Annotated in this window: 46 protein-coding genes, 1 tRNA gene and 1 other RNA gene (1 of these 48 only partly in view); 16 read left to right on the plus strand and 32 right to left on the minus strand. The window is 62.6% G+C overall.

Features of this window, described 5'->3' with window-relative positions:
* Positions 1–27 precede the first annotated feature (27 nt).
* On the plus strand, positions 28–594 hold the full coding sequence (gene folK, locus NZ740_02860; GenBank protein MCS6770950.1) for a 2-amino-4-hydroxy-6-hydroxymethyldihydropteridine diphosphokinase: 567 nt from the start codon (positions 28–30) through the stop codon (positions 592–594).
* Here folK and NZ740_02865 read toward each other — a convergent pair whose 3' ends face one another.
* Positions 595–891, minus strand: coding sequence for a hypothetical protein (locus tag NZ740_02865; GenBank protein MCS6770951.1), 297 nt, complete (start codon positions 889–891; stop codon positions 595–597).
* Positions 892–1069: 178 nt separating this feature from the next.
* Here NZ740_02865 and rpsB point away from each other — a divergent pair, with 178 nt between their 5' ends.
* Complete coding sequence (rpsB, locus tag NZ740_02870; protein MCS6770952.1) at positions 1070–1978, plus strand: 30S ribosomal protein S2; 909 nt, start codon at positions 1070–1072, stop codon at positions 1976–1978.
* 41 nt (positions 1979–2019) lie between these two features.
* A complete protein-coding gene (gene tsf, locus NZ740_02875) occupies positions 2020–2856 on the plus strand; it encodes a translation elongation factor Ts (GenBank protein MCS6770953.1) in 837 nt (278 codons plus the stop codon).
* A gap of 179 nt (positions 2857–3035) precedes the next feature.
* Here the strand turns inward: tsf and NZ740_02880 are convergent, their stop codons facing one another.
* Together NZ740_02880 and NZ740_02885 are read right to left on the minus strand one after the other, a co-directional pair.
* Positions 3036–3680 carry an FHA domain-containing protein gene (locus NZ740_02880; GenBank protein MCS6770954.1) on the minus strand — a complete coding sequence of 215 codons (645 nt, stop codon included), beginning with the start codon at positions 3678–3680 and terminating at the stop codon, positions 3036–3038.
* A 30-nt stretch (positions 3681–3710) separates the two neighbouring features.
* Complete coding sequence (locus NZ740_02885) at positions 3711–4913, minus strand: tetratricopeptide repeat protein (GenBank protein ID MCS6770955.1); 1203 nt, start codon at positions 4911–4913, stop codon at positions 3711–3713.
* A 141-nt stretch (positions 4914–5054) separates the two neighbouring features.
* Between NZ740_02885 and NZ740_02890 the strand changes: the two genes are divergently transcribed.
* The 6 genes from NZ740_02890 (at position 5055) to dapF (ending at position 11728) form a co-directional block, all read left to right on the plus strand.
* Positions 5055–6332, plus strand: coding sequence for a dihydroorotase (locus NZ740_02890; protein MCS6770956.1), 1278 nt, complete (start codon positions 5055–5057; stop codon positions 6330–6332).
* Complete coding sequence (locus NZ740_02895; protein ID MCS6770957.1) at positions 6329–7261, plus strand: hypothetical protein; 933 nt, start codon at positions 6329–6331, stop codon at positions 7259–7261. The genes NZ740_02890 and NZ740_02895 overlap by 4 nt, the downstream gene beginning before the upstream one ends.
* A gap of 45 nt (positions 7262–7306) precedes the next feature.
* Positions 7307–8404: a hypothetical protein gene (locus NZ740_02900; protein ID MCS6770958.1), complete on the plus strand. Its 1098-nt coding sequence runs from the start codon at positions 7307–7309 to the stop codon at positions 8402–8404.
* A gap of 340 nt (positions 8405–8744) precedes the next feature.
* Positions 8745–9560 carry a hypothetical protein gene (locus NZ740_02905; protein MCS6770959.1) on the plus strand — a complete coding sequence of 272 codons (816 nt, stop codon included), beginning with the start codon at positions 8745–8747 and terminating at the stop codon, positions 9558–9560.
* Positions 9533–10900, plus strand: a complete 1368-nt coding sequence (locus tag NZ740_02910; GenBank protein MCS6770960.1) for a nucleotidyltransferase family protein — start codon at positions 9533–9535, stop codon at positions 10898–10900. The genes NZ740_02905 and NZ740_02910 overlap by 28 nt, the downstream gene beginning before the upstream one ends.
* 9 nt (positions 10901–10909) lie before the next feature.
* Complete coding sequence (gene dapF / locus NZ740_02915) at positions 10910–11728, plus strand: diaminopimelate epimerase (GenBank protein ID MCS6770961.1); 819 nt, start codon at positions 10910–10912, stop codon at positions 11726–11728.
* On the opposite strand, the gene mazG is transcribed toward dapF, so the two are convergent.
* From mazG to NZ740_02930, 3 genes are all read right to left on the minus strand, one after another.
* Positions 11716–12594, minus strand: a complete 879-nt coding sequence (mazG, locus tag NZ740_02920) for a nucleoside triphosphate pyrophosphohydrolase (protein MCS6770962.1) — start codon at positions 12592–12594, stop codon at positions 11716–11718. The two genes, dapF and mazG, sit on opposite strands and share 13 nt — an antisense overlap.
* Positions 12595–12603: 9 nt before the next feature.
* Positions 12604–13317, minus strand: coding sequence for a hypothetical protein (locus NZ740_02925; GenBank protein ID MCS6770963.1), 714 nt, complete (start codon positions 13315–13317; stop codon positions 12604–12606).
* Between the two features lie 71 nt (positions 13318–13388).
* The gene (locus NZ740_02930; GenBank protein ID MCS6770964.1) at positions 13389–14888 is read right to left on the minus strand and encodes a serine protease; all 1500 of its coding nucleotides are present in this window, start codon (positions 14886–14888) and stop codon (positions 13389–13391) included.
* A gap of 112 nt (positions 14889–15000) precedes the next feature.
* Here NZ740_02930 and pheS point away from each other — a divergent pair, with 112 nt between their 5' ends.
* From pheS to ssrS, 3 genes are all read left to right on the plus strand, one after another.
* Positions 15001–16008, plus strand: a complete 1008-nt coding sequence (gene pheS, locus NZ740_02935; protein ID MCS6770965.1) for a phenylalanine--tRNA ligase subunit alpha — start codon at positions 15001–15003, stop codon at positions 16006–16008.
* Between the two features lie 66 nt (positions 16009–16074).
* Positions 16075–18480 (plus strand): phenylalanine--tRNA ligase subunit beta, encoded by a 2406-nt coding sequence (pheT, locus tag NZ740_02940; GenBank protein ID MCS6770966.1) that lies wholly within the window; start codon positions 16075–16077, stop codon positions 18478–18480.
* A gap of 62 nt (positions 18481–18542) precedes the next feature.
* Positions 18543–18730, plus strand: a non-coding RNA gene (gene ssrS, locus NZ740_02945) — 6S RNA.
* A 60-nt stretch (positions 18731–18790) separates the two neighbouring features.
* Here the strand turns inward: ssrS and glmS are convergent.
* Both glmS and NZ740_02955 read right to left on the minus strand, forming a co-directional pair.
* On the minus strand, positions 18791–20617 hold the full coding sequence (gene glmS / locus NZ740_02950; protein MCS6770967.1) for a glutamine--fructose-6-phosphate transaminase (isomerizing): 1827 nt from the start codon (positions 20615–20617) through the stop codon (positions 18791–18793).
* 158 nt (positions 20618–20775) lie between these two features.
* A complete protein-coding gene (locus NZ740_02955; protein ID MCS6770968.1) occupies positions 20776–21420 on the minus strand; it encodes a prepilin-type N-terminal cleavage/methylation domain-containing protein in 645 nt (214 codons plus the stop codon).
* Positions 21421–21512: 92 nt separating this feature from the next.
* Here NZ740_02955 and queA point away from each other — a divergent pair, with 92 nt between their 5' ends.
* Positions 21513–22562: a tRNA preQ1(34) S-adenosylmethionine ribosyltransferase-isomerase QueA gene (gene queA, locus NZ740_02960; protein MCS6770969.1), complete on the plus strand. Its 1050-nt coding sequence runs from the start codon at positions 21513–21515 to the stop codon at positions 22560–22562.
* A 63-nt stretch (positions 22563–22625) separates the two neighbouring features.
* Here the strand turns inward: queA and NZ740_02965 are convergent, their stop codons facing one another.
* From NZ740_02965 to NZ740_02980, 4 genes are read right to left on the minus strand one after another with little or no spacing between them, the layout of a single operon-like run.
* A complete protein-coding gene (locus tag NZ740_02965) occupies positions 22626–24116 on the minus strand; it encodes an FAD-dependent oxidoreductase (GenBank protein MCS6770970.1) in 1491 nt (496 codons plus the stop codon).
* A gap of 6 nt (positions 24117–24122) precedes the next feature.
* Entirely contained in the window at positions 24123–25277 is a 1155-nt protein-coding gene (locus tag NZ740_02970) for a glycosyltransferase family 4 protein (GenBank protein MCS6770971.1), read from the minus strand.
* Positions 25274–26635 (minus strand): ankyrin repeat domain-containing protein, encoded by a 1362-nt coding sequence (locus NZ740_02975; protein ID MCS6770972.1) that lies wholly within the window; start codon positions 26633–26635, stop codon positions 25274–25276. The genes NZ740_02970 and NZ740_02975 overlap by 4 nt, the downstream gene beginning before the upstream one ends.
* Positions 26632–28896 carry a serine/threonine protein kinase gene (locus NZ740_02980; GenBank protein ID MCS6770973.1) on the minus strand — a complete coding sequence of 755 codons (2265 nt, stop codon included), beginning with the start codon at positions 28894–28896 and terminating at the stop codon, positions 26632–26634. Before NZ740_02980 ends, NZ740_02975 begins: the two co-directional genes overlap by 4 nt.
* Before the next feature lie 102 nt (positions 28897–28998).
* On the opposite strand from NZ740_02980, the gene NZ740_02985 reads away from it, so the two are divergent.
* Positions 28999–30213, plus strand: a complete 1215-nt coding sequence (locus NZ740_02985) for a YihY/virulence factor BrkB family protein (GenBank protein ID MCS6770974.1) — start codon at positions 28999–29001, stop codon at positions 30211–30213.
* 27 nt (positions 30214–30240) lie between these two features.
* On the opposite strand, the gene pgi is transcribed toward NZ740_02985, so the two are convergent.
* The 6 genes from pgi to NZ740_03015 all read right to left on the minus strand — a co-directional run bounded on the left by pgi (position 30241) and on the right by NZ740_03015 (position 39082).
* On the minus strand, positions 30241–31860 hold the full coding sequence (gene pgi / locus NZ740_02990) for a glucose-6-phosphate isomerase (protein ID MCS6770975.1): 1620 nt from the start codon (positions 31858–31860) through the stop codon (positions 30241–30243).
* Positions 31861–32115: 255 nt separating this feature from the next.
* Entirely contained in the window at positions 32116–32646 is a 531-nt protein-coding gene (locus NZ740_02995) for a hypothetical protein (protein ID MCS6770976.1), read from the minus strand.
* Positions 32643–35918, minus strand: coding sequence for a transcription-repair coupling factor (mfd, locus tag NZ740_03000; protein MCS6770977.1), 3276 nt, complete (start codon positions 35916–35918; stop codon positions 32643–32645). Before mfd ends, NZ740_02995 begins: the two co-directional genes overlap by 4 nt.
* Positions 35919–35981: 63 nt before the next feature.
* Positions 35982–36179: a hypothetical protein gene (locus NZ740_03005; protein ID MCS6770978.1), complete on the minus strand. Its 198-nt coding sequence runs from the start codon at positions 36177–36179 to the stop codon at positions 35982–35984.
* A gap of 51 nt (positions 36180–36230) precedes the next feature.
* Positions 36231–37997, minus strand: a complete 1767-nt coding sequence (locus NZ740_03010) for an ABC transporter ATP-binding protein/permease (protein MCS6770979.1) — start codon at positions 37995–37997, stop codon at positions 36231–36233.
* On the minus strand, positions 37994–39082 hold the full coding sequence (locus tag NZ740_03015) for an HlyD family secretion protein (protein MCS6770980.1): 1089 nt from the start codon (positions 39080–39082) through the stop codon (positions 37994–37996). The genes NZ740_03010 and NZ740_03015 overlap by 4 nt, the downstream gene beginning before the upstream one ends.
* 141 nt (positions 39083–39223) lie before the next feature.
* On the opposite strand from NZ740_03015, the gene NZ740_03020 reads away from it, so the two are divergent.
* Complete coding sequence (locus NZ740_03020) at positions 39224–39808, plus strand: SelL-related redox protein (protein MCS6770981.1); 585 nt, start codon at positions 39224–39226, stop codon at positions 39806–39808.
* A 1-nt stretch (position 39809) separates the two neighbouring features.
* Here the strand turns inward: NZ740_03020 and NZ740_03025 are convergent, their stop codons facing one another.
* The 10 genes from NZ740_03025 to argS all read right to left on the minus strand — a co-directional run bounded on the left by NZ740_03025 (position 39810) and on the right by argS (position 53623).
* Positions 39810–40847: a hypothetical protein gene (locus NZ740_03025; GenBank protein MCS6770982.1), complete on the minus strand. Its 1038-nt coding sequence runs from the start codon at positions 40845–40847 to the stop codon at positions 39810–39812.
* Positions 40826–42376 (minus strand): hypothetical protein, encoded by a 1551-nt coding sequence (locus tag NZ740_03030; GenBank protein ID MCS6770983.1) that lies wholly within the window; start codon positions 42374–42376, stop codon positions 40826–40828. The genes NZ740_03025 and NZ740_03030 overlap by 22 nt, the downstream gene beginning before the upstream one ends.
* A gap of 5 nt (positions 42377–42381) precedes the next feature.
* Positions 42382–43833 (minus strand): MBOAT family protein, encoded by a 1452-nt coding sequence (locus tag NZ740_03035; protein ID MCS6770984.1) that lies wholly within the window; start codon positions 43831–43833, stop codon positions 42382–42384.
* Positions 43834–43839: 6 nt separating this feature from the next.
* A complete protein-coding gene (locus NZ740_03040) occupies positions 43840–45945 on the minus strand; it encodes a LamG domain-containing protein (protein MCS6770985.1) in 2106 nt (701 codons plus the stop codon).
* Positions 45946–46146: 201 nt separating this feature from the next.
* A complete protein-coding gene (locus NZ740_03045) occupies positions 46147–47655 on the minus strand; it encodes a putrescine aminotransferase (GenBank protein ID MCS6770986.1) in 1509 nt (502 codons plus the stop codon).
* A gap of 94 nt (positions 47656–47749) precedes the next feature.
* Positions 47750–48793: a spermidine/putrescine ABC transporter substrate-binding protein gene (locus tag NZ740_03050; GenBank protein ID MCS6770987.1), complete on the minus strand. Its 1044-nt coding sequence runs from the start codon at positions 48791–48793 to the stop codon at positions 47750–47752.
* Positions 48790–49662, minus strand: coding sequence for an ABC transporter permease (locus NZ740_03055; GenBank protein MCS6770988.1), 873 nt, complete (start codon positions 49660–49662; stop codon positions 48790–48792). Before NZ740_03055 ends, NZ740_03050 begins: the two co-directional genes overlap by 4 nt.
* Entirely contained in the window at positions 49659–50555 is an 897-nt protein-coding gene (locus NZ740_03060) for an ABC transporter permease (GenBank protein ID MCS6770989.1), read from the minus strand. Before NZ740_03060 ends, NZ740_03055 begins: the two co-directional genes overlap by 4 nt.
* Before the next feature lie 12 nt (positions 50556–50567).
* Positions 50568–51746: an ABC transporter ATP-binding protein gene (locus tag NZ740_03065; GenBank protein ID MCS6770990.1), complete on the minus strand. Its 1179-nt coding sequence runs from the start codon at positions 51744–51746 to the stop codon at positions 50568–50570.
* Positions 51747–51856: 110 nt separating this feature from the next.
* Positions 51857–53623, minus strand: coding sequence for an arginine--tRNA ligase (gene argS, locus NZ740_03070; GenBank protein MCS6770991.1), 1767 nt, complete (start codon positions 53621–53623; stop codon positions 51857–51859).
* A 172-nt stretch (positions 53624–53795) separates the two neighbouring features.
* Here argS and NZ740_03075 point away from each other — a divergent pair, with 172 nt between their 5' ends.
* The gene (locus NZ740_03075) at positions 53796–54491 is read left to right on the plus strand and encodes a DUF2934 domain-containing protein (protein MCS6770992.1); all 696 of its coding nucleotides are present in this window, start codon (positions 53796–53798) and stop codon (positions 54489–54491) included.
* Positions 54492–54616: 125 nt separating this feature from the next.
* Here the strand turns inward: NZ740_03075 and NZ740_03080 are convergent.
* From NZ740_03080 to hisD, 4 genes are all read right to left on the minus strand, one after another.
* Positions 54617–54699, minus strand: a tRNA-Leu gene (locus tag NZ740_03080).
* Between the two features lie 112 nt (positions 54700–54811).
* Positions 54812–56245 (minus strand): MATE family efflux transporter, encoded by a 1434-nt coding sequence (locus tag NZ740_03085; GenBank protein ID MCS6770993.1) that lies wholly within the window; start codon positions 56243–56245, stop codon positions 54812–54814.
* 307 nt (positions 56246–56552) lie between these two features.
* Positions 56553–57590, minus strand: a complete 1038-nt coding sequence (gene hisC / locus NZ740_03090) for a histidinol-phosphate transaminase (protein ID MCS6770994.1) — start codon at positions 57588–57590, stop codon at positions 56553–56555.
* Positions 57591–57629: 39 nt separating this feature from the next.
* Positions 57630–57671: the 3' end of a histidinol dehydrogenase gene (hisD, locus tag NZ740_03095; protein MCS6770995.1), read on the minus strand. Its footprint extends 1287 nt past the window's final position; the window shows 42 of its 1329 coding nt (coding positions 1288–1329); the start codon falls outside the window, past its right edge; its stop codon occupies positions 57630–57632.

A 57671-nucleotide genomic window follows, 5' to 3' on the forward strand; every position in this document is an offset into this window, starting at 1 on the left:
GGACCATCTGTGCCATCCTAATTTGCCATGACAACTCGGAAAGCGGTTGAATGCGCGCTAAGCCTGGGATCCTGCCTGGGAGACCGACTTCGCCACTTGCGCGAGGCTCGGGCGGCCATCGCGGCCATCCCCGGCGTGACGATCATAGCCGCTTCACCCGTTTACGAAACCGAACCCGTAGGCGTGAAACCTGAATTCGCAGCCCTCCATTACTTGAACGCGGTCCTAATTCTTGAAACGACGCTGACCGCCGACGCCCTGCGAGCGACTCTCGCCCGGATCGAAGAGGCGGCCGGCCGCGTCCGAACCGAGGATAAATATGCCCCTCGCACACTCGATATCGACATCCTCTATCATGGCGATGAATTCCGCTCGTCTCCCGAACTCTCGCTCCCTCACCCGCGCTGGGCGGATCGACGATTCGTTGTGCAGCCGCTAGCCGATGTCCGCCCCGACCACATTCTGCCGGGGTCAACGGTCACCGTGGCCGAGCGCCTTGCACTACTCCCGATCCATCCCGCCGTGCGGAAATTTACCGACCAGTGGCCGCCCATTGAAGCCGTCGGTAGACCGGAATCCAACCCCCAAACCTGACTACCCTCGCCGGCCCTTGCGCCCAAATCCCGGCGAATCTTCCCATGCCGCGGACTCAATCGTCGTTCGGGGATAGAGCCGATTGGCCAGCGCCGCAGCCGCGTAGGCAAGCCCCATGTACACGACGGCAAAAATGAGAAACGTCACCGCATTCCGCAGCCATGCCGGAGGTTCCAACCCCGCCGACACCAGCCGGACATGTATCGCGTGCCAGCCGTGAAGAGATGCGACCAGCAGCGGGAAAAATACGAGATGCATGCCCAGCCAAATCAGGCCTCTTGCCGAGCGATCTTCCATATCACCATGTTACACCAAAACCGTTTTTTTTCTTGCGCGCCGGTAGGCTTTCCCTAAATTCCGCGCCAGTCCTGAAAACGCGTGGAAGTAAGGACGGAAGCGAGCGCCCACCCGCTCCCGGGTCCGGGCCAAAGCAGATTTTCCGCGAAATCGCGGAAGAACAGAGGGAGAAGAATAGATGGATACGGGCGGGTACACCCCCAACGTCACGGTCGAAGACCTCTTGAACGCCGGCCTTCATTTCGGCCACCAGACCAAACGGTGGAACCCGAAAATGAAGAAATACATCTTCGGCACGCGCAACGGCATCTACATTATAGACCTGCACAAATCGTTAGAGCTTTTGAAAGTGGCTCTAAATTTCCTGTACCGCACGGCCGCCGAGGGCAAGTCGGTGCTGTTTGTCGGAACAAAGCAGCAGGCCCACCTTCCGATCGTGTCCTGCGCCGACCGCACGCGCCAGCCCTATGTCACGAATCGCTGGCTCGGCGGCACGCTCACCAACAACGTCACCATCCGAAAAAGCATTGGTCGGATGCAGGAAATCGAGGCGCTGGAGAAGAGCGGGGCTTTCGAGAAAATGCCCAAAAAAGAGGCCGCACGCCTTAAGCGCGAACTTGAAAAACTGCGCTCCAATCTCGAAGGCATCAAGGACATGATGACGTTGCCCGGCGCGGTCTTCGTCATCGACACCGAACGGGAAAAAATCGCCATTTCGGAAGCCAATCGACTGGGCATCCCGGTGGTCGCCATCGTCGACACCAACAGCGACCCCGATCCGATCAACTACCCCATCCCGGGTAACGATGACGCCAGCCGGGCCATCGAGCTCATTTGCAAGCTGGCCGCCGAGGCGATTGAGCGAGGCATCGCGGATCATACGCAAATCGCAGCGGCTGAGGCCCAACAAAAGAGCGCGGAGGATGACCGCGCGAAGGCGTCCGAATCGGCGGCCAAAGCCACGTCAACCGCTGCGGGCGCGCCGGCCAAAGCCGAACCTCGAAAAGAGGTCCGCCGCACTCGCGCGCCGCGGGCTGCGGAGACTTCGGCCGAGGAATCTTCCTACCGTTCAAGCGCGGACGAATAACGAACGCTCAAGGATCGAACCCACAACAACACGGACACGCCATGAACATATCTGCAACGATGGTCAAGGAGCTCCGCGACGAGACGGGGCTAGGCATGATGGAGTGCAAAAACGCCCTTGTGGAAGCAAAAGGCGACAAGCAGGCCGCCATCCGTATTTTGCGAGAACGCGGCCTCGCGATCGCGGGCAAGAAAGCCGACCGCGCCGTCAAGGACGGCCGAGTGGCTTGCGAGATTTACGACGGCGGAAAAGCGGGCGTCATGATCGAGGTCAACTGCGAAACGGATTTCGTCGCGCGGAATGCTGTCTTCCAGGCATTCATGAAGGACCTCCTCCAGATCGCCAAGGGGCTTGGCGATAATCAACTTGCGGACCATGTCAAGGAACAGGTCGCCGCCAAAATCGCCGAGATCGGCGAGAACATCGTCGTACGCCGCAATGTGAAGTATTTATTGCAGGGCGAGGGCATTATCGCCGGCTACATCCATCTCGGCGAAAAGGTCGGCGTCCTTGTTGAAATGGGATGCACCAAACCTGATTCCGTTGGCACCGAGGTATTCCGGGAAGCCGTTAAGGATGTGACCCTCCACATCGCCGCCTGCAATCCCGCCTATCTCCGGCGCGAAGACGTCCCCGCCGAGGTCGTCAACACCGAGCGCGAAATCTATGCAAAACAGGTCCAGGGCAAACCGGCCAACATCATTCAAAAGATCGTCGACGGGAAGATGGAGAAATTCTATCAGCAGACCTGCCTTGTGGAACAGGCGTTCGTCAAGGATGCGGACCACACGGTGGCCGAAATGCTGAAGGCTCGAGGCGATTCGATCGGCGATACGCTGACCATTCGCCGGTTTATTCGCTACCAGGTCGGCGCCTGACATCCAGACCGGCAGGGCAACAAGCGCCGGACCATCCTCGCCAACACATAAAAAATCATTCCCGCAGCGATTCGCCGCAACCTGGCACAATTGCGGGATGTTGCGATCTTAGAAGGCGGAAATAAGAAACCGGAAAGATACCGCCCTGCGCGAGCGGCATCATTCCGATCGCCGCCGAATCAGGATTTGCGCTTGATCGTAATCGTGATCGGCCGGCGCTTGAGCACGGCACTCTGTGCGCCCGACGAGGCCTCGGGCCGCTTTTCTTCTTTCGGCTCCGTCAGCGGCACGCGGGGGAGCTCCGGCTCCGCCGGCGTCGCTTTGGGCGCTGGCTCCGACGATGAAGCCGGCGAGGATCCGACGGGCGGCGTATGGACCGGAGTATGGCGTTGTGGGATGGTGTCGTTGACGATCTCCCGCAAAATGGTGGTATATCCCTTGCCGATGTCCATTTTCCCTTCGATTTCCCGAAAGGCTGTCTCGGTACCCACTTCAGGATCCTGTTCAAAACTCAGGGTCGTGGAACCTACGCGGATGACGTCCCCCGCCTTCAGCTTGGCGACGTCGATTTTTTGATTGTTGACCCAGGTGCCGTTTCGGGATTTCAGGTCCTTGATGTAAAAATCTCCGTCCCACAGCCGGATGCCGCAGTGGATGCGCGACACGCGCTCGTCCAGAAGGACAATATCGGCGTCGGCGCTGCGGCCGATCGTGATCGGCTGGTCGCCGAGCTGAAACTCCATCTGCGTGCCATCCGGTTTAGTATAACGCAATCGCATGTTCGGAAGCCCGTAACTTGCATCCTGCAGTCTAAGGAAAGGCATCCCCTTTCGCAACAGGTTTGCAGAACCCGCCTAAGGCTCGAGCCGCCCTTGCCGAAGAATCTCCTCTATGGCGGGGTCCGGTTCGGCTCCCGCGGCAACCGCTTCGTCGTAATATCGGCGGGCGGCCTCCAGGTCCGCTTTGGGCCCCGTCGAAAGAAGGATGGCTAGGTTCATCTTGGCCTCCGCGTCTGTCGGATCCAGTTCAACAGCACGACGCATTTCGCGCGCGGCATCCTCTGTCCGCCCCCTGGCATTCAACACAATGCCGTAGAATTTCCTCAATAGCGGGTCAGTCGGATCCAACTCCACGGCCCGTTCGCAATCTCGGAGCGCCTCCCGCGTTTTGCCTTCCCTCCACAGAATGATGCCCCGCATGCCTATAGCCTGCGCGTTCCGCGAATCTGCCGCCAACACCTCATCGACCAGGCGCCGCGAAGCATCGAGATCATCGGCGTGGAATGCGGCCGCTGCCAATCCAAGGGTCGCGCTCGCCAGCCCCGGCTGAAGGGCCAAAGCCTCTTCAAATCGATTACGGGCCAGATCCAAATCCCCTGCCCGAAGTGCGCGCTGCCCCTCTGCAACGAGGCGGAAAACAATCGTTGCGTTCGTGGTCGCTGGCGCAGCCGCACGGGATTTGTCTTCCGTCGGAGCCGTTCCGGCGGACTTCGAGAGCGCCACTTCTGTCGGCGGCGAATCGCTCCGATTCCCTTCCTCGCGGCCGGCAAGCATGGCATGCTGTCGGAACGCTTTCTCCTGTTCACGCAGAGCGGCGCGCACCTCTCGCACCTCCTTTTCCCGCTCGGCGAGAATCGCTCGCAGTCGCGCCTGGTGCTCCTGCTCGCGCCAAAGCGACTCGCGAAGGCCGCGAATCTCCTCCATGACCCGCTCATCGGCCTCCACCTGAAGGTCGTTCAGTCGGCGCTCCATCTCCACAATTCGAGCCAGATTGGATGTGGATTGTGAGGCAACCCCTTCAAGACGGTCGCGGGCCTGCTTCAGCGCGAGCGCGGCCTGATAGATTTCCCTGCGCAGCGCGTTCAACTCCTCTTCGTGTCGCCGTTGCATCTCGTGATAGGCGCGAAGTTCCGCCACCACGTCATCGAACGTTGCGGCGGGCTGGACACCGCCCCGCGGTTGCTGCGGCCCCTGCGGAGCGCGGCACGCGGCCACCGCCGCGCACATCAGGACACACAACACAATCCCCGAACGGCTCAAAAAATCGCGAGCAATCATGACTCGAGTGTTGCGCCTCCTGCGCGATTTCGCAAGCGCCGATTCCGATCCGCGCGCGGCTGGCGACCGCAGGAAAATCCATCGCCGCAGCTCAGATTTTTTGCTCGTCTTCCCGGCACTGGAGACGAACATCTTGCCCAAATGTCGGACGCCTTCCTGATTACAAACGGCCGCGTCCTCGACCCCGCCACGGGTGAGGATGCCGTTCGCGATTTGTGCATTTCCGGCGGGCTCATCGTCCGGCACGCGCCCCCCTCCGCCCGGGTCATCGATGCGGCCGGTCGGTTCGTCACACCGGGCCTCATTGATCTCCACGTGCACATGCGTGAACCCGGCGGTGAGGAGAATGAAACGATTGAAACCGCCTCCCGCGCCGCCGCGCGCGGCGGGTTTACAACGGTCGTCGCTATGCCCAACACCCGGCCGCCCCACGATACGCCCGAAACGATCCGCTACGTCGCCCTCCGGGGCCGCGAGGCGGGGCGTGTCCGCGTCCTTCCCAGCGGCGCGATCACGCTCGGTCGGCAGGGCAAGGCCCTCGCCAATCTCGCGGCACTCGCCGGAGCGGGCGCGGTCGCCTTCACCGACGACGGCTGCACGGTCCAGGACGACGCGCTCATGCAGCGAGCGATGGATATCGCCCGCGACCTCGGAAAACCCATCCTCGACCACGCCCAGGACAATCGGATCGAGCGGCAGGGTGGGGTCATGCACGAGGGCGAGGCGTCCCGCCGATTCGGTCTGCCAGGAATTCCCGTTGAAGCGGAGACGCGGATAGTCCAACGCGACATCGAACTGGCCGAATCCACGGGTTGCCGCGTCCACATCCAGCATGTCTCATCCGCCGCGGCCGCCGACCTGATCCGCTCGGCGCGCGCGAGAGGCGCGCCCGTCACCGCGGAATTGACGCCTCACCACCTCGCCCTCTGCGACGAGGACATCGACCCCGCCAATGCGAATTTCAAAATGAATCCGCCGCTCCGTTCCCGCAGCGACCGAGCGGCCCTTGAACGCGCCATCGTGGACGGATCCATTACCTGTTTCGCGACCGACCACGCGCCGCACAGCGCGGACAAAAAGGCCCGCGGATTTTTGCGCGCTCCTTTTGGCGTCGTGGGCCTGGAGACAGCCGTCGGCGTCACGTGGACCCTGCTGGTCCGACCGGGCAAGATGCCGGCCCTCGAATGGTTGCGCCGATGGACGACCGGGCCCGCATCCGTACTCGGACTGCCGCCCCCCAGCCTTGCCCCGGGCTGCCCCGCCGATGTCGCGATCTTCGACGTGGAAACGCCTTGGATCGTCCATCCCAACCGCTTCGAATCCAAGTCGCATAACACGCCATTTGCGAACTGGACCCTCTTCGGTCGCGCAGTGGCCGTCTGGCTGGCCGGCAAACTCGTTTGGGAGGAGCGCTCATGAAATGGCGAATGTGGCTCCAAGCCGCCCTGTGGCTAACTCTGTCCACAGGTCTGGCCGACGCTCAGCCTCGAAACAGTTCGCGACCTCCTTCGGGTCCGTTCACGCCGGAACCCGCCATCCGGCCATCCGCGCCGTTCCCCGAAGCGAAACAAAGGCACCCCCCGTCCGATGTTTATCTCGCCGTCCAGTACGGGTTCCGTTCAACGGAAGTGCTTTATCTCTACTTGAGTGCGCGGCGCGCCAACGAGGTTCGAGACCAGTTGCAGATTTTCGCGCCTCGAAATGGCGCGTTTGAGCTGATTGACAGCCCCGCCGGGAAACTGGCCACGTTCCCGCTCAAAGGCGGATCCGGCACGATCCGCGGTCGCGAATTCCGGATCCAAAACCTCGAATCCAAATTCGACGGGGTAACCTTCCGCACGGATCTTACCGTAACTAGCGGTTATCGGCTTTGGGACGTGATCCATGTCTCTGCGGAAGTCACCATGCAATCGCAAACCGGCCGCGCCGCGTACCGTGTCGGCGGCCTCGTGCACTCGTATGTGGGCCTCAGTCCAATGGAAGCCAAACCCTTTGCCGTCGTAGGAATGCCCAGGTTTCGGATCGGACCCGGAAAATTCGATGTCGGCCGGCTCTACGCCTCGCTCACGCTGGGCGATCTTCCCGTACTGCCCGGCGACGGCATGGGGCGCGAGGTTCGCGCTTCCATAAAGGAGGCCGGCAGCGATCGGGTTCGGACGACGCGCGCTCGCTGGGAGGATCGCCCCTATCTCGGAATTCGCCCGTTTGAGACGCTCGCCCTACTGGAATTCGATGCCCGAAGCGGCAAGGAATACGAGGTGGAGGCCTCGCTCGATCTGGGCCCCGTCTTCGGCACGGCCACGGCTCACACTCGCTTCACAGCTCCGATCCCGAAAAAATCGGACTAGGCGCAGGGCGCTCAACGGACCCCGCCACGGAAGAGAGGACAAATTATGCCCTTTGAACACGGATCCATCAGCCTTCGCCTCCTGTACCTGCCCCGCGACCTGCCCGCGGACGCGGTCGAAGCGTTCGCCCGGCATGCGGCGCCGCCGCTCGAGACATTAGGCGCAGGGGAAATCCACGGTTGGGTCACCGGACGACACCTGCTCGACCGCAAAATCACACGCGAAACGGCCCGATTCGCTGGCTTTCTCCGCCTCTCCCTCATGCAAGCGGAACGGAGGATTCCGCCGGCCCTCTTCCGTGCTGAGTGCCGCATCCAGGAACTCGCCCGGATGCAAGCCTCCGGAACCGACCGGCTGCCTCCCAAGGCGCGCCTCGAAATCCGCCAGGAGGTCGCCGACCGGCTGCTTCCCCAGATGCCGCCCACTCTTCGCGGCATCCACATGCTTCACCGCCCGGGTTCGCGAATTCTTTACACGACCGCCATTTCGGAAAGGCAGCTCGAGGCCTTCCAGATCGGCTTTTCCCGCGCAATCGGCTTCGCCGGTATTCCACTGTCGGCCGACACCGCCTCGCTGCAGCGCCGCCGCAAGAGCATCCGCGACTGGCCGCCCGTCAGCTTCTCGCCGCGAGTGAATCCCGAAGCCGTCGCCCAAGACCCTGGGCTCGACTTTCTCACCTGGCTGTGGTTTTTCTCCGAAGCCCGGGGCGGCATTGCCGATTTCGGCGATCGCGGCCGGTGGGCGGTTTCCGTCGAGGGGCCGTTCACGTTTGTGATGGAGGGCGCCGGCGCGCACGAAACAGTCGTCCGCCGGGGCGAACCGCGGTTCAGCGCCGAAGCGAAAGCCGCGCTGCTCTCCGGAAAGAAACTCCGACGCGCCAAGGTTACCCTCGCCCGCGGTGAACAGGTCTGGTCCTTTTCAATTGACGCGGCCACCTTTGTGTTCCGCGGCCTTCGCCTGCCCGAGGGAGAACGGCTGGATGCCGCGAGCCGATTCGAGGAGCGCATGGATCGGCTCGACGAGGGCGTCGAAGCCTTCCTCTCGTTTTTCGACCGGTTCGCGGACGAGCGAGAAAGCTCCGACTGGACGGAAACGCTCGGCGAAATCCGGCACTGGATGGAAACGCGGACAACGCGCGACTGATCGAAGCATCTGTCTGCGGCGCGCCCAGCGCGCCCATTTCCATGCTTAGGAATTTCCATGCAATGGAAGCCGCGGCCCCCTCTTTTTCCATATCATGGAAGCCCCAAGCCGCTTGTTTTCCATGCCATGGAAACTGCGACTGAAATTTTTCCATACCATGGAAGTCGTGACGCGCATTTTTTCCATGCCATGGAAAACGAGACCCGGATTTTTTCCATTCCATGGAAAAAACGCCGCACTTTTTTCCATGCCATGGAAAACGACGCGGCGGCGCCGGACCGTCGGGGGCGAGTCGCGTGTGTTTTGATTTGTGCGGAACTTTTCTCGTAGTCTGTACTGCGTGCTGGAACTAACCTTCCAAGGCGGTGTGTCGATCCGACTCGACGCGCCGGAGTCAGTTGCCCATGCGTTCGAGCACCTCTTCGGCGCGTGCCGCGCGGACGGAGGGCCGCGCTCGCCGGACAGCCGAATGACGATCGCTGTTATGCGCGGCGATTCGGATGGGCTCTGGAGCGTTCGGTTCGACGGAATTCTCGCGGCGCAATTCGACAGCCTCTCCCAAATCCTGCCGTTCCTCGAAACGACGGTGTGCCAGTTTCTGCTGTACCACCGGGCGGATCGCCTGCCGCTTCACGCGGGGGCTGTGCGATCCGAGCGGGGCGCGATCGTCATGCCCGGGGAGAAGGGCAGCGGCAAATCGACGTTATGCCTGTGGCTCGCCTCCCGCGGCTGGGATTATCTGGGCGATGAGCTCGTGTGGATTGATGCCGAAGGCCGGGTGGAGCCGTTCCCCAAAGCGGCCGCGATCAAGGAGGGATCATTCGAACTCTTCGGCCCCGCGGAGACGTTTGAAAGTTTGACGCGCGGACCGTTGCGCTACCACCGGCCGAGCGGAGGCGGGGTCGCGGTGGGAACCGCGCTGTCGGTTGAGGCGCTAATCTTTCCGCAATTCGACCCCAACGGCGACTCCGTTTTTCAACCGCTGCGACCGGAAGAGACGCTTCTGTGCCTTTCGCAGATGGTGTTTGGCGGAATGGCGCGGCGGCCGGACCGGTTTCCGAATCTAGTGGCGCTGGCCGAGCGACCTGCGTGGGTCGCGGTGTATCGCGACGCGCGCGAGGTCGAGGAATGGCTGGCCCGAGGCGGGACGAGATGAATCGGGAACTTCGGCATCTGTGCGATTGTCTGGCGGCGGCTGCGGGCTTACTCGATCGGCTGCCGGCGGGCACCGTAGATTGGGAGCGCTGGCTGGCCCTCGCGGCGGAGCACAAGGTTTCGGCGCTCCTATTCAACCGCTTTCGACGGGCGCCGCCGTGGCCGGAGGCTGTTCATCGGGAACTGGCCAGCCGCTATGCAGCCTCGGCCTACATGAACGGCCTTCGCGTCCGTGAACAGGTCGCCCTGCTTCGCGCCCTCGCCCCAGTGGCGGAAGTGATCGCATTGAAAGGCTTCGCCCTGCTGTTCACGCTTTACGGCGAGGCGGCAGAACGCGACATGGCGGACCTGGACCTTCTCGCAGCCGGAGAGCGCGAAGCGGAGTCGCTTGCTGTCGCCCTCCGCGAGCGAGGTTATGTTCCCAAACGCGAGATGGCCGGCCACCATCACCTGTCGCCCCACGCGCACCTTTCTGGGCGACTCACCGTCGAGATCCACACGAACCTCACCGGTCCGTTCCTCCCCTCCGTCGCGATGGATCACATCTGGGCCCGCCGCGAGTCCATCCCTCTGCCCGACGGCGGAACTGTGAACATCCTGTGTCTGCCCCACCGGTTGTTCCACCAAGCGCTGCACGCAGTCAAAGATCCCATCGAAAGCCCGTTGCTTCGGAACCTGTTCGAGATAGCCTGGATGGCTTCCCGGCTGACACCGGAGGATTGGTCCGCCTTTGACGAATTCGGCGAGCTCTCCGGTCGGCGCGCGACCGCGCTGCGCGCGCTCGCGCTCGCGCGGGAGTGGTTTCCCTTCAGCGCACCTGTTTTCCCGACACCCAGGCGATCGACAATCGAGTGGTGCGCGCGGCGCCGCTTGAACTGGATTGGCGAGCCGACTTCGGCCGCGGAGCAGTTCCTACGACACCTCGCGGTCAAGCACTTCGACCGCATGCCTGCGGGTCGACTGCGGATCGACCTTCCTCACCTGCTTGGCGTGGCAGTTTCAAGCGTGTGGAAGGCCGTGAGGCTGCGGATCCGAACCTGGCTCGCGCCCTGGAGTCGACTGCCCGTGCGGCGCATCCCGCTGGCGGAACGTGAATTCCGAGATGCAATCGCTTTGCTCCGGCCGAGCAATGGCCAGGTCTATGTTTTGCGCGGCGCCGCCGCTGCGGCCTGGCGGGCATCGTCAGCAATGAAGTCTCCGCGACAAGTCGTCCGGCACACCGTCGACGCGGGTTTCAGCGCACGCGAGGCGCGCGCTGCAATCCGCCGCCTGACCGCCGAGGACCTGCTTCTAAACGCGTCCGCAAAAACCGCTGGAGCGCCTTGGGAGCCGTCGATATAAACCTTAGTAATGGCCCACAAGATTCCCTTCTGGAAAATGCACGGGGCGTCAAACGACTTCATCGTCGTGGACGACCGGACCCTCGCGTTTCCCACGCATGATGCAGACTGGTTGCGCGCGATCATGGCTCGGCGGACCGGAGTAGGTTCGGAGGGAGTGCTGCTGATTCAACCATCGGAGCGGGCGGATTTCCGCATGCGATTTTTCAACCCGGACGGCGGCGAGGTCGACATGTGCGGAAACGGCGCAAGGTGCATTGCGAAACTCGCGTTTGAGCTGGGGATTGCCCCGTCGCCGATGCGCTTTGAAACCCGCGCCGGCATTGTCGGAGCGGAGATCCTCGAGGACGGCGTTCGCCTGACCATGACGTCCCCGCGCGACTGGCGGCTGGACGGGGAACTGGAAATCGACGGCCGGCGAATTCGCTATGACTTTGTCAACAGCGGCGTGCCCCACGCGGTCGTGCGGGTCGACAACCTTGCGGCTGTGGATGTGACCAACCTCGGCGCCGCGATCCGGCGTCACCCCGCCTTTGCGCCGAATGGGACCAATGCAAATTTTGTGCAGGTTCTCGGTCCCGATTCGATCGCGATTCGCACATTTGAGCGGGGCGTCGAAGCTGAAACTCTTGCCTGCGGCACGGGAATCGTCGCTTCCGGCTTGATTGTGGGGAAGCTCGGGCTGGCCCGGCCGCCCGTTCGTGTTCGCGCGGCGAGTGGCGATGTGCTCACGGTTGACTACCGCCTGACCGCGGAGGGCGCCGAGGAGGTGACCCTTGCGGGCCCGGCAGTGCACGTGTTTGAGGGCGTGTTGAGTTACCCAGGTTGAGGGGGCCGCCCCGTCGACTGGAGCTGCTCTGCCGAAGGCGCTCCGGGCTCGCGCTCGACGGTTTTCACGTCTTCCCAGATTTTGTCCAGCTCTGCGATGGGGAGGTCGGACACTTTCAACCCGCGCTCGTGAACGCGCCGCTCGAGCTCCTCAAAACGCCGAGCAAATTTTCGGATCGTCTCGTGCAGAATTTCCTCTGCGTTTTGATCGAGAAATCGGCTCACATTAACCGCGGCAAACAAGAGATCGCCGATTTCCTCCCGGATGGCCGCAGAATTACCTGAGGCGATGGCCTCGCGAATTTCAGCAAGCTCCTCGTCCAGCTTGGCGAGCGCGCCGTCGATGCGGTCCCAATCGAAGCCGACACGCGCTACGCGTTCCTGCATCAGGTGGGCCCTGCGGAGCGCGGGAAGGCTACGCGGGATGCCGGCGAGGGTCGGGCGCGGCGCGCCGCCGCGTTCCTCCTTTTTGATTTGTTCCCAGTTTTTCAGGACCTGCTCGGCGTCGCGGACGCGAACATCTCCAAAGACGTGAGGATGCCGGCGTACGAGTTTGTCGCCGATGGCTCGGGCGACGTCGTCGAACGTGAAGGCGCCCTCCTCCGAGCAGATCTGGCACTGAAACACAATCTGCAAAAGCAGGTCGCCCAGTTCGTCGCGCAGCTGCGAGCGGTCGCCTGCGTCAATTGCGTCGATGACCTCGTGCGCCTCCTCCAGAAGATGGTCTTTGAGGCTCTGTAGGGTCTGCTGGCGATCCCATGGACAGCCGCTCGGCCCGCGGAGGATCCGCATGATCTCGAGAAGACGCGCAAGAGGGGATCCGCCCGGGTCGCGATGCGGGGCAGCGGGCGCTGAGTCTTCCGACATGTTGAAGATTCAGATTTCCACCGGCGCCAGGATTTCGAGCAGCGAGGCGGGATCGGAGGCGTCCCAGGATTCGATTACGAAATCGGCACCGCTGAAATCGTGGAAGCTCGTGAACTCATCCGGCACCGCGATTGCCGGCATGCCGGCCGATAGCGCCGTTTTGCAGGCGTTCTGGCTGCTTCCTACCGCGATGCAGTTGCGGGGCGACTGGTGGATCTGCTTCGAAACTTTCAGCCAGGAATCGGCCCGTGGGAAGACCTTGTCCTCCTCGGCGAACAGGAAGAGCTTCGCGCCGCGCGCCTCCAGACCCGACGCCGCAAAGATTTCGCGAGCCAGAGCGTCCGGTAGGCCGGACAATGCGGCGAGCGCCAATCCGCGGCCGGCGGCGGCGTCCAGAAGCTTCACGAGCCCCTCCGGCAGCCGAATGGCGCCGGAAGCGACGCCCTGTTTGACGGCATCGAACATCGCGCGGCCCAGCGCGTCAGCGTCGATCTCGCCCGGCAAATTTTCGGCGAGCTGCGCCGCGGTTGCCGGGATGCATCCCGCGCAGCGCATGAATTGGGCCTGTTGAAGCTCAATCGATTGAGAGGCAAGCCACGAACTGGCGGCCTCGAACAGGGTCTTTCGGAGGGGTCGGACGGCGCCCTCCAGCTCCAGCAGAAGCGCACCGGAGACCGGGACGGGCGATTTCGTCGTACGCGAGGATTCGGCGGCAATGATCATACAAAACGGGCTCCTCTCCTTTCGTTCGGGCAAAATATGGGAATGGAAGGGCAGGCGGTCAAGTCGCGGCCTTATTGTGGCTGAGAAGGCGCCGCCGGACCCAGGAGGTCGGGCGATCTATCGGACGGAATGCGATAGGTCTGGAGAATGCGGTCTCGGCTAGCGAGGGCTCGCGCGCGGTCCAGCACGATCACAAGGCCGCTGTCGTTCGCGATCGTGACAAATTCACCGCCATCCGGCCGCTCAATAGCCGCGATGAGTTCGCGCATGGTGCGGACGCGTTGGCCGTCGACGCTGCGGACGATCCAGTTGCTCACCTGGTCATAGCCCTGGTTGATGTCGGAGGCGAGGACCTTAAGCGCGACAATCACCTGTTCACCCTCCACTTCGGGAACGTTGGCGGAGAGGATCGAGGTCAAATGGCTCGGCGCGGTATTGAACCAGTTCGGGCCCCACGCCTGCAGAAGGTTTCGCGTCAGCGGTGTAAAGACGATGCCGCCGAAAATGTAGTACGTCGGAAGTACGTCGTATTGCTCGTTGGGCACGAGGGCGTCGAACGTGAGTGAACGAGTAAGCGGAATGTTCGTCGACAGGCGCGCGCCGTCTCGCCAGAGGTCGAGGGCAACCGATTCACCAATCCGCTTTTGCTGGATGTAATACGAGAGGCTGGTCCGCTCGCGCGGGCGGAATTCAACCGTGCCGTCATCCGCGACCGGAACGCCCTCGATCGCCAGAATGACGTCGTTGGTCCGCAGGCGACCATCCGCGGGGGCGCCGGGAATGATCCGGACCACCCGCATCCCCGTCATATCGGGCGTCATCCCCATGCTGCGCTTGAGGTCGCGGTTCTCCATGCCCTGCAGGACAACGCCAAGGCTTGGAAATCCGTCGTACACGCCGTCTGCGATATCCTCAAAGAACTGCCGGATGATGGGAGCGGGAACCATGTATCCGATGTTGTCGGCCTGGCGGATCCCCTGCATTACGACGCCGACGATTTTCCCGTCTTTGATGACCGGCCCGCCACTGTTGCCAGGATTGATCGCGGCGTCGATCTGGCCGGCTAGGAAACTGTAAGAGCTGTGCACATAATTTTGGTGTTCAATGCGAGAGATGACCCCGCGCGTGATGCTGAGCGTGTCGCCACCCATTGGGAATCCATAGACAAAGACCTCGTCCTGCGCGTTCGGCAGCTCACCCAGTTCGAGCCCCTCCACGTCGCCCCAAAACGCGTCGTCATCCACGGTGAGCAGCGCGAGGTCCACTTCGTGAGCGACAGCGACCACGCGAGCGGGATAGCGGCGCGCGTCGCCGAATCGCCGCACCTGGATGAACGTTTGATTCCCCACGACGTGGGCATTGGTCAGGATGCGGCGCCCTCGAATGATCGCGCCCGAACCGGTTCCCGAACCAGTGCCGCGCATGCTCCACGGATTCCAATAGTCTGGCATATTGACCACCGTGAAGATTTTCACGATGGCGGATTTCAGATCCGTTTCCGCGCTCGCGGGCCATGGCGCGGCAAGGGTGGCCGTGAGCAGGCCGCTGATCAGACTGCGAAAAAGCAACATGAGTTATCCTCCATCTAGCTCACCGGCGAATATTCGCGCGCGTTCAAAAAAACTTTTTTTCCGGAAGTCGGACCCGCATGATGGCAGTTTTCCTGGCTGATGAAAGCTTTTCATGACCACGAGTGAGATCGAACAGTGGATCGCGGAAGCTGTTTCGGAAGTCCGCGCGGCACCAGATCTCGCAGCACTCGAGACCGTGCGCGCTCGGCACCTCGGCCGAAACGGGCGAATTCAGCAGGTCCTTCAAGCGCTTCGCGAGGCGCCGCCGGACCAAAAGCGCGAATGGGGTCGGCTCGCCAATGCTTATAAGGACACGGTGCAGGCGGCCGTCGACGAGCGCCGCGAGGCGCTCGCCGCCACCGCAGCCACGCCCGCATTTGACCCGACCCAGCCCGGGCGTTGGCATGCGGTCGGCACAAGGCACCCGGTGACGCAAATCATCGAACGCGCCGTCGACATTTTCTGCAGGCTCGGTTTTTCCGTGGCGGACGGGCCGGACATCGAGACGCCATTCCACAACTTTGACGCGCTCAACACGCCAGCCCACCACCCTTCGCGCGACCCGAAAGACACATTTTATCTGGACGACGGCCGACTGCTCCGCACGCATACCTCGCCCGTGCAGATCCGCGTCATGCAATCGCGCCCGCCGCCGATTCGAATTGTCGCTCCAGGCCGTTGCTACCGCCGGGACACTACCGACGCCACTCACAGCGCCAATTTTCACCAGATCGAGGGCCTGTATGTTGACCGAAAGGTCTCGCTCGCCGACCTAAAGGGCGATCTGACCTATTTCGCCCGCCAAATGATGGGGCCTAACGTGAAAATTCGTTTCCGCCCCCATTTCTTTCCCTTCACCGAGCCGAGCGTGGAATACGATTTTTCCTGCCATGTGTGCAACGGGTCCGGCTGCAGGGTATGCAAGAACAGCGGGTGGATCGAAATTTCCGGCGCGGGCCTGGTGCATCCGAATGTGTTCCGCGCCGTCGGCTATAATCCGGACGAGGTCTCCGGCTATGCCTTCGGCATGGGAATTGAGCGCATCGCGATGATCCTGCTCGGCATCCCCGACATCCGGATGCTTTACGAAAACGATGTGAGGTTCCTTCACCAGTTCTGACTGCGCGTTCCGAGCGACTCGTGCGAGCCGTACGGAACGCCGCCAGACACCAAAACCCCGAAGACCATGAAAGTTCCGCTGTCCTGGTTGCGAGACTATATAGAGTTTGAAGAAAGCGCTCGGGAGCTTGCTGAACGGCTGACCTTCTCGGGAACGGAGGTCGAGGCCATTGAAACCATCGGCACCTCGTTCGAAGGCCTGGTTGTCGCCGAGGTCATCGCGGTCGAAAAACATCCGAACGCGGACAAGCTCACCGTGTGCCGCGTTTTTGACGGCGCCTCCGTCCTGCAGGTCGTCTGCGGCGCTCCGAATGTGAAAACCGGAGGCCGCTATCCCTTTGCGCCGGTGGGCGTGACGCTTCCCGGCGGTTCCCAGACCATTCGTAAGGCCGTGATTCGTGGGGTCGAGTCACAGGGAATGCTGTGCGCGCCGGACGAGATCGGCATTTCGGACGATCACAGCGGACTGCTCGAGCTGCCGCCAGAACATGCGGCCGGCACACCCTTGCGCGACGTCTTCGGGCCGCCGGAGACCGTGCTGGATCTAGAAATCACCCCCAACCGGCCGGACTGCCTGAGCCTGATCGGGATTGCGCGGGAACTCGCAGCGGTCCTAGGGCGTCCGTTGAAACTGCCTCTGCCCATCGCTCCCCCCTCGCAGCGATCCGTCCGGGACGCCGCAATCGTGACCGTGGAAGACGCGGACGGTTGTGCGCGATATACCGCAAGGGTGCTGGAGTCGGTGAAGATCGGGCCCTCGCCTCTCTGGATGAAGCGTCGCTTGGAGGCGGCGGGGATACGGTCCATCAACAACGTCGTCGACATTACCAATTATGTGATGCTCGAAACGGGCCATCCGCTCCACGCATTCGACCGCGATCTGTTGCACGAGGGGCGCATCGTGGTCCGTCGCGCGCGGGATGGCGAGCGGATTCGAACGTTGGACGACATCGAGCGCGAACTCGATCCCTCAATGCTCGTCATTGCGGATGGGCGGGCTCCGGTGGCGCTTGCCGGTATCATGGGGGGCGCGGGCAGCGAGATTCGGCCCACCACACGGACAGTCCTGCTGGAAGCCGCCTGGTTCGATCCGGCGCTCATCCGGTCAACTTCGCGAAAACTCGGGCTTTCGACGGAATCGTCCTACCGCTTCGAGCGTGGGGTGGACCTTCGTACAGTGGAGTGGGCGAGCCGCCGTGCCGCCCAGTTGATGGCCGAGCTGGCCGGCGCCCGAGAGACAGGTCCCCTAATTGACACTTGTCCGGAACCGCCGGCACCACGCGAAATCCGATTCCGCACGCAGACGATCCGCGATGCACTGGGCCTGGAGCTCCGCGATGAAGAAATCGTCTCGATCCTGAACCGGCTGGAAATTCGGACTTTCGAAACATCGCCTGGCGAATACCGAGCCGTGGCCCCGAGTTTTCGCGGGGATCTCGAGCGCGAGGTTGACTTCGTGGAGGAGGTTGCCCGCATCCATGGTCTCGACCATGTGCCGGCGCCGCATCCTCGCGCCGTGTTGGACCCGCACGCGGGCCGTGATGACAGGTTCCGGACGAAATCGATTCTTCGTTCGATCCTCTGCGGTCTTGGAGCCTCCGAAATCATGAACTATAGCCTGGTGTCGGAGGCCTTGCTCGACGCGCTGGATCCCGGCAACCGCACGAACCGGGTGCCCATCCCCCGCCCGATCAGCGCCGACCAGTCCGTGCTGCGAACCTCGCTGATTCCCCAGATGGTGGAAACGCTCGGCCGAAATCGGTCGCGCCAAATTGAGGGGGCAACGCTCTTCGAAATTGGCCGAATCTTTCGTCGTACGGAGAACGGGGTGGCCTTGGAAGAAGAGCGCCTCTGTCTCGGTCTTATGGGCCCTGTCGGACGCGGCGCTCTCGATCGACGCAGGCCGGTAGAGGACGAGGAAATGTTCCTTTGGGGAAAAGGCCTCTGCGAGGCGCTTTGCCAAGCTCTCAACCAGGGCGAAGTTGAGGTGGCTGCCACGCAGGCGGCGTGGTCTGACGGACCTGCGGTTGAGATTCGAGCTGGCGGCCAAACTCTCGGTATATTAGGGCTAATCGCGCGCCGAATTCGCAGAGAATGGCGGCTGAACGATCCCATCGCTGTCGCGGAATTCAACCTCGACGCGCTGCTGTCGCGCATGGCGCTCCAGAAGACATACCGTGAGTTTTCCGCGTTCCCTTCCATCGCGCGCGACGTTGCCATGATCGTCGACCATACGGTGACGCACGCGGACATTATTCGGGAGATCCGAGCCGCCGCGCCGCCGGAGCTGGAGCGGATTGAATTGTTCGATGTGTTTACAGGGCCGGCTATCGGGGAAGGCCGGCGAAGCGTTGCGTATTCGTTGATTTATCGATCCGACCGGCGCACCTTGACGGACGACGAAGCCAACGCGTATCATTTAAAAGTGAAGGCAGCGCTGCGAGAACGCCTGAAGGCTGAAATCCGGGAATAGCTCGGAACATCGCACGAACGCTGCGAGATCTTTGAAAGCCGCCTTGCGGACGACATTTTAGATTTACCCTGCGCGGTGCGACAGGGGCCAAGCTACTCTGACCCAGTACTCATTCTGACAGGGAGTCCGGCGTCCGGCCGTGGACCTCATGTCCCCTCATGAGCGGGAACTTGGAAAGCGGTCGGCAGGGCACCCACCTCGCAAAGCGAGGCGTCAGAGCGATGCCCGCATCGGCCGCTGCGGGGTATTTTTTTTCATTTGTAAAGTGTCGGGGCGCCATGAGCAGCGGAACCGAAGCGCTCGCCCCGAGTTATTCAACCGTCACGCTCTTTGCCAGGTTGCGCGGCTTGTCGATGTCGGTCCCACGTGCCTGAGCCGCGTAATAGGCAAGCAACTGGAGAGCGACCACGTTGACCATGGGCGAAAATTCGTCCCGAACGTGGGGAACATAGAGAATGTCCTCGGCGATGCCCCGGAGCGTGTCATCGCCCTCAGTAGCGATTGCGATGATCCGTCCGTGCCGGGCTTCCACTTCTTTCACGTTGGACAGCATTTTCTCGTAGACTTCGTCCTGCGTCCGCGTGCAAATGCAAACGACTGGCATGTACTCGTTGATCAGCGCGATGGGCCCGTGCTTCATTTCACCAGCGGCGTAACCCTCCGCGTGCTGATACGAAATTTCCTTGTTTTTCAGCGCGCCCTCCAGCGCCGTCGGATAGTTGAATTTTCGCCCGAGGTACAGCGAGCTCGGGCCGCTGTGGTGCTTTTCGGCAACAGTTCGTATCTGGTCCTTGCGGGCAAGAACGCGGTGGATGGCATCCGGCACTTTCTGGAGGTCCTCGAGGAGGGCGGAGATCTGAGCGTCGCTCAACGTGTTGCGGACCTTGGCAATATAGAGCGAAAGCAGGGCAAAGGCCATCTGCTGCGCCGTATAGGCCTTCGTCGACGCCACTCCGATTTCGGGGCCTGCTTCCGTGTAAAACACTGCGTCGCTCTCACGAACCACCGAACTACCCGGAACGTTGCAAATCGAAAGCACGCGACATCCCCAGCTCCGGGCCATGCGGATGCACGCGAGAGTGTCCGCCGTCTCGCCGGATTGGGAAACCGCGATCACCAGCGTGCCGGGATCGATCTTCGGGTCGCGGTAACGAAATTCGCTGGCAAGGTCCGTTTCGACGGCCAGTCCCGTGTAATGCTCGATCAGGAGCCTCCCGTACATGCCCGCGTGATAGGCCGTGCCGCAGGCGACAATCATGATCCGGCGCAGCTTGCGGAAATAATCCGCGCTCATGCCGAATTGGCCCTCGAGGCGTCCGTGTTTCTCGAGAAGCTGGCGCAACACGCGGGGCTGCTCGTGGATTTCCTTGAGCATGAAGGTCTCGAAACCCGCCCGCTCGGCTGCCTCCGCCTGAAGCTCCACTCGGTGAATCTCCGGCCTGACCTCGGTGCCGTCGAGTTTGAAGATTCGCACGCCGTGCGGCGCAAGCACGGCAATTTCCCCGTCATTCAGATAGATGACCTGTCGGATCCGATTGAGGATGGCCGGAACGTCGCTGGCGATGAAATACTCGCCCTCCGCCAGGCCGACTATCAGCGGGCTTCCCTGACGTGCGGCGATGATCCGGTCCGGCTCATCTGCGCTCAAAATGCCCAGGGCGTAGGCGCCGCGCGCGCGGGAAAGGGACCGGCGCACCGCGGCGAGCACGTCCGGCGCCCCCCGCGAAAGTTCTCGCGCGATTAGATGTGGAATGACTTCCGTGTCGGTCTGAGATTTGAACTGGTGGCCCGATGATTCCAGCTCCTCGCGAAGTTCCTTGTAGTTTTCAATGATCCCGTTGTGTACCACGGCGATCCGTCCGCTGTCGTCGGTGTGCGGGTGAGCATTCTGCTCCGTCGGAGCGCCGTGGGTCGCCCACCGGGTATGGCCAATCCCGGGACGACCTGCCACGGGTTCAAGAACCAATTTTTCTTCGAGGGCGGTCAGGCGACCAACCGACCGGCGAACCGCCAGCCCGCCGTCGGACACGACAGCAAGTCCGGCGGAATCGTATCCGCGGTATTCGAGCCTTTTGAGGCCATCGATCAGCAACGGGACCGCGTTCTGCCGGCCGACATATCCGACGATTCCGCACATGGTGAACTCCTCATGGACGCGGTGTTTTCCGCCATACGCGGGACAACCTGCCGTCCAGCACCAGCCTGCTGCCCCTCATGACCTGCATTAAGACGAGACGCCGCGGCATCCGTCAAGATGGCCGCGGCGTCCGAGAAAGGAGCCTCGAACGCTCGTGTTTACGGACGAAGGACGACCTGGTTGGTGCCCCCGGGGAAGAAATTCCCGTTGATGTTGTCCGGCTTGAAAATCACACCACTACCGCCCTTCAGAACCGTCGGAAGACCCTTCCGCCCGAACGGCGGATTTTCGGTCATCTGCGATGCGTAGTCAAAATTCGCCGCCGTGTTGAGCGCATTGATGTTGAGATTCCGCGTGAAGAGCAGTGGGGTGACATCGACGGACGCGTCCGTGATGTCCGCGGTGATGCACCAGGCATTGTTATCCGCCGTGAACAAGGACGCGTTTGTGCCTTTCAGCGGGGTGATGCCCGGAGCGGAGAAGAAAGAGAAATCCACGCGCATGATGCCGGACGTCACGACGTTGCGCCAGTAAAGCGTGGAATTCGCGAATGCGCCCGGTCCGGAACCCGAACGCGGATATGGACTGCCCGTCTGGAGAATGGGATCCTCAATGTCCTTGGCGAAGAGCGCCTGATGAATGCTTCGCCCATTGGCGAGCGTGCCCGTCATCTTGCCGCGCGTCAGGGCATCTGTGACCGTCGGGGTCAGCACGGCGGCCAAGATGGCAATGATTGCGATAACAACCAGCAGCTCAATCAACGTAAAGCCGCGGTTTTGAACCTTCTTCATCAGCATCCTCATGATTTTGCTCCTCTCTTTCTTGCGCCATTCTCCAAATTTGATTAACGACGCAGTCATGAATCTACCCGCAGTCCCGCTTCGCCGTCAAGATTGTGAACGTCGACGATTTTGACTACAAGCTGCCCCCCGAGTTGATTGCCCAGCAGCCGCTCTCCCGGCGTGACGCATCGCGGATGATGGTCTTGGACCGACGCACCCGGCGCTGGATGCACAGCCGCTTTTCGGAGCTGCCGACCTTCCTTCGCGAGGGCGATTTGCTCGTCGTCAACAACACGCGCGTCATCCCCGCTCGACTTTTCGCGCGCAAGCCCGGCACCGGGGGGCGCGTTGAGGTCTTCCTGCTTGAGGAGAGCGAATCCGGCACCTGGAGCGCGTTGGTGCGGTCGAGAAGAAGGCCGCGCGCCGGCGACCGCCTCCTGCTGGAGGGTGGGGGCGAGGTCGAGATCATCGCGCTGCGCTCGGAGGGAATGGCTGACATCCGTTTCCATCTTCAAGTGCCTTTGGGGGAGTACCTTCAGCGATTCGGTCACACCCCGCTCCCGCCATATATACGTCGCACCGGTTCCGAATCCAGCGCCCCGAGCGAAACCGCGGATCGGGAGCGCTACCAAACGGTTTATGCGCAGGAGCCTGGATCGGTAGCCGCGCCCACGGCCGGGCTGCATTTCACCGAGGAGATGTTCCGGCGCCTCGCCGAGCGCGGCGTACGAAGGGCGGACATCACCTTGCATGTTGGCTTGGGAACATTTAGGCCCGTGAAGGCCGAACGGGTAGAAGACCACCGCATGCACGAGGAGCGCTACACCGTCTCGCCTCAGGCGGCCGATCTGATTCGACAGACCCGCGCCGCCGGCGGGCGGATTGTCGCGGTGGGCACCACGACGGTCCGCACACTCGAGACCGTCTGCGCACGGCGAGGTGAGATCGTCGCGGACTCCGGACGGACCGACCTGTTCATCTATCCGCCGTTTCGATTCAGGGCCATCGACGCTCTGCTGACCAACTTCCATCTTCCCAAATCAACCCTGCTGATGCTGGTCTCGGCCTTTGCAGGCCGGGAATTCGTGCTTGCCGCTTACGAAGAAGCGGTCCGCGAACGCTACCGCTTCTTCAGCTACGGAGACTGCATGCTGATCCTCTAAACGGTCGGCTAACGGCTCGGTCTTATGATCTATTTGCGCTCGGGGTTTGCCGGTCCCTAATGGTCAGGGCCGGAACCAGCGGAAATCCTGCTCCAGTAACTCCAGTTCCTGCTTTAATCGCACCGCGGACCAATCGAGTATCCGCGCCATCTCCGTCGCCATGCATTCAATCTCCGAATCGGGGGGCCGGCTGAAGGTTCCCAGTCCGGTGCGGCGGATCACGACGTCCGACAATCGCACGGCGAACTCGTGTTCAACGGCGCGGCGCGTTTGAGCGCGCAAATCGCCCGCCAACGGTTCCGCGCCGATCAGTGCATCCTCTTGAATCGCAGAGTTCCCCACGCCCAACATTCGCGCGATTCGCCGGGCGGCCGTCTCGCCCACGCTGAGGCCGGTTGTGTACTTGACGCCCTTGATATGGAACAGGCCGCGAAGCGCATCGGCCTGGATTTCCGAATGCTTGTCGGGCTCGGGCGAGCCGCCCGCGGTGGAGGCGGGCTGCACGCCGATATGCAGCAGAGTAATGTCCGCCGCCTCGAGTCCGGCGCCGGGCAGGACCGCGTTGATTTCTCGTATAAAGGCCTCAATCGAACCTGGCGAAGGCCGATAGTCGGCGGGGTCCCCCGAATATGGCTCATACACAGTGCCCACCATTGTTCCCTCCCGCCACGGCACAAAAAATAGGTTTCGCCTTCCGCGCTGAATCAGCGCGTCGGGATCTAGATGTTCCTGTCGGCTCTCCAGCCCCACGCCGATGCTCCCAAACCACCGCTTGCGCACAACCAGATTCCAGGCTCCAACGAGGGGATGCTCCCTCCCCCGTCGACCGCACCACGTCTTCCACCAAGGACCCGCCGCGTTGAGAACGGCACGAGCGCCGATGGCGAATTCCGCGTCGGCGATTTCATCGCGCGCAAGGACCCCCGAAACGGCGCCTCCCGATTCGAGGATTCGCACAGCCCGTACATAATTGGCGACGGCCGCGCCGCGCCAGCTGGCCGACAGCGCAAACGCCAGCGTCAGGCGCTCAATGTCATGAGCGAGCGCATCGTACCAGAGCGCAGCTCCATCGTAGGATGCGGCGGGAAGCAGTGGCCACAATTCGGCCGCTTCCCGCCGCGAGAGAATTCGGCCGCACGGTAACTGATGGGTCTTGTTGACGCCGTAGTTCCGATCGAACGAAACCAAATCATTGACCCACAACGCAGCGCGCAAGGCCATCCGGCTACGGACGCCCCAGCCCCGCGTCGGAATGGCAAACGCCTGCGGACGAAGCAGCGCAGGCGCCAGTTGGAGAAACCGGCGGCGTGCCAGGATCGACTCTCGCATTCGTTTGAAGTTGCCGTGCTGCAAATAGCGGAGGCCGCCGTGTATGACTTTGAGACTGTTGGCCGAGGTGGCGGCACCAAAGTCTCCAGCATCGATGAGAGCTGTCTTCAGACCCAGGCGTGCGGCCGTCCATGCTGCGCTCGCCCCGTGAATACCGGCGCCGACGACCAAAAGGTCGAACGACTCGGTTTCGAGCCGTCGGAGAGCATCGTCGCGAGCGCCCACGCCCGATCAACCTCCCCGAGCCAGGAGGGAATAGGACTCGCGCAACGCTTTGCGATAAGCCTCGCGGCTGTGCCGTTCCGAAGCGCGAGTGGCCGCTGCGGCGCCGAGCCGCTGCCGCGCGGCGGGATCGCGCGCCAACTCCGTCAACGCGTCGGCGAGGGCTGTCGGTTCCGGATCGACAAGGCGCGCAACCGAATCATCGAGGACTTGGGTGTGCGACTCGATGCGCGTCGCGACAATCGCGCGGCCCGCTGCCAGATACGAGTAGATCTTCATCGGCGTGTTCACGCCCCGAAGGCGCGGCGATACGAGGATATCGGCCTGCTGGAGATAATACATCAACCGTTCCAGCGGACGGGGACCCAATAAAAAAGCGCGCCCGGCCAGCCCGAGCGAATCTGCACGCGCCCTATAATTGGCAACATCTTGCTCGCGTCCCCCGATGATGACCAGTCGAAGATCCGGATCGCTTGCCGCGGCGAATCCTTCGAGGAGAAGGTCAACTCCTTGGTAATGTTCCAGGTTGCCCACGTACAGCGCGAGGGTCCCTCGAATGCCGAGCCGTTCACGCAGGGGCTCGGTCTCCGGCGGCACGGGCGGGAAATCCATCGCCATGTCATGGAGCAACACGCAGGGCTTGCCGGGCGCATGCCTCTCCACCTTGTCGGCGAGGGCTCGACACACAGGCAGGACAAGGTCGGCGGAGCGGATCGCGTATCGCTCAAATGCGTACAGGATTGGCGCCACTAGGCGAAGCCACCCCCATTTTTCAATCAACTGGTCCGCCATCGACGAGTCCATGTCGTAGACCACGCGCGCGCCGATGCGCGAGGCGAGGCGCCGCGCGAAAAAAATAGACTCCTCGCAGGCGTGGACGACGTCATAGCGCGTTTCGCGGACAAGCCGCCCGGCAAGCTGAAAGAGGCCCGCATCGCAGCGCAGTTTGGCGACGGAAAAACCGATCGGCACGCGCTGCACACCCCGAGGGCGGCGAGCCCGAAAAATGCGGACGCCGGGCACCGAGACGTCCCGCCCAAACGGAAAGGTGACAAGGTCAACTTCATGGCCTTCCGCGGCAAGCGTTTCCGCAACCCACTTGACGGCAATCGGCGTGCCGCGCTCCTCGTAAAACGGCTGGGGGGCAAGCAAAAGGACTTTCATCGCAGCATGGCCCGAGCTTCGGGCATCAAACCCCATGCGCCGAGGCGGGCCCGCCGTGCCTCTTTCTCAAGCCGTTTGAGGGTTTGTTGCTTGCGGGAGTCCCACGCCCCCTCGACCCACATGCCGTGCGGACGGGCAAGTCCCTCGGCGACGAGCAACTCGTCAAGGTCCCCATTCTGCGTGATGACGAAACCATAGTAACGGGGAAGCCGACTGTTGCCCTTGGCATCTTCCCATCGCGTCACCACCGTGAACGGGCCACTCGTGAGCAGGCGCTCGGTGAATCGTGAAGCCTCTCGCCCCAGCCTCAGCACGTCGGCGGGATCAACGTCGAAATATTCGGCCTGTTCGCGGATTCGTTCCGCATAGGTCTCCTTGGTCTCCGGACAGTCCACGTAATACAACCGGAAAATAAATTCCTTCCCCTCATGAAGGACATGAAACGAATCGCCATCATTGCCGCCTCGGCGCAGAAGCCGGCATCCCTCCAACACGGTCCATCCCGGTTGGCCTCTTATCTCGTCTGCGATGGAAGCCGTTCTGTCCGGGGAACCGGCCGCGATATGCTCCCCTCGTCGGAGAATCGGCGGTGCCTGGCCCGCGAGCGCACGGGCCAGCGCCTGGTCTTCGGGAACGAGATTCCGAATCGAAATTTGAACCGTTTGTCCGTCATTTCGGCGCAGCACGACCCAATCGAGAACCATCTGGATGAATTCCGCGTTGACGCGCTCGCCCGAGGCGCTCGTCCAGACCCGAAAAGTCTCACCGGTCAGGAGGGTCTGCATTTCTGGCGGAGCTGCCTGAGGAGGCAACGGCTCAGGCGGCGCGGCGGGCGGTGAAGCCGCCGTAGGACGTAGCCGTTCCGACAGCCAGTCGGCAACCTGATGGTGACCCATCAGTGCGGCGATCTCCGCTGGAGTCAGTCCGTTTTCGTCCAGCGCCTCGAGGTCAGCGCCGCGTCCGGCCAAAAACTGAACGGCTTCGAGGCGACCGTCGCGCGCGGCCGCGTGAAGCGGGGTGAACCCAAACTTGTCTCGGGTGTGCAATCGGCCGCCCCCATCGAGCAGAGCCTCCAGCACCTGGACATGTCCTGCGAATGCGGCTGCGTGTACGGCGGTCGCGCCATCGTCGTCCATTTCGGTCGGATCCGCACCCCGCGCGAGAAGGGATCGGATCGTTTCCAGATCTCCCTGTTTGGCAGCTTCGTGAAGGGTGAGGGACGGTTTCTTCGGCTCGACCTCTATCGAAGAGTCGGAACGCGGCTTAGGTGGCGCGGCGGGCGGCGGTACGTCGCATCCCGCCAAGATGCTCACGAGAGCCAAAGGCAGGATGGTTACGAAACGCGACGCAGCCCTCAACGCGCTTTCTCCAGCCTAGCCAGGATCAGGTTGGCCACCGGTTGCGGAAGGTAAAGCGCGGACCGGTATTCACACCGCCCTGCAAAGCGGCTCATCGGTTCCAAATCCGTCAATTCCGTCTGAATGATCAGAACGCCGTCGCGCGAGGTTACGCGATGCGCAACCTGCAACTCGCGCCACCGGACGATCTGCCCGAGAACGAGGTCGTATACCCGCCATTTCGGTGAAAATTCACGGCTCTGAAATTCGCTGGGCGAGGCTACGTCGGTGAATAACTGCAGCGCAACAACCTGGTTGGCCGCATCGGTCACGAGGTAGGCTTGGTCAAATTTGTCGCCGAATTTGCCGCGCAGCGTGTAATAGTTGAAACTTCGCCACGGATAGCCCGGCGTCTCCAAAACTCGCCGCACCCCCAGCGGCGCACCCAGCGCGCGGGCGGCCGCTTCCGCCGGCATCAGGTAGGTGACCTGGCTGGCAAGCACCAGTCCTGGCCTGGGCGATGTATCGACCTCCGGTCGGCCGTGCGGCCCAAGCAGGACTTTGAGGTCCTCCCAGATGGCGGACGGTCCAAGAGCCACTTTATTCCACGTCGGCGAGAGGCGAAGGCCGCCGGCTTCCTCTGAGGGATGCGCGGCCTGCGCGGCGGGGCCCGATGCCGACATCTTTCCGACGCGGTCCGCGAGGGGGACCGGCGATTCATCCACCAACGTTGACTGGCGAATGTCTGACAACAGTCTGTACGCGTTCTGGAGGTGCTCCTCAATTTTTGCGGCCGGGGGCGCGCGATCCTTGCAGGACTCAAAGGCGTTCACGGCCTCCCGCACCAGGGACTCTGCGCGAGAAAGGGCGGACCTGTCCGACCGCGTGGCCTGAAAATTCTGGTAAAGCTCAAGGGCCTGGTTGAACGCGCGCGCACCCTTCCGGAACACTTCGTCGCGCCATATTCCGTGCTCATCGAGTTCCGGTTCGGCGGCCTGAGGCTGGGGTTCCGGCGCCGCCTCGATTTGCGGCGCGGTTTCACTCGCGGCCGTGCGGGCGGGCTCCGGGGCAGCCTTATCCGCCCCGACCGCAGCCGCAGCCGCGTCCGGCTCCGGCTTGGCGGTTGAAATGGCTTCGGAAAGGGGCCGAAACCGGATCCGAAGGGGCAGCCCGCTGAAGAAAAAGACATAGACCATCGCTCCGATGACCAAGAGGGCGAAGGTTTCAAACAGTATCCCTCGCGAACTGGAGCTTTTCGTTGGCCGGTCAACTCGGAGCCGTCCTGCCGATGTTGCGGCCGCATCGGACTTTATCACTACTTTTTTCTTGGGAACGGCGCGGACCACGCCGGGAACCGTTTTGGCCGCCACCGCATCGCGACGAGACGAAGGAACTCGCTTCGTACTGCGGGCCACGGTGCTCTGGCCGGGCTCGGGAAGCGGATCCCGCGGCATACGCCCTTGGCGCACCTCGGTGAGATCCTCGAGAACCACGCTCCAATATGCCGGCCTGAACGCGCGATCTTTCACCATCATTTTCTCGATCAGCCATGCGACGGGCTGCTGGAGGTCGGCGACGATTTCCACCGGATCGGGGAGAAAATCCGTCACGTGCCGGTCCATCGCGCTGCTGCCGGGGCTGCCTTCGAAGGGAATGCGCCCGGTGACCATGTGGTAAAGCGTGGCGCCAAGCGAGTAAATGTCGACGCGGCAGTCCAGGTCCTGAACGCCCTGGGCCTGCTCCGGAGCCGTGTAGTTCGGCGTCCCAACAATCTTGTCGGCGTCCAGTTTTTGCCGCTGCAGCCCGATAAATCGGGCAAGCCCCAAATCGGTCACCTTCACGGAGCCGTCGGCAGCGATCATCAGGTTGTCGGGCTTGATGTCGCAGTGGATAATGCAGTCCTTGTCCCACGCGTAGGCCAGCGCGCGCGCGGCTTGCTCAGCAATATCCAGTGCCTCGCGCTCCGGAAGGCGCCCGCGCCGCATGATCATTTCACCCAGCGAGTGCCCCTCCACGAATTCCATGACAATAAAAGGAATGCCGTCCGACTCGCCTGCGTCGAAAACCTGAACGATGCCCGGGTGGCTCAACCGGGCGGCCGCACGCGCCTCGAGTTTGAAACGCTGCCAAGCGTCCGCATCGGGCAGGTACGCCGGAGACATGGCCTTGATGGCGACCAGCCGATCCAACGAAAGCTGGCGGGCCTTCCACACCGTGGACATCCCGCCTTCGGCAATTTTCTCCAAAATTTGGTAGCCTTGTGGCTGAAACGTTTTGCTCATGGGTCAACCGAAATCTATTGTCGAACCAAACAGCGCTCAAGCGGAGGAAGCGCTTGACGAACGCGTCCTTCCCCCAGGGAAACTCGCCGCTACAGGAGGCTCATGAATCGATCCCCGGGTTCAAGTCCCGCCTTCGCGACCGCGGTCCTTGTCGTCCGCGAGTCTCTAAAATCGTTCTCGCGAAACCGCGGCCTCGAAAGCGCGGCCACTCTCGCCTTTTATGCCTTCCTCTCACTTCCGCCGTTGCTACTCCTCCTTTTCATCCTGCTGGGCCGCGTCGCCGGAAAGTCGGAGACGGCGACCCTCGTTATCGCGGAGGCCATCAAAGCGCTCTTTCCCGCGTTTGACCATGACATCCTTTCCGAGCTCGCCGCGCTTGCCCAGCGGCAAGCATGGAGACTGGTCAGCATCGTCCTGCTCCTGTGGTCCATGACGCCATTTGCCGGCGCGGCTCGACACGCGGTGGTCGCGATCTTCAAGGGTGAGCACCGGCCGGCCTTTTTCCGGGAAAAGGCCATCGACCTGGCGGTCGTCTTCGCGTTGTTGTGCACCTTCGTAGGGCTTGCGGCGGGCCGCCTTCTGCTTCCGGCGCTGCCGGGCGGGTCCGGATTTGCCCTGCTGCGGGCAGCGGTGTCATTCGCGGTCTCGGCGATGATCCTCGCTCTTTTCTATCGCGCATTTGCGCCGGTGCGGCTGCGCGCGGCGGAAGCCCTGGCGGGGGCCTGCGCCGCGGCGCTTCTCCTCGCAGCGCTGCGGCCGGCCTTTGCGGCGATGCTGCTCTACAACCCGAACTACGGCTATGCCTTCGGCTCCCTCAAGGCGGTCTTCCTGGTTGTGGTCTGGGCCTATTACTCCTTCGCCGTGCTGCTATTCGGCGCGGAAGTGGCCGCGAACACCCGCCGACGCGATGCGCTGCTGCTCCGCGGCTTCCTCGGCGCGGGTGGCGGTAACGCCCCATCCCCACCTCCGCGGCTGCTCGAGCGGTTCCTGCGTCGGCCCGAACCGGGAACGGTCCTCTTCCGCGAAGGGGAGCCCGGCCACGACATGTATTTCGTTCGGAGCGGCGCCGTGCGCCTGACCCGGGGCGGCGTCGAACTCAAACTGGTGCGCGCGGGAGACTACTTCGGCGAAATGTCGATGCTCCTCGGCGCGCCTCGCAGCGCGACTGCGGAAGTCGCAGAGCCCGAGACAGAACTCGTCGTGATCGCCTCCGAACACCTCGAGACCATCCTTCGAGAAAACCCTGCCGCTGTGCGCCGACTCCTCACCGACATGGCCGTGCGCCTGCAGGAAATGAATCGCCGAGTGGCGGGATGAGGGCGGGGTCGGTCGCCCCACCACGGTTCAGCGGAACCGCCGGTAGTAGCGAATCAATGCATTCGTGGAGCTATCGTGCGCGAGAGCAGGCTCCTGCTCCGCCATCAGCTCCGGCAGGATCCGGTTGGCCAGCACCTTGCCGAGCTCCACGCCCCACTGGTCGAATGAGTAGATGTCCCAGATCACGCCCTGCGTGAAAATCTTATGTTCGTAGAGCGCGATCAGTTGCCCGAGCACGCTCGGGGTCAACTGCGGCGCGAGAATCGTATTGGTCGGGCGGTTGCCCTCAAACGTCTTGTGCGGCACCAACGGATCGGGCACCCCTTCCGCGCGAACCTCCGCCCCTGTTTTGCCGAAGGCCAGCGCCTCCGTCTGCGCAAAGCAGTTCGCCATCAGCTTCGCGTGATGGTCCCCGATGGGATTGTGTGATCGGCAGAACCCGATGAAATCGCAGGGAATCAATTTGGTCCCCTGATGGATCAGTTGATAGAACGCATGCTGACCGTTCGTGCCCGGCTCGCCCCAGATAATCGGGCCGGTCTGCCACTCAACCCGTTCGCCGGACCGCGTCACGCTCTTGCCGTTGCTCTCCATGTCGCCCTGCTGGAAGTAGGCGGCGAACCGATTCAGATACTGGTCGTAGGGCAGAATCGCATGGCTCTGCGCGCCGAAGAAGTTGTTGTACCAAATCCCGAGCAGCCCGAGGATGACCGGCATGTTTTTCTCGAGCGGCGCCGTCGCGAAGTGGCGGTCCATCAGGTGGAACCCGTCGAGCAGCGCGTCAAAATTCTCCGGGCCGATCGCAATCATCAGCGGCAGCCCGATCGCCGACGTCAGCGAATAGCGGCCGCCCACCCAGTCCCAGAAGCCGAACATGTTCGCCGTGTCGATGCCGAACGCCGCGACCTTTTCCGCGTTCGTCGAGACGGCGACAAAATGCTTCGCCACAGCCGCCGGATCGCGCAAACGGGCCAGCGCCCACGCGCGCGCGGTCTCCGCGTTCGTCATCGTCTCCTGCGTCGTGAACGTCTTGGACGCGACGATGAACAGCGTCTCCTCCGGATCGAGGTCGCGCGTGGACTCCACGAAATGCGTCGCATCCACGTTTGAGACAAACCGCACCGTCAACGATCGGTCGCTGTACGGCTTGAGCGCCTCATACGCCATCGCCGGTCCGAGGTCGGAGCCGCCGATGCCGATGTTCACGATGTTCCGGATTCGGCGACCGGTGTGCCCGCGCCACTCGCCGGACCGAACCCGCCGCGAAAAGTCCCGCATCCGGTCCAGCACCGCGTTGACCTCCGGCATCACGTCCTTGCCATCGACGAAGATGGGCGTGTTAGAGCGGTTCCGCAGCGCGACGTGCAGGACGGCGCGGTTTTCCGTCCCGTTGATCTTGTCCCCGCGGAACATCGCGGCAATTTCCTCGCGGAGTTCCACCGCTTCGGCCAGCGCGAGGAGCAGCTCCATCGTGCGCTCAACAATTCGGTTTTTTGAATAGTCCAGGTACAGGTCGCCAACCTGCAGTGAGAATTTCTCCGCACGCTGCGGGTCCGCCTCGAAGAGCTTGCGGAGGTGGATGCGCTTCATCGCGCGAGCGTGCGAGCTGAGTTTTTTCCATTCCGGCCGGTCGATTAATCGGGTCATGGGACACTCCTTGTTTCCACACCGCCAAATTTACAAGGAATGGAAGCCCTAAAAAAGTTTTTCCATGCCATGGAAACTCTCGTCGCCGTTTTTTCCATGCCATGGAAATTTCGGAAAAATTTTTTCCATGCCATGGAAATTTTTCGGACGATTTTTCCATGCGATGGAAATTTTTTGGGCCGTTTTTCCATGGCATGGAAATTTCGCCGCGCTGGGTTTGTCAGCGGCGGGCCGAGGGGCGGTTTCGCTCACAACTCAGCGGGTGGTGCGCCAGCGGGTTTCGTTGTGCCGACGCTCGAGCGCCAGGAAGGGGTGGCCGGGGCGCCGGATCTGCAGGACATAGCCGGTACCGGTTGCTCGGTAGGCGTCTGGGAGGCGCAGCAGCCAGGGGAGCGGCTCGGGATCCTGAAGCTCCTCAAGCGAGGCGGGATAGGTGCCATGCCGCTCCGCATGGGCGGCGAGGGCGTCGATGAGGCGTTCGGCCCGGGCGCGCGCATCCTCGAAGTCGGCGCGGTGTCGCGCCTCGAGCACCGGCACCGTGGGAAGGGTCGCGAAACAGACAATAGCCGAGAGAACGGACATCCGGATCGACAGCCGAGCGGCCGGGTCGGGTCGCGCCTTGTTGAAGGCTTGCAAAATGGCGGCGAGCACGAGCAACAGCACGCCGAGCAGGACGGCGCTCACCCATACCACGCCGAGCGGCATGAAGGTGTGGCGGCCCCACACGTAAAACAGGGCGTTGGCGGCGGCAATGGCGAGCGCGGTCCCAAACCAGGAGGGCTTCATTGGATATCTTTCTTCCTCGCGGCGCGGGCCATGGCGAGGAGTTCCTGGAGTTTCCCATCGGTCGTCGCGGCTCGCAACCGGGGAAATCGGCCGCCCGGCATCAGCCAGAGATCGGGACCGAAGGCCATCATGACCTTGTCACCCTCGACCTCGATGGACCGGATCCCCTTTCTCGAGGCGACGATCCGAAGGCGGGCGAGCTGGAACACGCGCTGCGCGGCGGGCGGCAGGCGCCCAAAGCGGTCGGCGACGTCACGCTGCACAGCGTCGAGCTCGTCCACCGTCGCGGCTGACGCGATCTGGCGGTAGACGCGGATCCGCTGGGACTCGTCCTCGATCAGCGAGGCGGGCAGCGCGGCGGCGCGGTCGCCGTCCGGCGACGAGGGGGACAGATCGATGAAGTCCAGTTTCAGGTCGCATTCGACGACAGGGGGCGGCGCCTCGCCCTTCAGCGCGGAGATGGTTCGGCGCAAGAGCTGACAATAGAGCTCGAAGCCCACGGCGGCGATGTGGCCGCTCTGCTGGGGCCCGAGCAGGTTGCCAGCGCCGCGGATTTCGAGATCGCGCATGGCAAGGCGGAAGCCGGCGCCGAGGTGGGAATAGCGCCGGATGGCTTGGAGGCGGCGGCGCGCGTCGTGGAGCAACTGGCCGTGCCGCGGCAGCAGAAAATAGGCGTAGGCCTTGCGCTTGTACCGGCCGACGCGCCCGCGCAACTGATAGAGCTCGGCGAGCCCGAAGCGGTCCGACCGCTCGATGAGGATCGTGTTGACGTTCGGCAGGTCGAGGCCGCTTTCAATGATGGTGGTGCAGAGCAGCACGTCGAAATCGCCCCGTGCAAACGCGCGCATAATGGCCGCGAGCTCGTCCTCCGGCATTCGGCCGTGCGCGATGTCGATCCGCGCCTCCGGCACGAGCCGCTCGAGCCACTCGCGGACGCGCTCGATCGAGTGGACGCGATTATGCAGGTAGAACGCCTGCCCCTCGCGGTTGATCTCCCGCAGGATCGCTTCGCGCACGACCTCGTCGGAGTGCTCCACGATGATCGTCTCGACCGGCAGTCGCTCCTGGGGCGGTGTCTCGATCGTGCTCAGATCTTTCGCGCCGCTCAGGCTCATGTAGAGCGTCCGCGGGATCGGCGTGGCGGTGAGGGTAAGGACATCGACCATCGTATGGGTTCGCTTGAAGAATTCCTTGTGCGCGACGCCGAAACGTTGCTCCTCGTCCACGATTACAAGCCCGAGGTCCTTGAAAGAAACGTCTCCCTGCAGCAGCCGGTGTGTGCCAATGACGATGTCGACGGAGCCGTCGGCGATTCGGCGCACGATCTCGGCCTGCTGCGAGCGCGTCTGGAAGCGAGAGAGCATCTCGATACGGACGGGATAGGCTGCCATACGCGCGGAAAAGGTGTCGAAGTGCTGCTGGGCGAGGACGGTCGTGGGCACGAGCACGGCGACCTGCTTGCCCGCCATCACGGCCTTGAACGCCGCGCGCATGGCCACCTCAGTCTTGCCGTACCCGACGTCGCCGCAAACGAGCCGGTCCATCGGTCGCGGCGATTCCATGTCGCGTTTGACGTCGCGGATCGCGCGCTCCTGGTCCTCGGTTTCTTCATAGGGAAAGGCGGCCTCGAATTCGTGCTGCCAGGGCGTGTCGGGCCCGAAGGCGAAGCCGGGCAGCACATCCCGTTTGGCCTGCGTTTCGAGGAGCTGGGCGGCGAGATCCTCGACGGCCTTTTGAGCGGCGGCCTTTTCGCGCGCCCACCGTTTGCCGCCGAGCGCGTGGAGTTCCGGCCGAGCGCGGCCCGCGCCAACGTAGCGGGTGAGTAAATGCGCCTGGCTGACCGGCAGGTAGAGTTTCGCGCGGTCGGCGTATTCGACCACAAGCGCTTCTTGACGCCGTCCGGCGATTTCGACGTCAAACAAGCCGAGGTACTTGCCGATGCCATGGTCCGCGTGCACGACATAGTCGCCGGGCTGCAGGTCGCTCCATTCGGCGATCCGCTCCCCCGCGGCGCGGCGCGGGCCGCGGCGGCGAGCATGCGGGTCGTAGCGGCCGCGCCATTCCTTGCGGCGTCCATAAAAGTCCTCTTCGCCGAGGATCAACAGCCGGGCGTCGGGAATGGCGAACCCCTCGGAAAGCCCGCCCTCCCTCAGCTCGAAGGCTTCGGGCGGCTCCAGTTGGCCACCGTACGTCTCCATGAAGCGGCGCCGCGCGCCGTCCGTGGAAAAAAACAGGCGGATGCGCTCGCCCCGGCGGGCCCTGGCATTCAACTCGCCGACAACGCGCACTCGTTCCCGTTCGATCTGGTCGGGCGCCGTCGCAGCGGAGAGGTTTGGCGCGCCGTCGAAGGGCTGGAACCCCAGCCGCTCGGCTCGACCGGCAGCGGACTCGGCAAGCGCCAATTCAATTGTGGCAAACGGCGCGGCCCGGGCTCGCGCCTCCGCGTGGGACAGCGCGATCGTCTGGGCGCCGCACTCGCGTACCATCTCGTCGTACAACGCAGCATGGTGGTCAATGCTTTCGACATCCACCCACAGCAGCGACGCATCCGGGGGCAGGTGTTCGAAAAACGACGACTGCATGTGCTCGGGCCGCTCAACCGCTGGCGCGAGACGGACGGACTCGAGGGGAAATTTCGATTTTTGGTCGGCAGGGTCGAACGCGCGGATCGAGTCGATGACCTCGCCGAATAATTCGACGCGTGCAGGCCATTCGCTGACGGGCGGCCAGAGGTCGAGGATCCCGCCGCGCAGGGAAGCCTGGCCCTTGGAGGCCACCTCGGGGGCGAATTCGTAGCCCAGCGCCGCGAGCGCGCGCAGAAAGTCCGCAAGCGAAATTCGCTGCCCGATTTTCAACTCGTCGGCGGCTTCTCTCAGAGACGCAGGCGGAACGGTTCTGAGCATGAGGGCCTGGACGCAGGTGGCGATCACGGCGGGGGGTCGAGGGCTCGACAGGGCGCGCAGCGTGGCGAAGCGGTCGCCGATCAGATCGGCATGGGGCGGCGCGCCGTGACCCGGCAGCGATTCCCAGGGCGGGTAATAGAACAGGACTCCTGGCCGATTTCCGCCGAATGTCTGCAGATCGCGAAACAACCGATCAAGCGTTCGCGGACCGTCGGCCACTGCCACGATGAGGCGTTGAAACCTCTCGTGAAGCGCCCACGCGAGCCACGCTGGAGCGGCGCCCGGGGGAATCAAAGCGCGAAACGTCCCCCCTAGGCGGAAAAATTCCGCCCAGCGTTGTACATCGCGTTCGGGAAGGGCGAACTCCATCGGAGTTCCCCATCAAGGTAGGGTCGAATGGCGCGAAGTCAAAAGGCAACGGTGGACCGTTCGTCAACCGGACCAGCGCCGACGCACGCTGGAAAGCGAAGCGGATCGGGTGTGGATGATGAGCCGGACCAATCGGTTTCCGGCGTCATATTCCGCATCAATGCGCTCCGACGGCGCGCCGGTCACAATCGAGACGAACTGCGGTTCGCGCAGCCGGATTCGGCGGCGGATACGAAGCCATTGTTCGGACCACGCAATCATCTCAAAGCACTATATACACGAACCTCCGCGCATGCGTAAACCTCCGCGTGCCTAAGCGACCGGCTCCTCTTCGGCCGTGAGGGCGTGGGCGGTGAGGAGGTCGAAGAAATAGCCCCCTTTCTTTCGCAACTCTTCGAAGGTCCCCTGCTCGATGATCCGACCCTTGTCGAGCACAACGATACGGTCGGCATTCCGGATGGTACTGAGCCGGTGGGCGATCGTGATGACGGTGCGCCCGCGGCCGAGCCGCTCGAGGGCCTCCTGAACGAGGCGCTCACTTTCGTAATCGAGGGCCGATGTGGCCTCGTCGAGGATCAGGATTCGCGGATTGCGCAGGATCGCGCGGGCGATCGAGAGCCGTTGCCGCTGGCCCCCGGAGACCATCACGCCGCGCTCGCCGACGATGGTGTTGTAGCCGTCGGGCATTTTCTCGATGAACTCGCTCGCGTTCGCGAGACGGGCGGCCTCGCGGACCTCCTCATCGGTCGCATCGGGTTTGGCAAACCGAATGTTCTCGGCCACGGTGCCGGAGAGCAGAAGATTTTCCTGGAGGACCACAGCGCATTGCTTGCGGAGCCAGCGCATATCCAGTTCCGATTGGGGCACGCCATCGATGCGAATTTCGCCGCTATCGGGCCGGTAGAGGCCGAGGAGCAGGTAGGTCAGCGTGCTCTTGCCGGATCCGGAGTGGCCGACCAGCGCAATATGCTCACCGGGCCGGATGTGGAGGGAGAGGTCGCGAATCACGGGGCGGTGCGCGCCGGGATAGGCGAAGGTCACCCGATCGAATTCGATCTCGCCCCGCAAGGAACCGAGCTTTCTGGTGCCGCGCCATTCCTCGACGTAGCTGGAATCCAGAAGCTCCTTGATGCTGCGATAGCTGGCGGCACCGACAAAATATTGCTCCCCGATGACCGAGAATAACTGCACCGGCGACGTAATGATCGGCAGACCCGCCATGAACGCCATCAGGGTCCCGAGGGTCATCGAGCCGTCGATGACGAACCACGCGCCGCCCGCGATCACCAGTAGCGACAGGAACTGGCTCGACGCATATGTAAAGGTCCCGAATATGGAATTCAGCGCGGACAGTTCAACGCGGACCCGTGAGAACGCTGCGCTGTGCTCCTCGAGCCGCTCGGTCACTTGCCGCTCCTCGCCGAGGCTCCTCACCAGCTTCAACGCCGTGATCACCTCGCTCGCATGACCCGTAAGCCGTTCCTGCGCGATCCGGTTGCTCTCGTTGGTCTCTTTCAGGCGGGCATGGAACAGCGAGCGGATGAGGACCAGGATCGGGATCATCAGCAGCACGACCACCGAAAGCTGCCAATGCAGCGCCACCAGGATCAGCGTAATGCTCAGGCTATAGCAAATGTTGGGAAGGAACTGGTTGAGAATTTGATGGAGCGCCGTTTCCACCTTCTGCGTGTCGAGGGTGTACTTCGCGAGCAGCCGGCCGCTCCGCTCGCGATCCAAATAGCCGAAGCTGAGGAAATGCAGCTTGTTGAAGATTTCGCCCCGCAGCCCCGCGATCAGGTCGGCCAGCTCCCGCGAGATCGCGTAATTCCCCGCGACAGAAAACGCGTAGTGGAGGAAGAGGAGCCCCACGAAAATCAGGCTAATCGCCGCAACGCCCGACGCCGAGCCGGTCTTGACGTGCTCATCGATGATAAGCTGGAAGAGCCACGGACAGGGCGCGATGACCACGCACCGGAGGATCGCGAGCGTAACACCGCGTGAAAAACGCCGCCGCTGCTCGAGGAGGTAGTGCAGCAGCGTCGGAGCCTGCAGCGCGTTAGAATCGCGAAGTGCCGTCATGGCGTCCCCCGCAGTTCTGCGCGCGCGTTTCGCCACATCAGCTCAAACAGCGAACGCCGCCCGAGCTGCAGCCGAACGTCGAGGCTGGACCCCAACACCAAGGGATGGGGCGTATCCCCGACGGCAATTTCGACCTCGTATAGCGGTTGAGCGGCTGTCGAGTCCGCATCTGGCGCCACGCGAATCACAGAGCCCCGCACGGGGCCCTCGAGAAACGAGTCGAAGACCCGCGACTCCATCAGCGCGGGCGTTCCAGCGCGCACCAGGTCGACGTTCCGCTCCGGGATCCTCGCTCGGACGTGGACCGGTCCGCCTGTCGGCGCCACCTTCGCAAGCTCCATTCCCCGAGATACCGACATGCCGGGATGGCGCGCGAATAGTGCGACAACTTGACCGTCGATGGGGGCGCGAATCACGCGGGCTGCCCTCAGCGAAGCGACGAGATCGCGCTCGCGCCTGAGCAGAGCGAGCGCGCGGGCAAGCCGGTCGCGCTCTAGTTCCGCCTCGCGCCGTTCAAGCTCGGGCAGCCCCCCTTCCAACCATCGGGCGAGAACCTCCGCCTCGGCCAGCTCAATTTCCGAGCGCAGGCGCTCGATCAACTGGCGACGTGCCTCAAATTCCGAAACGCTCTGCTGCTCGACCCCGCGAGTCAGATTCGAGTGGATCTCCGCATAAATCGCCGCGATATGCCCAAGCCGCTCCCGGCGGGCGGGCGCGGCTGCGACCTCGAGCGCTATCGGGCGGATCTCCAGGCGGCGGAGCGCCAGATCCTGTCGCGCCAGAGCCGATTCAGCCTCTGCAATCGCCCGGTCGAGCTCAATTTCCCGTTGCACAAGGTCCGTCTGATCCAGCTCGAGGAGCGGCTCGCCGGCGCGGACAACCTGGCCGAGCTCCACATGGCGCGCCGCGAGGACGCCGTCCGCCGGCGAAAAGACCCGCCGCTCATCCGGCGAATAAACCTGACCCGTCGCCCGAACCGACACGTCGACCTTCAACAATGCGATGCCGGCCACGACGAGCGCTGCCCCGATGACGGCGCTCAAAAACACGGACGACGGCTTTCGATTTTCGGTCGATGGATTCACAAACTATCAAGAATAGCACAGGTTCGCCCGGCCCACCAAATTCGCCGACGGAAATGCTTTGAAACGGCGAACCTTGTAGCTGGGAACGCGGCGGGATCCGGATTCTTGTAAGGATTCAGGCCGGGCTTCCGATGTGCTGATGTGACCACACAACTACATCCGCGGTTAGGGCTTCCGGAAATTTTGCCGGCTTCGGTGCAACTTCTCATGGCGCATGTAGGCGATCCGCAGCGTCATTCCTTGCTTGAAATGACGGCGAGCAAGCCAACGCTGATCGCATTCCTTCGCCATCTCGGCTGCGTATTTTGCCGTCAGATGCTCGGGGATATTCGCGATGCTCGCCAGTTCCTTGAGCAATCGGGGCTGCAGATTGCGCTCGTTCACATGGCCAGCGATCGGCAAGCTGAGCTGGTCTTCAAATTGTATGGCCTCGATGATCTGCCGCGATTTTCCGATCCTGACCGTTCGCTTTATGAAGCGTTCGGACTGCGAAGAGTGACCGTGAGGGAGTTGTTGAGTGCCGATCTTTTCCGGCGGGGTCTGGAGGCCTGCATTCATGACCGCCACTTCATGGGAATTCCGCGCGGAGATCCCATGCAAATGCCTGGCGTATTTGTCGTGGACCGCGGATACATCCGCGCGAAATTCATTCACCAGCATCCGTGGGATCGACCCGACCTTCGCGCCCTCGCCCGTGAGGCCTTAGCGGCGCCCGTCTCGGTTTGAACTACTGGACCGGCAGCGGAACAAACCGCCACGCATCGGCTTCCGTGAATTCGCGGGCTGCGAAGCACCACACGATCGCCTTCTTGACCTTATAAAAATCAGGCGCGCTCCGAATCCGCCGAATCAGGCTGATCCGCGACGTCGTCGCGCCCGATCCTCGAACGCCCAAGACGTCGACCGGTGCGCCGATCCGGGCAGTCAACTGTTCGGGAAGGCCCGAACCTACATCATGCAAGTCGCCGCCCTCGCTGAAGACGAGAACATGGCTGTCGCCCATGAGCAGAATCGGACTAGACGGGTCCGGACGTGGCGGCTGGCCATCGGGCCCAGCCACGCGCCAGACCGGGACGATTTCCCGAGCATCCTCTCCCATGAGCCGACCGAGGTCGCCGGTGATGGAGATTTCGCGTGGTTCGACGGACCAGGCTGATCCACCTTCCTCTGCGGCCGCCAATCCCTTCGCGCGCAGCCAGTCAGCGATTCGCTCGGCGGCGAGGCGGATGCCGATGCCAGTCCAATGTGTATCCGTGCGGCAATACAGGGGGCCTTCCGCGAGCGCCTCAGGGGCGAGGAAGGTCTCGGTCAGGTCCAAGACGTCTACGCCCCTCTCTCGCAGCAACCCGTAGAAGCGGCGGAGCCGCTCCAGCGAGGGGCGTGCTTCATCTCGCGTGCACCCCAACATCGCAGGATAAATGAGAGCCTTTGGCGGCACGGGCACGACGAGCAGCGAAATGTCGACATCCCTAAGCTGGCGATTGAAGTCGTCGATCGGCTCCAGCGGGTCGCGGTGCGCGGGGTTTGCGGCTCGCCCCGCGTCGGCGGCGGCATCGCCCCAGAACTCCCCAGCCGCGAGAAAGCGCAATTCCGATGCGAGGAATAGCCAGCCCGCCTCGCCCCGTAAAGCAGGCGCACCGCCGGCCGTAGCCAAAGCGCTGGCGAAACAATTCGCTTCCTGGGCTGCGGCCCGTGTCTCGCCGAACGACGCAACCCCGACCATGATGGCAGCGGGAATTCGAATCAGGGAAGAGGCTCGACCCATACTGGCTCCGCATCAAAAAATCGATCGTCATCTAACTCGGACCGATTCACACCATCAAGCTGATCCGCCATCTCGGCCCAGCTCCGGACGGCGAATCTCAATCGGTCTCCGGGCCGCAAACGGGCCGCGGCGGCGCGATGGTGGTTGGTCAGGCTCCACGCATAGGCAAGCGCCTCGGCGCCCTCGGCACCCTCGCCTGCGACGTCGACGAGATGGATCGAGGCAATGTGGTCGGCATAGGGAACCCGCTTTGGAGCGGGAATCGCAGAGACGGCAGCCACGGTCGCCGTCCAGACGGCCGGGCTGGGGGGCGGCGGTGTAAATCCAGTATGGCGCGGGGTGCCGAGAACAAACGAAACCGACCGCCAGTCCCCGTGAAAAAGCTCCCGTTCGGCAAACTGCCAGACGACGACCCGTACGCCGGCGAGGCGGTCTCGACCGGCGGCCAGCTCTCGCGCCAGCAGCTCGCGAGTGCCACGGGCACCGGCATCATTCCGGACGATTCGATCGATGGGAAAACCGAGGTGGAAACTCAACTGCTCCGCAAACCCGGCACCCGTCCCCCACCCCAGCGCCTCCTGTGAATAAATGTTGCTGAAACTGTCGCCGAGCAGGAAGACCGGCGATCCAGCGACAGGCCGCCACGCAAAAGGTCCGTCCCGCACGGGCCGAATCTGCTGATCCTGCGGAGCGCCCCATTCAGGCGGCAGGCCATCGCCCAACATCCGCGCGAGATCGCCGATCCCGAAAATGGCTTCCTCGTCCCGCTCGAATCGCTGCGAGCGAGGCGGCGCGAATCCATAGAGCTGTCGAAGGCGGTCTGCCAGGTTGGCTGCCACTCGTTCCATCGCCTCAAACGTCCAATGGGTATCCGCGCGGAGATACAGTGATTCGGGCGGGGAATTCGACCAGGCCGAATCGGGGTCAAAAACGCGGATGTGATCCCGTTCTAGAGCGCGCCAGAATTCGGCAAATTCAGTGCGGCGGATTGGCGTCGCCCTCGCGCGGGGCGCGAGCGTCGTGGCGGCGTAGGCGGTTTTGGGCGGCACCGGGACAAGGATCAGGTCGATCCCGCGGCCCCCGAGGTAAGCGGCAAAATCTCGAATCGCGCTGGCCGCGCGCGCCAGTTGCTCGGCCGGGATTCGATCTGTGAGCGCGGCGACATCGGGCGCGTAGTGCAGCCATCCGTCGGCGCCGAGCACAACGGATTCGTTACCGAGTTTCAGCCACTCCGCTTTGAACCGCTGAAGCGGCGGAACAAGCGTCTTTGTCAGCCACGCCTCCTCGCGCAAGCGGTCTTCGAACGCGTGCAAACCGTCGCGCAAGGCTGCATTCACGCCGAGCCAGCCGCGCGAGCCACCCAGTCCGCTCCAGGCCGAAATGGCTGGTGTCCAAGCGGTACGGACCTCCAGGGCGGAGACGCCGAATAAGGCCGCGAGCATTCCCACGACGAAGACGCGGGCTGCTCCGGGCGCGATTTCCGTCGCTCCGATCCCTCGCTCTCCCAGCTCTCCTCGTGTCGGTTTCATTCCGATCAGAAGATGAAATAAATGAATGGGTTGAATTCCTCGACCGTCATCACGGCGACCGAAAGCGCGCCCAACGCGGCAGCGGCTGCAAGTTTGACCGCCGACAGGCGGCGGGTCCATTCGGTCGACTGCGGCGCATACCAAACCAGAGCGGCCGCCAGGGAGGCGATCGATAGGTAGACCGGGTGCCGGATCACCGCCGCCGCAAGCCATGCCGCGTCGCCGGCACACCGGGCGCCGACAAGGGCGCACAGATAATCGGCGGCGTGCGCGACGCTTTCCGCCCGGAAGAACACCCAGGCAATGCAGACGAGTCCGAACGTGAGTGCGATTCGAAGCGGGCGTGGCAACCGCCGATAGATCGGCTGCTGGCCGAGCGCGCGTTCGACTGCCAGCAGGAGACCGTGTATCGCGCCCCAGACCACGAAAGTCCACGATGCGCCATGCCAAAGTCCTCCGAGCAGCATCACGACGAGCAAATTGATGTACGTCCGGCGCGGGCTGATCCGGTTGCCGCCCAGCGGAATGTACAGGTAATCGCGTAGCCACGCGGACAGCGAAATGTGCCAGCGCCGCCAGAATTCCGTGATGGATTCCGATCGATACGGAGAATCGAAATTTTTGGGAAAGGTGAAGCCCAGGATCAGGCCGAGCCCGATCGCCATGTCCGAATAGCCGCTGAAATCGAAATAAATTTGGAACGCGTACGCTACGAGGCCGAGCCACGCATCGAGCGCATGAAGCTCCGCCGCAGAGAAGGCGGTGTCGGCGACCTTGCCGCACGGATTGGCGAGACAAATTTTTTTCGTCAACCCGATCAAAAACAGTGCGATGCCGCGCGCAGCCTTCTCCCATGTGTGGGTCCGGGCGCGGATCTGATCGGCAAGCTCGTGGTAGCGAATGATCGGGCCCGCGACCAACTGCGGGAAGAGCGCGACATAGCAGGCGAAGTCGATGAAGTGGCGCTGCGGCGCGGCGCGGCCGCGATAGACGTCGATGGTGTAGCTCATCGATTGAAACGTGTAAAAGCTGATGCCGAGCGGCAGGGCCACCTCAAGGACCGCACCGATCGGCTCCAGACCGAGCGCCACAAGTGCAGCGTTGAGAGAATCGACACCAAAATTGAAGTACTTGAAAAAACCCAGCAGGCCGAGGTTCGTAATCACGGAGACGGCGACCAGCGCGCGCTGCCGCCGGCTGCGCGGGCCGCCTGGCTCAAGCAGGGGCAGATCGCCAATCTCAGTAATGGATCGCCATCCAACCAGCGCGCGGCCGCATGCGTAGTCCACCGCGGTGGAGAACAACAGCAGCGCGCAGAAGAGCGGATTGGCCCAGCCATAGAACACGTAGCTCAGCAGAGTCAGCGACAGCGCGCGCAAGCGCCGCGGAGTCAGGGCATAGATCCCCAGGGCGAGCGGCAGAAAATAAAAAAGGAATAGGTGTGAGCTGAAGACCATGTGCGGCTACCGGCTCACGTCCACAAATTCCGGCAGCCCGATCGACTCGATTCCGATGAGCCGCCGTTCCGACTCTAGGGGCGGGTTCTCCTCCACTCGTTGCACGCGCAAGACCACGGGCTCGCCTTTTTGCGGGATGGCGTCCGGAACGACTGCGGCGTCTAGGATGACCCAGTGGTAAACGTGAATGCGCTGGGATCCGTCCACCGGTGACTCGGCGGCGTCCAATTCATACTCGCAAAGCGCGAGCGCACGCCGGTAGGGTGCAATTTCTCGGGGGTCCGGAACCGGCGTCGCCTCCACGAGGCGCGCGCGGAATTCGAGCGTCCTAGGCTCCAGTCGACCCGCAGTGCGGATTCGATTGAGCTCAAATCGGCGCGTGGCCTCCTCCGGGCCGACGAATCGGCTCCAGATCGCGACGCCGTCGATTTCGCCGTCCCACGTCCGATCGTGGGACGATTCATCGCCAAAGCGGAGATCCATGATGTCCCATGTATCGAAACTCCCTCGAATCCGCTGCGGAACCTTGTAGGGTCGGCCGTCGAGATATGCCGCGAGTTCGCCGTCCTGATAGCTGACGATGACGTGGATTCTCCTGCCCGGCTCGATGCGGCCAAGATCCGTTTGAGAGTCATTCGCCGTCCCGTCGCTTCCCGTTTCGGGAGTCCGAAGCCGCAAGACCAATCGATCTCGTTCTTGGCCAAGCATGAAATTGGCCTCGCCGATCCGCTTCGACAGCGCAATGATGCGCGCTGGTCCAGTCAAGGCCGCCGATCTCGGCAGAAGGGTTGCCTCAATCGTCAGTTCATTGGAGCGCCTGCACGCCTCGACGATTCGCGGCCCCGCGTTGGGAGCCACGAACGACCCTTTTCGGATGTCCATTCCGTGGAATGGCGACCAACGCGCACCGCGGAGTGGCTCCACCGTGCACTCTGTGCGCCCGCCCCGGCCGTCGGCGACCTCGTTCCGGACGTTGGCATGTGACCAGACGAAGACGAGCCCCTCCTCCGTCCCGGGCCATCTTGTGTCTAGCTCTGGCTGCACGATCTCACGAGACGAGGGCGCGAACACGGTGGAGGGCACTTCGCTGGTCTCTCCGCCCGCAACCCAGAGATCGGGCGCGTAATCGCCGACTTCGTTTTCAGTCACTCGCGCCCACGCCTCGATTGAGGAAAGGCGTTCATCGAAGCGTCCAACCCAAACCTCGACATGCTGGGCGCCCCCTCGGACGCTTAGGCGGCCGCCTTCAGTGTTGTAGGGGCCGGTGGCGACGAGGAAGCGCACATGGTTACTCCAGCGCGGGTGATACATCTTCCGGCCTGCGCCGTTCGGAATGGTGTTGATCGGCACGCGCCAGCGCATCCGCCCGTCCGGACTGTGCAGGAACAGATTTCGGTGCGCGCCGTCAAAGATCCATAGGATGTAACTGTTGTCCGGCGCCAGCGAAGTCCAGCAACCTCGCCCCATCATTTCGGCGCGCCGGTTTGCGGCGTTGATGATCATGCCCCGCGGCCACGGGAACATTCCGCCGATCCGGGTTCCATCTCGCGAGATGTGTACGCTGTCCAGGCTGACGTCACCGCCGTTCCAAACCTCTTCGACGCGGGAGGGATCACCGACGGGATGTCGGACGATTCGACGATAGGGCGCATCTTCGTTGCGCGATCGGTCCACGGCGGCGTACAGCCAGTCGACGCCCGTGCGGGGATCCCGCCAGACCGCGAGTGCGAAGCCAGCGCCGATCCGAACCGGCGCGCCGCCAGTCCATGCAACGCGATGGATCGAGTCGTCGCGGCGACGGCTGAAGACGACGTAGTCTCCGCCCGGCGCGATCAAAGGTTTGTTGATCTGATCGATCGCCGGCACGAGTTCGCAAATCCGCCCGGTCTCGGTATCGAACGCCATGAGCGCATGTTGGCGTCCAGACTGGTGGAGGTCCTCGCCTGACCCGCGGTCCTGAACCCACACAACGCGAGCGGGCGCACCGACCACGTCGCGCAGTGTTCGAACCACGGCCGGACTCGCAGGCAACACCGCCTCCGGGTTTGCCGAGCAACCCGTGACTCCCAGGCACACGAAGCACATTCCCACAAAATTCCGCACGTCCTTCACGATAGCGCATCAGACGCCGACGAGGGCGAAAATGTTCACGCCGGTGGGCGGATCTTGAGCGTTCGTCGAGCTGCCCGGCACAGTACAACCAACGCTCACGAGGTTGATCCGCAGCACTAAGCGGCGAGCGGAATTTCGGCCCTGCGAGTTCGGCGCAAAGGCTCTGCTGCTCGAATTCGGGCCGAATCGGACGACACCACGTTATGCCGAGGGTCCGGGCGTGGCGGAGGATCGGGATTCCTTCATCGCCTTCTCGCGCGATTTTGCGTCGAGTGTTTTGTCGAGTTCTTCGAGCGTCTCGTGGAGCCGGGCGAGCATTTTTTCGAGCAGGTCGTAGCTGATGTTCAGGGCCGGCTCGATGCGGATGGTCCGCGCCCCGAGCAGGGTGCCGGCAACGAGAACGCCGCGTTTGAACAGCCCGGCGGCCACTTTGTAGCCCACGTTCTTGTCGTGAAACTCGATGCCGAGCAGGAGTCCCTTGCCGTTGATGGAGCGAATGATGTCGGGGTAAAGGGCATGGAGAGCGCGGAGCCGTTTCATGAGGAATTCTCCCTTTTCTGCCGCCTGGCGGGGGAGATCCTCCTCGAGCATCACATTGATGGCGGCGATTCCGGCGGCGCACGCGAGCGGGTTGCCGCCAAATGTCGAGCTGTGCAGGAACGGATTATCCTCCAGAACCTTCCAAATTTTGGGCGTGCTCATAAAGGCGCTAAGCGGCATAACCCCGCCGCCGAGCGCCTTGCCGAGGCATAGGATATCCGGCACCACGTTCCACAATTCACAGGCGAAATTCCGGCCGCAGCGGCCCATGCCGGTCTGCACTTCGTCGAGGATCAGCAGAATTTTGTAGTGGTCGCAGAGCTCGCGCACGCGGGGCAGGTAATCGTCGGGCGGGGCGATCGCGCCGGCCTCTCCCTGTACCGGCTCGAGGATGATCGCTGCAATTTCCTCACCCAACGCTTCGAGTTTGCGCAGCTCCCGCTCGAGATCCCGGATATCGCCATAGTCCACGAAAAAGACGTCCTCCAGCAGAGGGGCAAACGGTTTGCGATAGACCGCCTTGCCCATGACCGAGAGCGACCCCATAGATTTTCCGTGGAATCCGCCGGTCGCCGCAATAAAGCCTGGTTTCTTGGTGTAGAGCCGCGCGAGCTTCAGCGCGCCCTCGACGGCGTCGGTGCCGTTGTTGATGAAGAAGCAATCCTGGATGTCGCCGGGTGCCAGTTCACCAAGTAGCTCGGCCAGGTATCCACGCAGCGGATCGAGTAGCTCCTGGGAACTGAGCGGCATGCGTTCCAATTGGGCACGGACCGCTTGGACGATTTTCGGGTGGCGGATGCCCATGTTGTAGACGCCGAATCCGCCGAGGCAGTCGATGAACTTGCGGCCCATGAGGTCCTCGATGATCGAGCCTTGGCCGGTCCATTCGATGGCAGCGAAATCTTCCGCCTCCGCTACGGACTTTCTGTAGTGAAGGAATCCGCGATTGAAATAGTCGTCAAAGTTTTCGAGCGTCTTGCGGAGGATGTTTTGTTTCTCGTCGGGCGAAAAGTCGCTGCCGCAAATGAGATGCAAATATTCGGACGATTTGCGGTAGACGAGCTCCGCTTTCGACGGGGCCCCTCCGGCTGTCGGACCGCCGGCCGGCGCGGGCTCCAACAGTCCGGCACCGCTGCGGTCCGGACCGCTCTGGTTGGTTTCGACCATCATCGCGCCCTCCAGCGCTCATATAAAGATACTCCCGAATCGCCGGATTACCAAGCCGAATCGGGGAAGGCGGCGCGGCTTTGGCAGGAGGCGTGGGTTACTGCGCTTTAATTTCTGTCCAAAGCTGGTCGTAGAGGACCGCCGCGTCCCCGACATCGCGAAGGAATTCGCAGCGGTCGATAATTTCCTCCGGCGGATAGACGGCTTCATCCGCGAGAATTGCCGGATCGATCCATTTCTTTGCAGATTTGTTCGCGCTGGCGTAACGGACCGCGTTGACAATCCGGGCGTTGATTTCCGGTTCCATGACGAACGACATAAAGGCATGCGCGTTCTCGACGTTGCGCGCCTTCTTCGGGATGCAGAGGCTGTCCATCCAAATCACCGCGCCCTCGACTGGCACGGCGTATCCGAGCCGGTCCGGCTGGGCGGCAACGACGCTGGCGAGCTGGCCATTGTACCCGTGGGCGAGATCCACATCACCGGCGGCCAGGATGTTATGGAAGTCGCCGCTGTTATAGGTCTTTACCAGGCGTTTCTGGCGCTTAAGGAGATCTGCCGCCTGGCGGAGGGCATCCGGATCCGTTTCATTCGCTGAACGGCCCAGATACTTCAATGCGACGGCGAATACCTCACGGACGTCGTCGAGCATCAGGATGCGACCCGCGTTAGCCTCATCGAACAGGGCGGCCCACGAGTGGACGCCCTCGGGGAATTTCTGCTTGTTGTAGCCGATGCCGGTGGTGCCCCAGAAATACGGCATCGAATAGCGGTTGTCGGGATCGAACGGTTTATTCAGGAATTTGGCGTCGAGATGGCTCCACGTTGAGATTCGGCTTTTGTCGATTTCCTTCAACAGTCCCTCCGCGATCATGATCTGGACCATGTAGTCGGAGGGCACGACCAGGTCGTAGTCGGCCACGCCGGACTGGAGCTTTTCGAGCAGCGCTTCGTTAGAGTCGTAGGTGTCGTACCGCACGCGGACTCCCGTGCGCTTCTCAAACTCCTGAATGATTTCATCGGGCAGGTATTCCGACCAGATAAAGATGTTGAGGACATTTCCGCCGCGCCCGCCGCACCCGGACGCCAACGCCAGCGCTCCCGCCATCAACACTGCCCGAACGATCGACCGCCTTATCATCTCGTTCCTCCTTCTTTCGACGGATCCCGTTGGAGTCGTTGAGATAGGATGATCATAACAATCGTTGCGCCGAGGAGCAATGCACTCACCGCATTCACCTCCGGCGTCACACCGACCTTGATCATCGAATAAATCTGCAAGGGTAACGTGGTGGCCCCGACGCCCGCGACGAAGGAGCTGACGACGTAGTCATCGATGGAAATGGTGAACACGAGCAGGGCCCCGGCGATGATACCCGGCAGGATCAGCGGCAGCGTGACCCGCAAAAAGGTTTGGACGGGCCCCGCACCGAGGTCCATCGCTGCTTCCTCAAGCGAACGGTCAAACCCCGCCAGGCGCGCGCGGACGACGATCGCGACATACGAGATGCTGAATGCAATGTGCGAGATGATGACGGTCCAGATGCTCAACCGAAATTGGATCGCCCCGAAAAAGGTCACCAGCGCCGCGCCGAAGACGATTTCGGGAATAATGATGGGCAGGAAGAGAGCCGCTTGCGTGGCGTGTTTGCCTCGAAACGAGTACCGGCTCAGGGCCAGGGCTGCAAGCGTCCCGAAAATGGTCGACACAACCGTAGCCGCGCTTGCGACGATCAGGCTGTTCTTCAGCGCGGCGAGAATCTGCTGGTTCTCCCCCAGCCGGACATACCACTGGAGTGTGAAACCCTCCCAGCGCGCCGTCTGCCGGCCTGCGTTGAAGGAAAACACGATCAGAATCAAAATTGGCGCATACAAAAACACGTATACGAGGGCTGAATGCAGGCCCAGCAGCACGCGCTCCCACGCAAACGGTGCAGCCGCCTGCATTTCCGGCTCCCGTGGGTTTGCCCACTTGCAGTCGGCGGCCCGTGTTTGCGCGCCTCTGCTCACCACAATGCCTCCTGACCCTTGCGTTTCGACCACCACGCGTAGGCGAAGAGCATCAGAAGCACCACGGCCATCAGCTCAAACGCGATCGCCGCGCCAAACGGCCGGTTCCGGGCAATAGCAAACTGGTTCTGAATCAGATTCCCGACCAGCATGCTCTTCGCGCCGCCAAGCAGGTCGGACACCACAAATTGCCCAATGCTCGGAATGAACACGAGGACTGTCCCCGCAACGATCCCGGGCATCGTCAGCGGCACTGTGACGCGCCAGAAGGTGGATACATGGTTCGCGCCGAGGTCGCTGGACGCCTCCAGCAGCGTCAGGTCGAGCTTCTCCAGCGAGGCATACAGCGGGAGAATCATGAAGGGGAGTTCCCCGTAGACCAGCCCGACCATCACCGCAAACTCGTTGTAGAGCAGGTCAAGCGGCTCGGAAATCAACCCAGCGCCGAGCAGGAGGTTGTTCACGAGGCCTTCCGTGCGGAGGATCAGCATCCACGCATAGGTGCGAATCAGGAAACTGGTCCAGAACGGGATGACGACGAGCGCCAGAAGGACGTTCTTCCAGCGCGGCGGCGCGACGATCGCGATGTAATAGGCGATGGGATAGCTGATCAGAAGACACAACACCGTCGTCACAACCGCCATCCAGAACGAGCGCCAGTAAATCGGCCAGTAGAGCGGATCGAGCGACCGAATGTAATTGTGGAGAAACTCGCCGGAGAGAAGGTAGGCGCCCAGGTCGTCGATCGGCTTGAGCCCGCCATAGGTACCGCGCATCCCGAAGCTGACGACAAACATCACCGCGAGGGGCAGCAGGAAAAATATTCCGAGAAACAACCACGCCGGCGCGATCAGCAGGTACGGCGATCTTTTGTCTTCGTGGGCGGAGTGCATGCGCGGACGAACCTACTTCGCCGATGTCGCCGCCGGTACAGGGGCGCCCTGCTGCGGATTTGCGGCTGCCTGACACGCGCTCAACGCCGGCGACTCCGCCTTCTGCAGCACCACGGTGTCTCGCGGATTCCAACTCATGAATGCGCGTCCGCCCACGCGGAAGCGGCTGCTCTCCTGAAAGGGGCGATCGTTTTGCTCATAAATGATGTAGCGCTCGCCCTGGTCGTCGCGGACGATCCACACCGTGTTCACCCCTTGATAAACGCGGTCCTCGATGGTCACCTCGATGCTGACCTCGCCATCCGCTGTCCCTGATTTCGTCCGGAGGTCCAGCTTTTCGGGCCGCACGACGAACCGCACCGTGTCGTTCGGACGCCACGCGTCAGAATTCGTCTTCACCCGGATGTCCGAATCGGTTCTCGCGCCAATGAACATCAGCCCTTCCGCGATCGATTTGACGACGCCCGTAAAGAAATTTGGCGCGCCCATGAACTGTGCAACGAATTCCGTCTTCGGATACTCAAAGACCTGATGCGACGCGTCAATTTGTTCGACACGCCCCTGATTCATCACCGCGATGCGGTCGCTCATCGTAAGCGCTTCCTCCTGGTCGTGCGTCACGAACACGAAGGTCAGCCCAAGCGACTTCTGAAGATTTTTCAGTTCAAGCTGGACCTCTTTGCGCAATTTCTGGTCCAGCGCCGCGAGCGGCTCATCGAGCAGCAGCACCTCCGGCTCCATCGCCAGCGCGCGGGCTAGCGCGACGCGCTGCCGCTGCCCCCCGCTCAACTGCGACGGCGATCGGCGCTCAAATCCTTCGAGACGGACCAGCGCCAGGCATTCTTGTGCCTTCTTTCTCGCGGCGGAATCCGTCAATCCTTTGTAGCGGAGCCCGAACATCACGTTTTCCAGCACATTCAGGTGCGGAAAGAGGGCGTACGATTGGAACACCATGTTGACCGGCCGCTTGTAAGGAGGCAGGCGGGTCACGTCGCGGTCTCCGATGCGGATTGTCCCCTCCGTTGGAAATTCAAAACCACCGATCATCCGCAACAAGGTGGTCTTGCCGCAACCGCTCGGGCCGAGCAGCGAGAAGAATTCGCCCTTCTCGATCCGTAGCGAAACGCGATCCACGGCGACGAAGTCGCCGAATCGCTTGGTCACATTGCAAATCTCGACGCTGTTCGACATAGCAGCCCCGTGCGAAGGGCTAGAGTGGCGACGCGCCGGAAAATTTCAATCCCGGACGTGATCCAGGGCAAGCCTTTGCCAGCGGCGCGCCCACCGGCTATACAGAATTTTCAGATGCGCTCCGGCGCCTCAATCCCGAGGAGATCCAGGCCCTGCTTCAAGATCCGCGCCGTCAGGTCGCATAAACGCACTCGGCTCTCCCGGACGCCCTCCGGCGCCTTCAGGAACGGAACGGTCTGGTAGAACGTGCTGTACACCTGCGCCAGGTCGAAGAGGTATTCGCACAATAAGTTGGGCCGATATGTGGCAGCCGCCCGCACCACGACATCCGGAAAGCGGATGAGTCTCCGCGCCAGACGCTTTTCCGTCTCCTCCCCGAGGACGATCGGGGTCCCGAGGTAATTCCCGCGCGGAAACTGATCGGCGTATTTATCGCGGACACTCGCGATCCGCGCGTGGGCATACTGCAAATACGGAGCGGAATTGCCATCCAATGCGAGCGCCTTGTCCCACGTGAAGGTCACGAGGCTTTGCGGGTTTTGGCTTAGGTCGGCGTATTTCACCGCGCCAATCCCGACGGCCCGCGCAACCTCGCGCTGCGCCTCCGGCGGCATCTCAGGGCTGCTCTCGCGTACGATCGCAAGTGCGCGCGACTCCGCCTCATCCAGGAGCCGCTCCAGCTTGATCACGTTTCCCTGTCGCGTGGAAAACGTACCCTCCGGCAAACGCATCAGGCCAAACCACACGTGGATCAGCGGTGTCTGCACCCCGAGCCGGCGCGCGACAGCGAACACCTGTTTGAAGTGCAGCTGCTGCCGCTCGTCCGTCACATAGATGATTGCATCCGGCGCAAACTCTTCGACGCGGCTTAGAATCGTCGCGATGTCCGTCGTTGCATAGTTATAACCGCCGTCGCTCTTGCGTACGATGCATACGGGCAGTTTTTCCTCCTCCAGCCGGACGACCAACGCGCCCTCGCTCTCTTCCGCAATCCCGCGGGCAAGCAGCATTTCGATTAGTGAGGGGATCCGGTCGTTGTACCAGCTCTCGCCGCGATACAAATCGAACTGCACGCCGAGGCGTCGGTAGATGGTGTCGAATTCCCGCACGCTCAGCTCAACGAACCGGCTCCACAGGGCGCGATTTTCGGGATCGCCCTGCTGCAGCTTCACTAGCTCCGCTCGAGCCGCGTTCAGCCAGGCCTCGTCCTGCTGCGAACGCTCATAGCTTTTCACGTAAATTCGCTCCAGCTCGTCGATCGGGTCCGCCTCCAGTGCCGCGGGGTCCGCAAAATGGCGGTAGCCAAGGATCAACAGCCCGAATTGCGTGCCCCAGTCGCCCAAATGATTGTCCGCAATCACGCGGTAGCCGAGATAACGATGCAGGCGATCGATGGCGTTCCCGATCACGGTGGAGCGGATATGGCCGATGTGCATCGGCTTGGCGACGTTCGGACTGGAATAATCAATCACGATCGTGCGCCCTTCGCCTAACATCGGCACATGCAACCTTGGATCCATCTGCATCCGTTCGAGGCGCCGGGCAAGGGCGCCATCGTCGAGGAAAAAATTGATGAAGCCGGGCCCCGCCACCTCCGCCCGAGCGACGTCCGGCGGCAGCGCAGCGCCGGCCAGCAGACGCCCTGCCACGTCGCGCGGCGACATTCGCAGCCGTTTGCCCGCCGCCATCGCCGCATTGCACTGATAATCTCCAAACGACTCCTCCGCCGTCGGCAGCACGTCCAGCGCCACGCCACCGAAATCCACACCGGGAAACATCTCCCGGAATCTCGCTCGAACCCACGCCGACAACGAGGCCTCAAGGCTCTCCTGCTTCGCCCCGCTTCCGCTCCCATCCGCGCTAAGTTGGTCGCTCATCCGTCCATCCCTTATCTGAAATCCTAAAAAAGCTGTTATCGTGTCGCTCCTGGAAGACCGTTCAAAGAAAAAATGAACACTAAAACGGTTGCAAACGCGCACCTTGCCTCTATAGTGCGCGGTTTATCGATTCCAAACGCGTTGTATCGCGTTGAGATAAGGAGAAATTTCCATGGCTGAAACACCGAAGAAAAAGTCGGCCTCGGCAAAGAAGGCGGCGAAGGTTCCGTCCGCCCGAGCGGTCGCGGCGGCCGCGGCCGCCGCCGAGTCAAAGGGCGAGTCGGCCCCCGCGGCAGTCAAGACAGCGGTCGCATCCGCGGCGCCAAAGGCCGAAGCCGCCAAACCTGCGGCCAAACCCGAATCAGCCGCCAAAAAACCAGCTCCTGCAAAGACGGAACCACCGGCACCAGCCCCTGCGAAGACGGAGGCGCCCGCGGCCGCCAAAGCTGAGCCTCCCGCTCCGGCCAAAACGGAGGCGCCTGTACCCCCGAAAGCGGAGGCTCCCGCCGCTCCCAAGGCTGCACAAGTGGCTAAGTCGGAGCCGGTTGCCCCGAAAAAACCCGAACCCGTAGCTGCGGCCGCACCGCAGCCAGTTTCTAAGCCGGCTGCGCCGGCAACGGCTCCGGTGCCCGAGGCTAAACCAGCAGCTCCGGCCACGCCGCCCTCGCAACCCGCGCCGGCGAAAGCTGCTCCGGCCCCGACCAAGCCGGTGATCATCACTGCTGAAGAGCGTCGCCGAATGATCGAGCAGGCCGCCTACTTCCGCGCGGAACGGCACGGCTTCCAAGGCGACCCGGCCGAACACTGGGCCGCGGCCGAGGCGGAGATCGACGCGGAACTCAAGCGCAAAGGCGTGACTGTCGTCTGAACGGGCGCGTCCCGTTTGGGCCGATTTTAGCGCCATGGATTCTGCGCGGCGGCGATTGATTCGGCACGCCTGGACCTTTTTGGGGCCCGCTTCCCGAAAAAAATTCAAGACTAATCCTTGAAGAGTGCCCGGGGCGGGACTCGAACCCGCACGGCCTTTCGGCCAAGGGATTTTAAGTCCCTTGTGTCTGCCATTTCACCACCCGGGCCCTATCGCGAACCTTAGAGCACAACGCGAACGCTGTGCAACTTCGGTTTTGGGCCGACATGCCAAAAAACGCGAGCCCGGCCCAATCCCCGTCATTCGCCAAGCCGCCGACCTTAATCGGAAATCACGCGCGCATCCTGTCCGATATTCACCGGCGGGAGGGGCATTTGCCGGTCCACCACAACAATGTTTCTCCAGGTCCCACGCGCAAAACGCAGATAAAACCCTACCGACAGCACTGCGATCACCGCCGCCAGAAATGCCCACGCCCCCAGAATGCCGCCACCCAGCACCTCAATGACGAACCATGTGCCGGGGACAAAGAGGCACCAGGCCATCGCCACGGAATACCACATCACAAACCGCGTGTCGCCCGCCCCCTTCAGCGCCCCGGACAAGATGATATTGACCGCATCCAACAAACCCCACATCGCCATCAGGATCAGCAGCGGCCGCCCGACCGTCAGCAATTCCTCGAGGGTAAAGCCTCCGCCACCACGTTCTGAAAACAGCCAGAAATACTCCCGTGGAAACGCCACATAGGTCGCGCCTATCACCGCCATGTACATCAATCCTACCTTGAGCGATGTCCAACCCGCTTTCTCCGCGAGGTCCGAACGTCCGCGACCCTGATATTGTCCCACGAGTGTCGATGCAGCGATGCTGATGCCCAGCAGCGGCATGAACGCAAGCGTGTTGATGCTCAGCGCGATGTTGCTCGCCGCAAGCGACAGCGGCCCGAGCCGTCCGGTTAGGAGAACGAAAATTGAGAAGGACGCCACATCGAGCACCATCTGCACACCTGCCGGAGCGCCAAATCGGATCAGTTTGGCAAAAAGGGCGCGGTCTGGTCGCCATTCCCGCCGCGTGTGAAATTCTGCGTCCAGTCGCCGGGACAAATACGCGGCACCGAGCACGATCGAAGGCACAAAGCCTGCTATCACCGTTGCAATTGCCGCGCCGCGGATTCCCATCTCCGGGAAGCCCCATCGCCCGAAGATCAGCGCGTAATCCAGCACAATATTCACCGCATTTCCCGCGACCTGCGCGTACATGTTGGTGAGCGTGTCTCCGCGGCCCGTAAAAAAACCGCTGATCGCCGCGCCGAAGGGAATGCTCACGCCGCCCGCCATCAGGATCGTGAAATACTCCAGCTCCAGTGCAACAACCTCGGGGCCGTGATCCGCCCATCGCAGCAGGGCATGTCCGGCTGGAATCAGCGCCAAAATCAGCGGCCACGAAAGTAGCGACGCCCAGAGGCCCTGCGCGGTCGCCCGCGCACACGCCGGACGGTCGCCCGCTCCGTAATAATGGGCGACCAAGGTGTTGGTGTAGCCCGCCAGCGCCATAAACCCCGAGCACAGCGTGAATGCCAGCAAGCCGGCCGGCAGCGCCGCCTGGATCGCGGCCGAGCTGTATTGCGCGAGAAACACGCGATCGATGAACTGCATCGCGGAGAAGGACGCTGTGCTGATAATCAGCGGCATCGCGATCCGGACCACCTCGCGATATCCGGCGGGTACAGGCGCTGTGGATGTTTCAGCCACAATCGCGGCACTTTAGCCGATCCACAAGCCAAGCTCAAAGGCCTGTGGCTTCATGCAGATATACTTCCGCGTGTAGTCCATCGCTCTGACCGCTGCGGAATCCTGGCCTACCCAGCGCGCAAAAGGCCCTCAATTTCCATCCTTTGTAAAAAACCGGCTAAGCCGTTTCCATCGTCTGTAAAAACGATCCCCAATCTCTTCCTTCCAGTGTACAAAAGGGGCAAATTCTCGTCGTAGGAAGCGAAGGCGACTCAAAGGGCCGCCGCCACTGCAACTGCACGCGGGGGTCGAGCGTAGTCCCGGCCGGTCACGCGCGGAGCGCGGCGAGGAGCGCGTCCATCTGTTCGTCGGTTCCGATAGTGATGCGCAGGTACTCGCCGGTGCGCGGCCCGGGAAAGTGGCGGACCAGGATATTTCGGGCGCGAAGTTTAGCGAATATTCCGGCCGCGTCGCCACCGGGCGGCCGTGCGAAGAGGAAATTGGCCGCAGAGGGCAGAACCTTCCATCCGAGGGCAGCGAGCGCGTCGGCCACTCGCCCGCGTGTGGCGATGATCCGGTCGGCGTTAGCGCGCATCCACGCCTGGTCGCGGACGGCCTCAATGCCGAGGCGCTGGGCAATGGCGTCGATATTGTAAGAATCCTTGATCTTGAAGAGGGCCTCGATCAGCGGGCGAGGTCCAATCGCGTATCCGAGGCGCAGGCCCGCGAGCGAATAGGATTTCGAGAACGAGCGGGTAACGAGCACGTTGGGAAGCCGCAGGGCGAGATCCGCGAACGATTCGGGCGCGAAATCGACATAGGCCTCGTCGAGAACGACTACGCCCGGAACGGCTCGGCAGATGGCCTCAATCTCGGGCCGGGGATAGGCCAGACCGGTTGGCGCGTTAGGCACGGTGACAAACATTAGGGAGACAGACCTAAGCCCCATGACTTCGATGGGAGGAAGGCGGAACTCGTTAGTGAGTGGGATCGCGCGCGCGGGCGTGTCCGCGATAGCGGCGAGCACAGGATAGAGCGAATAGGAAGGGTCGAACCACGCGATCTCGCCCTGCGGCTCCACAAAGGCGCGAGTGCACAGCGCAAGAATTTCATCGGAGCCATTTCCCGCAAAGACATTTTCCGGCGCACAGCCGTGAAGGTGGGCGATTTCGGCGCGCAGGTCGGCGGCGAGGGGGTCCGGATACAGACGAAGGCCTTCCGCGGCAATCTGGCGGAGCGCCTCGGCGACGCGGGGGGATGGCGGGTATGGGTTTTCGTTCGTGTTGAGTTTGATAAGGCCGGGCACCCGCGGCTGCTCGCCCGGCGTGTAGGGCTGCAACTTTGAAACCGAGGCGCGTATTCCCATAGAGCGCTTTTCCCAACGATCCGGTTTCTCGGCGGACCGTTACTTCTGAAACCGCACCTTGGCGGACCACCCGTGGGCGGG

The sequence above is a fragment of the Kiritimatiellia bacterium genome (assembly GCA_025054615.1).
In the GTDB taxonomy this organism is placed as follows: Bacteria; Verrucomicrobiota; Kiritimatiellia; order CAIVKH01; family CAIVKH01; genus JANWZO01.

Bases quoted from the DNA above. Each gene is read 5' to 3' on its own strand.
- folK (MCS6770950.1), top strand. From the start codon at position 28: ATGACAACTCGGAAAGCGGTTGAATGCGCGCTAAGCCTGGGATCCTGC.
- NZ740_02865 (MCS6770951.1), bottom strand. From the start codon at position 891: ATGGAAGATCGCTCGGCAAGAGGCCTGATTTGGCTGGGCATGCATCTC.
- rpsB (MCS6770952.1), top strand. From the start codon at position 1,070: ATGGATACGGGCGGGTACACCCCCAACGTCACGGTCGAAGACCTCTTG.
- tsf (MCS6770953.1), top strand. From the start codon at position 2,020: ATGAACATATCTGCAACGATGGTCAAGGAGCTCCGCGACGAGACGGGG.
- NZ740_02880 (MCS6770954.1), bottom strand. From the start codon at position 3,680: ATGCCTTTCCTTAGACTGCAGGATGCAAGTTACGGGCTTCCGAACATG.
- NZ740_02885 (MCS6770955.1), bottom strand. From the start codon at position 4,913: ATGATTGCTCGCGATTTTTTGAGCCGTTCGGGGATTGTGTTGTGTGTC.
- NZ740_02890 (MCS6770956.1), top strand. From the start codon at position 5,055: ATGTCGGACGCCTTCCTGATTACAAACGGCCGCGTCCTCGACCCCGCC.
- NZ740_02895 (MCS6770957.1), top strand. From the start codon at position 6,329: ATGAAATGGCGAATGTGGCTCCAAGCCGCCCTGTGGCTAACTCTGTCC.
- NZ740_02900 (MCS6770958.1), top strand. From the start codon at position 7,307: ATGCCCTTTGAACACGGATCCATCAGCCTTCGCCTCCTGTACCTGCCC.
- NZ740_02910 (MCS6770960.1), top strand. From the start codon at position 9,533: ATGGCTGGCCCGAGGCGGGACGAGATGAATCGGGAACTTCGGCATCTG.
- dapF (MCS6770961.1), top strand. From the start codon at position 10,910: ATGGCCCACAAGATTCCCTTCTGGAAAATGCACGGGGCGTCAAACGAC.
- mazG (MCS6770962.1), bottom strand. From the start codon at position 12,594: ATGTCGGAAGACTCAGCGCCCGCTGCCCCGCATCGCGACCCGGGCGGA.
- NZ740_02925 (MCS6770963.1), bottom strand. From the start codon at position 13,317: ATGATCATTGCCGCCGAATCCTCGCGTACGACGAAATCGCCCGTCCCG.
- NZ740_02930 (MCS6770964.1), bottom strand. From the start codon at position 14,888: ATGTTGCTTTTTCGCAGTCTGATCAGCGGCCTGCTCACGGCCACCCTT.
- pheS (MCS6770965.1), top strand. From the start codon at position 15,001: ATGACCACGAGTGAGATCGAACAGTGGATCGCGGAAGCTGTTTCGGAA.
- pheT (MCS6770966.1), top strand. From the start codon at position 16,075: ATGAAAGTTCCGCTGTCCTGGTTGCGAGACTATATAGAGTTTGAAGAA.
- glmS (MCS6770967.1), bottom strand. From the start codon at position 20,617: ATGTGCGGAATCGTCGGATATGTCGGCCGGCAGAACGCGGTCCCGTTG.
- NZ740_02955 (MCS6770968.1), bottom strand. From the start codon at position 21,420: ATGAGGATGCTGATGAAGAAGGTTCAAAACCGCGGCTTTACGTTGATT.
- NZ740_02970 (MCS6770971.1), bottom strand. From the start codon at position 25,277: ATGAAAGTCCTTTTGCTTGCCCCCCAGCCGTTTTACGAGGAGCGCGGC.
- NZ740_02980 (MCS6770973.1), bottom strand. From the start codon at position 28,896: ATGAGCAAAACGTTTCAGCCACAAGGCTACCAAATTTTGGAGAAAATT.
- NZ740_02985 (MCS6770974.1), top strand. From the start codon at position 28,999: ATGAATCGATCCCCGGGTTCAAGTCCCGCCTTCGCGACCGCGGTCCTT.
- pgi (MCS6770975.1), bottom strand. From the start codon at position 31,860: ATGACCCGATTAATCGACCGGCCGGAATGGAAAAAACTCAGCTCGCAC.
- NZ740_02995 (MCS6770976.1), bottom strand. From the start codon at position 32,646: ATGAAGCCCTCCTGGTTTGGGACCGCGCTCGCCATTGCCGCCGCCAAC.
- mfd (MCS6770977.1), bottom strand. From the start codon at position 35,918: ATGGAGTTCGCCCTTCCCGAACGCGATGTACAACGCTGGGCGGAATTT.
- NZ740_03005 (MCS6770978.1), bottom strand. From the start codon at position 36,179: ATGATTGCGTGGTCCGAACAATGGCTTCGTATCCGCCGCCGAATCCGG.
- NZ740_03010 (MCS6770979.1), bottom strand. From the start codon at position 37,997: ATGACGGCACTTCGCGATTCTAACGCGCTGCAGGCTCCGACGCTGCTG.
- NZ740_03025 (MCS6770982.1), bottom strand. From the start codon at position 40,847: ATGGGTCGAGCCTCTTCCCTGATTCGAATTCCCGCTGCCATCATGGTC.
- NZ740_03030 (MCS6770983.1), bottom strand. From the start codon at position 42,376: ATGAAACCGACACGAGGAGAGCTGGGAGAGCGAGGGATCGGAGCGACG.
- NZ740_03035 (MCS6770984.1), bottom strand. From the start codon at position 43,833: ATGGTCTTCAGCTCACACCTATTCCTTTTTTATTTTCTGCCGCTCGCC.
- NZ740_03045 (MCS6770986.1), bottom strand. From the start codon at position 47,655: ATGATGGTCGAAACCAACCAGAGCGGTCCGGACCGCAGCGGTGCCGGA.
- NZ740_03050 (MCS6770987.1), bottom strand. From the start codon at position 48,793: ATGATAAGGCGGTCGATCGTTCGGGCAGTGTTGATGGCGGGAGCGCTG.
- NZ740_03060 (MCS6770989.1), bottom strand. From the start codon at position 50,555: ATGCACTCCGCCCACGAAGACAAAAGATCGCCGTACCTGCTGATCGCG.
- NZ740_03065 (MCS6770990.1), bottom strand. From the start codon at position 51,746: ATGTCGAACAGCGTCGAGATTTGCAATGTGACCAAGCGATTCGGCGAC.
- argS (MCS6770991.1), bottom strand. From the start codon at position 53,623: ATGAGCGACCAACTTAGCGCGGATGGGAGCGGAAGCGGGGCGAAGCAG.
- NZ740_03075 (MCS6770992.1), top strand. From the start codon at position 53,796: ATGGCTGAAACACCGAAGAAAAAGTCGGCCTCGGCAAAGAAGGCGGCG.
- hisC (MCS6770994.1), bottom strand. From the start codon at position 57,590: ATGGGAATACGCGCCTCGGTTTCAAAGTTGCAGCCCTACACGCCGGGC.